Raw genomic sequence first — 55,978 nt, 5'->3', positions numbered from 1 at the left:
GCGTGGCGGTCACCCTGCTGTGGTCGGGCGCCGTAACGTTCGTGCTGCTCAAGCTGGTGGGCGCCTTCGTGCCGCTGCGGGTTTCGCTGCAGCAGGAGATGGAAGGCCTGGATATTTCGCAGCATGGCGAGGCGCTTCAATAGGCGTCTCTACCTAATTACCGACCATTTGCCCTCCCGATGGGCATCATTATGTCGGGAGTCTGTCATGCCTGATTTTTGATCAGGCATGACTAGCCTTTGGGCGCGGCGGAATAGCGCAGGTCGGACCAATTCCCATAAAGCGCGAAAAGGCCCGCGTTCATAATCCGTTAGGGAATGCCGCCGATCTGGCACGGCATTTGATTCTATGGGGGCTGGCTGTGCCCGCGTAGTGAACTTCTCCGCGTGGTGAACCTCAGTCGAGAACGCCCGGTCGTGTCTGGACCGGGCCCAAGCGGGGATAGGACCCATGAAAATTGTTATGGCGATCATCAAGCCATTCAAACTCGAAGAAGTCCGTGACGCCCTGACCGCCATTGGCGTTCACGGTCTAACGGTGACGGAAGTCAAGGGATATGGCCGGCAGAAAGGCCATACGGAAATCTATCGCGGTGCCGAATACGCGGTGAGCTTCCTGCCCAAGATCAAGATCGAGGTCGCTGTCGCCTCGGACCAGGTCGACAAGACCATCGACGCCATCACGTCGGCGGCAAAGACCGGACAAATCGGCGACGGCAAGATCTTCGTCATCAACCTCGACCATGCGGTTCGTATCCGCACGGGAGAGGCCGATGCCGCGGCACTCTGATTTCGCGCTCAACCTTATCCAATCAGGAGTAAACCAAATGACGTTCAAACGTCCCTATAGCGCGGGATTGGCGGCCCTCGCAGTCGGCCTGTTCGCCGCGACCGCTGCCTACGCTGAGCCAACCGTCAACAAGGGTGACAATGCCTGGATGCTGACGTCGACAGTGCTGGTGCTGTTGATGACGATCCCGGGCCTCGCGCTGTTCTACGGCGGCCTCGTCCGCTCCAAGAACATGCTCTCGGTGCTGGCGCAGGTGTTCTACACCGTCTGCATCGTCACCATCCTGTGGGCGCTGTACGGCTACAGCCTCGCCTTCACCGGCGGATCCGATTTCATCGGCGGCTTCTCCAAGGCGTTCCTGAAGATCGCGCCGGAGGGCAAGACGATTCTCGATGCCCAGGCGGCGACCTTCTCCGCCGACGTCAACATCTCGGAGCTGGTCTATATCTGCTTCCAGATGACCTTCGCGGCGATCACCCCTGCGCTCATCGTCGGCGCCTTCGCCGAACGCATGAAGTTCGCGGCGGTCGCGCTGTTCGTCCCGCTCTGGGTGACGCTGATCTATCTGCCGATCGCGCACATGGTCTGGTACTGGGCTGGACCGGACGCGATTTCTGCGGCGCTCAAGGCCGTGGAAACCGCAGCCGACGGCGCTGCCAAGACCGCGGCGACGGCGGCTTTCGAAACCGCGAAGACCGCGTTCTCGGATGACGCAGGCTGGATCTTCAAGAAGGGCGCGATCGACTTTGCCGGCGGCACCGTGGTGCACATCAACGCCGGTATCGCAGGTCTCGTCGGCGCGATCCTGATCGGCAAGCGCACCGGATACGGCAAGGAACTGATGGCTCCGCACTCGCTGACCATGACCATGATCGGCGCCTCGCTGCTCTGGGTCGGCTGGTTCGGCTTCAACGCCGGGTCCAACCTCGAGGCCTCCGGCGGCGCCGCGCTCGCCATGACCAACTCGTTCGTCGCGACTGCGGCGGCGGCGCTGGCCTGGATGTTCGCGGAATGGATCATCAAGGGCCATCCCTCGCTGCTCGGCGCATTGTCGGGCGCGGTCGCGGGACTTGTGGCGGTCACGCCCGCGGCCGGCTATGCCGGTCCGATGGGAGCGATCGTGCTCGGTCTGGTGGTCGGTGTGGTCTGCCTGTTCTTCTGCACCGTGATCAAGAACGCACTCGGTTACGACGACGCGCTCGACGTGTTCGGCGTCCACTGCATCGGCGGAATCGTCGGCGCGCTCGGCACCGGCATCCTGGTGAATCCGGCCCTCGGCGGCACCGGCGTCATGGACTACACGATCGGCAAGATCGCCGATTATGACTTCGTGGCACAGATGACGTCGCAGCTCTGGGGCGTCGGCACCACGCTGGTGTGGTCGGGCATCGGTTCGGCGATCCTCTACAAGGTCGTCGACGTGATCGTCGGCCTGCGCGCCACCGTCGAGGTGGAACGCGAAGGTCTCGACATCACCGAGCACACCGAACGCGCCTACAACATGTAAGTCTCCCGGGGGCGCGATCTCACGGGATCGCGCCCAGAACTACGGTTCGGGCACATACCCGGCAATGCCCCGACCGTTGAGGGGCTCCAGCGCAAGTTGGAGCCCCTTTCTTTTTGTCGAAAGCGTTTTGGCGGCGAAGCTGGCCCGCGCTCGATGCGGGGGCGATCGCCGGTTCCGTCGAGGAAATCGCGCCAAAACCGGAAACCGAGGCTTCCGGCAAATATGCGAGCCGGGCACCCGGCGAGCGCGTGTTGACGCGGGAGGAAATGAACTGTTTGTTTCCGTCTCCGTTCAAAGGCAGATCAACTGCCGGCGCAGCGGGCTGAATTCCGTCCCGCGCAAAAAAACAACAATGCATCAAAGGGTGAGAAACGCTTATGGAAGCCCACGCCAGCAATGCGTCCGGTTCGGCCGGCAAATGGTCACCCTCCGCCAGCGCCAGCGACGTCGTGAAAAGCATCCACGCGATGCTGCACCCGCGCAACATCGTTCTGGTCGGCGCCACCGACAAGCCGGGCAACTATGCCGAGCGCATCTGGAACAACCTGATCAAGTACAAGTTCGCGGGCGGTCTCTATCCGATCAATTCCAAGCGCGAATCGATCTGGGGCGTGCCCTGCTACAAGGATTTCGCCAGCCTGCCGGACAAACCGGATCACGTGCTGGTGCTGGTGCCGGCGCGTTTCGCGGTGCAGGTGATCCGAGACGCCGCCGCCGCGGGTGCGCGCTCGGCCACCATCGTCACATCGGGCTTCAGCGAATTGCAGGACGAGGAAAGCCAGCGGCTGGCGGTCGAACTGAAGCAGGCGGTCAAGGAGACCGGCCTCGCCGTCACCGGCCCGAACTGCCTCGGCAACCTCAGCGCCGGCGAGAACCTGTTCACCAACATCGACGACCGCATCGTCACCATGGAGGCCGGCCCGGTGGCGATCGCCGGCCAATCCGGCGCGATCGTGATGGCGATCCGCCAGGCGCTGGAGGATCGCGGCGTCGGCGTCGGCTACATGGTCACGACAGGCAACGAAACCGGCCTCGAGACGCCCGATCTCATGAGCTATTTCGCCGCCGACCCGTCGATTCGGGTAATCGTGGTCTATCTCGAGGGTGTGCGTAACACCAAGGTGTTTCGCGAAGCCTGCAAGGCCGCGCGTGCCGCCGGCAAACCCGTCATTGCCCTGAAGCTCGGCGCTTCCGAAGGCGGACGCGCCGCCGCGATGGCACACACCGGCGCGCTCGCCGGCTCGATCGAGACGTTCGACGCCATCTCGACCCGGGAAGGCGTGATTCGCGTCCGCGGCCTCGACGAACTGATCGAAACCACCGAATGCTTCGTTCATGCCGAACCGCCGAAGAGCAATCGGCTCGCCGCCGTGTCGCTGTCCGGCGGCAAGCGCGGTCTTCTGATCGATGCATTCCATTCGGCGGGTCTGAACTTCGCCCCGCTGAGCCCCGCCGCCACCGAAAAACTGGCGAAGATGCTCGGCCCCGGCAGCATCGTCGGCAATCCGCTCGACGCCGGCTTTGCCGCGGTGGTGGATCCCTCGGTCTATATGGCGTCGATCAAGGTCATGATCGACGACCCCGACACCGACATCGTCATCATCGACGCCGAATTGCCCAAGGCGCCACATGAATTGCGCGAACGCAATCTGCGCATTGTCAACGAAATGGCCGGCGCCGCCGCAAAGCCCGTGGTCTACATCAGCACGATGTCGATCGGCTTTACCGAATTCACCAAGGGCCTGCGAAAATCGCTGCCGAATATCGCGGTCATGCAGGGTCTCGACCGCGCGGTCGGCGCGATCAAGGCCTTGATCGACTATGCCGGCTTGCGCAAGGTGGTGCCCGATATCGTGTCGAGTTCGAAACCTTCGGCGCGCGCGGTGCTGGAGAAGACGCTGAAGAACGCCAATGGTGCTGCGGCGCTCGACGAGGTGGCGTCGAAGAAGCTCCTGAAGGCCTACGGCATTCCGGTCTCCAGGGAAGAGATCGCGCAGACTGCGGCAGAAGCCGTCAAGATCGCAAAAAAGATCGGCTTTCCCGTGGTGGCAAAGGTGGTGAGCGCCGACATCCTGCACAAATCCGACATCGGCGGCGTGGTGCTGAACCTCAACAGCGCGGCCGAGGTAAAGAAGGCATTCAACGACATCACGGCGCGGGTGAAGAAGCTCAAGAGCAAGCCGAAGCTCGAAGGCATCCTGATCGCGCAGCAGGTCAAGGCCGACCTCGAACTCGTGATCGGAGCCTCGCTCGACGCCGAAATGGGGCCGGTGGTGCTGTTCGGCACCGGCGGCGTCGATATCGAACTGATGAAGGATGTCGCACTGGCCGGCGCGCCGCTGGATGCGGCCGAGGCAAGACAATTGATCAACCGGACCAAGGCCGGCGTGAAGATCGGGGGTTATCGCGGCAAGCCCGCGTTGCACGAGGCTTCGGCGGTGAAAGCCCTCGTCGGTCTCTCCAACCTGATGGCGGACGCCGGCAACCGCATCGCTTCGATCGACGTCAATCCGTTCCTGATCAACGGCAAACTCGGCGTCGCCGTGGACGGCCTGATCGTGCTCAACAATGCCGCGGCCAGCGCCGCCGCCAAACACTAGGGGGGGGGGGAATGCCATGAAGCTCGAGGGCGGATGCTATTGCGGCGCACTGCGTTATGCCGCCGAGGGCGAACCGATGATGAAGGCGCAGTGCCACTGCCGGGAATGCCAATATATCACCGGCGGCTCGCCAAACACCTTCATCATGATGCCGATCGACGGCTTCAAATACACCAAGGGCACGCCCAGGCAATTTACCCGCAGCGACCTCGAACGCCCCGTGACGCGGGAATTCTGCGCCGAATGCGGCACCCATGTCGTGACACGGCCGCGGGGGTTGCCCGGCGTGGTCCTCAAGGTCGGGACGCTCGACGATCCCAGCCTGTTTGGCACGCCGCAGATGGCGATCTACACCATCGACAAGCAGGCCTTCCATCACATCCCCGAGGGGGTGCCGAGCTTCGAGCGGCTGCCGAAACGATAGCGGACGTTTCGCGTGCGCCCTCGGCCAATGCGCGCTTTTCGCGCCGGAGATTATCCATGAACCCGGAATCGCCACCGCTGCCATTGTCCGGCATCACCGTCGTCTCGCTCGAACAGGCCATCGCGGCGCCGCTGGCGAGCCGCCATCTGGCCGACTGGGGCGCGCGGGTGATCAAGATCGAGCGACCGGGCAAGGGCGATTTCTGCCGCGACTATGATTACGTGATGAACGGGATGTCGAGCCAGTTCGCCTGGACCAACCGGTCGAAAGAGAGCCTCGCGCTCGACGTCAAGAGCAGCGAAGGCAGGCGCGTGCTCGATGCGCTGCTGCCGCAGGCGGACGTATTCCTGCAAAATCTGGCGCCGGGCGCCGCCAAACGCCTCGGCCTCGATGCCGCGGCGCTGGTGGAGCGTTTTCCCCGCCTGATCGCCTGCGACATCTCCGGCTATGGCAGCGGCGGCCCCTACAGCGAGAAGAAAGCCTACGATCTCCTGGTCCAGTGCGAAGCGGGGTTTCTGTCGATCAACGGCACCGAGGAACAGCCGGCCAAATGCGGCATCGCCGTCGTCGACACCGCGACCGGCATGTACATCGTCAACGGCGTGCTGATGGCGTTGTTCAATCGCGAGCGCACCGGCAAGGGCATGGCGTTCGAGGTCTCGCTGTTCGATTCCATGACCGAGTGGATGAGCTATCCCGCCTATTACACCGATGGCGCCGGCAAGCCGCTGGTCCGCACCGGCACCCGTCACGCCACCATCGCGCCCTACGGCCCGTTTCGCTGCGGCGACGGCCGCGTGGTGTTCTTCGGCATTCAGAACGCGCGCGAATGGACGGCGCTGTGCGCGCAGGTGCTGGAAGACGCGGCGCTGGCCGGCGACCCGCGCTTTTGCGACAATCCGCAGCGCATGAAGAATCGCGACGCGCTGGAGGCGCTGATCGAGCAGCATTTCGCGAAATTTTCGGCGGAGCAGGTGATCCAGCGGCTCGACGCCGCCGCCATTGCCAACGCCAACATGAATACGGTTGAAAGCTTCCTGCGCCATCCGCAGCTTCATGCCCGCGACCGCGTCCACAGGGTGGGCTCGCCGAACGGCCCGCTGATGAGCTTTCTGCCCGCCATCACCATTCCCGGCGTCGAACCCGTGATGGGCGATATTCCCGCGGTCGGCGAGCATACCGACGCCATCCTCACCGAACTCGGACTATTGGAAAATTCCCGGACATGACCACGCCGCGACTGACCCGAACCTATCTCGCCGTTCCGGCCCACCGCGCCCGGCTGGTGCAGAATGCCGCCGCATCGGCCGCCGACGCCGTGTACATGGATCTCGAGGACGCGGTGCCGCCGGCCGAAAAGGCGGCAGCACTGGAAGCGGCCGCAAACGCATTGACCGCTCACGATTGGGGTCGAAAGACCGTGACCGTGCGGCTGAATGCGATCGACAGCCCGTCGATTCAGGCGGAAATCGCGCGCCTCGGCGGGATCGAGCGGCTCGACGCCTTCATCATCCCGAAGGCGGAGTCGGTCGCCGACGTGGCGAAAATTGCCCGCTGGATCACCGAGGCCGCGGGAACGCGCGCCGCGCCCGCCACGATGGAATTGCTGATCGAGACCGCTCGCGGCCTCGTCAATGTCGAAACCCTGGCGGCGGCGGACCCGCTGGTGACCGCGTTGCATCTTGGCGTCGGCGACTTCGCAGCCTCGATCGGAGCGCGCAGCGCGGAGATCGGCGCATCGCCGTCGGGATACCGCCATGTCGGCAGTGCTGCGGACGGCCATCCCACAGTCCCGCTCGATCTGTTCGCCTATCCGATGATGCGCCTGCTGGTCGCCGCGCGGGCATTCGGATTGCGCGCGATCGACGGTCCCTGCGGCGCGTTCCGCGACGCGATCGCTACCGCATCGACGGCAGCCAAGGCAGCCGCGATGGGGTATGACGGCAAGCAGGTCATCCATCCGAGCCAGATCGAGCCGACGCGCGATGCCTTCATCCCGTCGGAGGACGAACTCGCCTACGCCGAGCGCGCGGTCGCGGCGCTGGAGGAGGCGGCGCGGAACGGGCAGGGCGCGGTCACGGTCGACGGCAAGATGGTCGACTATGCCAACATCCGGATGATCCGGCGCCTGATGAGTTTCAGAGGGGAGGATTGAGCGGACAACCTCAGGGCCTCTACAAAAAAACGCGAAAACAACCCCATGCAAAGTAGGATGCCTCGACTCGCAGCCATCGTGCTGCCTTCGGAATATTGTGCCTCGTTGACAGGGCCATCATCAGCAAAATGCTCGCCGGCACCGATGGTTAATCGCGTCTTAACCTCGCCGTATCTATGGTGGTTTGATCCGTTTCCGGCCGGTCTTTAAGATGCGGCCGGCTGTCCCGAGAGTGCTGGCGCTTCATCCATGGCAATGACCGCTTCATCCCGCGCACCGCAGGGCGCCGGCAGTCAGGAAAGCGAACGCTCGCCATTTGCGCGGCTGACCGAGCTATTGGCCCCCTACCAGCCAGCTAAGCCGTTGATAACCCTGTCATTAGGGGAACCGCAGCATCCGGTTCCGGCCTTTGTCGGTCCTGTCATCGCAAAGCACATCGCCGATTTCGGCCGCTACCCCATCGCCAGGGGCATCGAGCCGTTCCGCCGGGCGGCGGCGGCCTGGCTTTCCACCCGGTTCAAGCTGCCGCGGGCGATCGATCCCGAGACCGAGCTTCTGGTGCTGAACGGCAGCCGCGAGGGCCTGTTTTTCGCAGCGCTCACCGCGGCGCGCTATGTCGGCGAGCGCAAGGGCAGGCCTGCGATCCTGATCCCCAATCCGTTTTATCCGGCTTACGCCGCCGGCGCGCGCGCCGCGGGGTGCGAAGCGATCTATCTGCCGACCACGCTCGCCAACGGATTCCTGCCCGATCTCGACGCGCTCGATGACGCCACGCTGGCGCGAACCGTTGCGATCTACATCGCCTCGCCGGCCAATCCGCAAGGCGCGGTGGCGACACCGGGCTACTTCAGCCGCCTCAAGCAACTTGCCGACCGCTTCGGCTTCATGATCCTGAGCGACGAGTGCTATTCGGAAATCTACACCAGGGAAGCGCCCGGCAGCATGCTGGAATGCGCCGGGCCCGATTTCACCAATGCGGTGGCGTTTCAGTCGCTGTCGAAGCGCTCCAACCTGCCGGGCATGCGCGTCGGCTTTGCCGCCGGCGACAGGAAATTTCTCGGCATGTTCCACGAACTGCGCAATGTCGCGGCCCCGCAAGTGCCGGTGCCGCTGCAGCATGTCGCGGTCGCCGCCTATGGCGACGAGGCCCATGTCGAGGAGAATCGCAGGCTCTACCGGATCAAGTTCGATCTGGCCGACCAGATCCTCGGCAATCGCTACGGCTATGTCAGGCCCGCCGGCGGCTTCTGCGTCTGGCTCGACGTGTCGGAGCGCGGCGGCGACGAAGCCGCAGCGGTGAAGCTCTACAGGGACGCCGGCGTGCGCGTGGTGCCAGGAAGCTACCTGGCGCGGCAGCAGGCCGACGGCAGCAATCCCGGCGCCGGCTACATCCGCCTGGCGCTGGTGGCGGACAGTGAATCAACAGCCGAGGCATTGCACCGGCTGGTCGAAATTCTGAATTAGTCGCGAAGGCCCATGAGCATGCCGGCGATCGAACGCGTCATTCCCCTGGTCGGCCATTTGCCGGCGTCGATCCGCGAGGCGCTGGTGCGGCGGCTGCGCGAGCTCGCCGGGCTTGCGCTGATAGCGCTGTCGGGCGTGGCGGCTGCGGCGCTGATGACCTGGTCGGTGCAGGATCCGAGCCTCAGCCACGCGACCTCGCGTGCGATCCGCAACATCGTCGGCTATCCCGGCGCGATCGGCGCCGATCTGCTGATGCAGATCGTCGGTCTCGGCGCGATCATGCTGATCCTCCCGGTTGCGGTGTGGGGCTGGCGCATGCTGACCCACCGCACCTTCGACCGCGAAGCGCTGCGAATCGCATGCTGGATTCTCTGCACGGTGATCGCGGCGGGCTTCGCCAGCTGCTGGACCCATGGCGGGGCGTGGCCGCTGCCGACCGGGCTTGGCGGCGTCGTCGGCGACGCGCTGGTGCGCGCGCCCGCCGTGGTGTTAGGACCGCCCGGCTTGGTCTATCGCCTCGTGCTTGGTGTCATCCTGTTCGCGGCGATGGTCGCAACCTTCCTGTTTGCATGCGGCATGGGCTCGCGGCAGGAGGAAGAGGAACTGACGCCGATCGAGGACGACGACACGCCGTTCGAAGAGGACGACGATCGCAGTTCGGTCTCGCTGGGATGGGTGTTTCATGCCCTCATGAGCGCCAAAGCGCGGCTGTCTTGGCTAATGGCGCTGGCCTATCGTTCGCTGGTGGCGAGCGCGCCGCAGCCCCGCGCCTCCTCGTTCGAACGCCAGGAGCCGAGCCTGGGCGGTCGCGCCGCGCCGTCATTGGCCCCGCAGGCCGGGGAGGATTTCGACGACGAGGAAGAAGGCGAAGAGGAAGAGGAAGTTCCCGCCGCCCGCGCCCCGCGCAAGAAGGCCGCACCACGCGCCCCGGCGCGCAGGTCGTCCGACAAGTTCGATCTGCCCGCAGTGTCGATGCTGACGGCGCCGAAGGCCTCGGACCGGCAGCCGCTGAGCAAGTCGGAACTCGAAGCCAATTCGCGCGCGCTGGAAGGCGTGCTCGGCGACTTCGGCGTCCGCGGCGAGATCGTCAAGGCCAATCCCGGCCCTGTCGTGACGCTGTACGAGCTCGAACCCGCGCCCGGCATCAAATCGTCGCGCGTGATCGGCCTCGCCGACGACATCGCGCGCTCGATGAGCGCGCTGTCGGCGCGCGTCGCCGTGGTCGCTGGCCGTAACGCCATCGGCATCGAGTTGCCGAATGCGCATCGCGAAAAGGTCTACCTGCGCGAATTGCTGTCGGTGAAAGATGAATCGCACGCGAAGCTGCCGCTCTGCCTCGGCAAGAACATCGGCGGCGAATCCATCATCATCGACCTGGCGCGAACGCCGCATATGCTGATCGCCGGCACCACCGGTTCCGGCAAATCGGTCGCCATCAACACCATGATCCTCAGCCTGGTCTACCGGCTGCGGCCGGATCAGTGCCGGCTGATCATGGTCGATCCCAAGATGCTCGAACTCTCGGTCTATGACGGCATCCCGCATCTGCTGACGCCTGTCGTGACCGACCCGAAGAAGGCGGTGGTCGCGCTGAAGTGGGCGGTGCGCGAGATGGAAGAGCGCTACAAGAAGATGTCGAAGCTCGGCGTCCGCAACATCGACGGCTACAATCAGCGCCTGGTCGAAGCGCGGGGCAAGGGCGAAGAGCTGACGCGCACGGTGCATACCGGTTTCGACAAGGAAACCGGCAAGGCGATCTACGAGGAAGAGAAGCTCGACCTCGATCCGCTGCCCTATATCGTCATCATCGTCGACGAAATGGCCGACCTGATGATGGTGGCCGGCAAGGATATCGAAGGCGCGGTGCAGCGTCTGGCGCAGATGGCGCGCGCCGCGGGCCTGCATGTGATCCTGGCGACGCAACGGCCGTCGGTCGACGTCATCACCGGCACCATCAAGGCGAACTTCCCGACCCGCATCTCGTTTCAGGTTACCTCGAAGATCGACAGCCGCACCATCCTCGGTGAAATGGGTGCCGAGCAGCTGCTCGGGCAGGGCGACATGCTCTATATGGCGGGCGGCGGACGCATCAGCCGCGTCCACGGCCCCTTCGTCTCGGACGAGGAAGTCGAGAAGGTGGTGCGCCATCTCAAGACGCAGGGCCAGCCCGAATATCTCGAAGCGGTCACGGCGGAAGAGCCGACCGACGAGGACGGCGCGGTGTTCGATTCCACCGGCATGGGCGGCGATGGCGGCGGCGACCTGTTCGCGCAGGCGGTGGCGATCGTCAAGCGCGACCGCAAGGCCTCGACCAGTTATATCCAGCGCCGGCTGCAGATCGGATATAACCGCGCCGCGTCGCTGATGGAGCGGATGGAGCTCGAGGGCATCGTCGGACAGGCGAATCACGCCGGCAAACGCGAAATTCTGGTCGAAGAAGAAGAAAGCCGCTTTTGAGAAGTGCGATCGAGCCCCGGGACCGCCTGACTTGGCATGATATTTTCACGGAAAAACGATATCTCCTTTGGCCGAAAGCACGATAAAATGGCCGAGATTCAGGCAGGACGACGCGTTGCATAGAAATCCGAAATTTCGAATGGCCACACTACTCGCAGGCCGCAGCATGCGTGGCGCGCTGGCGCTGTTGCTCGCGGCGTCCATGGCCTGCGGCGCCGCGACGCCGTCTCAGGCACAGACCGTTCCGATTCCGAAACCCGCCCCGAAAGGGCGCGACATGCAGATCAGCGCATCGGAACCGCAGCGTGCGCCGATGACGACCGGGGCAACCCAGGCGGCTCCTCCGAATCCGGTGATTCCCGACCCGCGCCGCAATGTTCCCGCCAACATCTTCGCCACCTTCGACGCTGCCCAGAAGGCGCAGGCCGCCAAGGTGAGTTCCTATCTGTCGTCGCTGCAGACCTTGGTCGGAAACTTCGTCCAGGTCGGCCCCGACGGCAGCAAGACCAAGGGCGACTTCTATATCCAGAAGCCCGGCAAGGTGCGTTTCGAATATGATGCGCCGAGTCCGATCGCGATCATCGCCGACGGATCCTCGCTGGCGGTGCGCGACACCAAGCTCGCGACCCAGGACATCTATCCGCTGTCGCAGACGCCGCTGCGCTTCCTGCTGTCGGACCGCATCGATCTCTTGAAGGACACCAACGTCGTGAGCGTGACCGCCGATGACGTGTTCATCAGCGTCACCATCGAGGAGAAACAGGCGCTGATCGGCACCAGCCGCCTGATGCTGATGATCGGCGCCAGGGACGGCCAGCTCAAGCAATGGACGGTGACCGACCCGCAGGGCTACGACACCACTGTCGCGGTCTACAATCTGGATTCCTCCAGGAAGGTCGACCCCGGCCTGTTCAAGATCGATTTCACCAACTACTCGGTGCCGCCGGGCTAGCTCTCCGCTTTCATTACCGCGCAATAGGCCGCTGCGATCATGTCATCGATCTCGGCTGGCGGAGACTGCTTGGGCAGGAATAGGCGCACCGCGCCGTAAGGCATCCCGATCAGCGCCGTCTGGCATTGCAGATCTGACCGGCGGGACCGTGCCGCGAATGTTCCGACCACCTTCATGGCGAACTTGTTGATCCCTGCGGCCTCGCGCCGCAGACGCGCCGGCGTGCGTTCGTCCAAAAAATCCTCCCGCCGCCGCAAGGCGAGCAGGCTGGCGAGCGCCAGATTCTTGCGCGACCAACGCGGCACCGTCAGCGCGGCCTCAAGGCCTTGGCGGGCCGTCGCCGCAGCATCCACCGCCGGCACGAAGTCGGACTGGAAGCTGCGCACCGCTAGCAGCCAAGCTTCCCCGAGGATTTCCTCGCGTGATTCGAAGCGGTGATAGATCGAACCGACGGTGGCGCCCGAAGCGGCGGCGAGCGACTGGATGGTGACGGACCGTCCCATCGCCGCCTCGCCGGCGGCGGCGAGGAGCAGTTCTTCACGGTCGAACCTGGCGTGCCGGCCCATGTGGATTGCCCCGTTGATATTCTAGAATAATAATTCTATTATTTATGCTGTCAATCCGCCTCTTCTCATGGAGGAGAAAATGCTGAATGCCGGCTTTGCCGCAGCGAGCGTGCTCGCGCTGCTCACCTTCACGGTCCACACCTTTGTCGGCGGCGTCTACGTGGTCCGTCCGCTGCTGGCGGTCGAGGGGCTGAGCCGCGCGTCGCGCTGGCTGAACTATTACTGCTGGCACATGACGACGCTGACGCTGCTGGTCATGACCGCGATGTTCGCCTACTCGGCGCTCGAGCCGGCAGCGCGCGGCTTCGGCGTGCTTTTCACCGCATTGGCGGCCTCCTTTTCGCTACTCTGCATCGCCGTCGCCATCAAGGGCGGCGTGCGTCCCTGGCGCTTTCCGGCCACCAGCCTATTCGCGGCCGTCGCCGCCGCCGGCATCTGGGGCCTTTCGACCTGATCCTGTGCAAAACCGCGGGACGGCGGCGGTGCCTGTGCTAGAACGCTGCTCCCCATGCGCTTCTCCCTGACAACCTGGAATATCAATTCGGTGCGCCTGCGCATCGACCTGGTCGCCAAATTCCTCAAATCGGTGCGGCCGGACGTGCTGTGCCTGCAGGAAACCAAATGCATCGACGACGCCTTTCCGCTGAAGCGGTTCAAGCGTCTGGGCTATGAGCACGTCGCGCTGAACGGCCAGAAGGGCTATCACGGCGTCGCGGTGATCTCGAAACTGCCGTTCGACAGCACGGATATCCGCACCTTCTGCGACAAGATCGATTCGCGTCACATCTCGGTTTCGTTTGGCGAAAAGGCGCAGCTGGCAAAGCCGCTGGTGCTGCATAATTTCTACGTTCCGGCCGGCGGCGATATTCCCGATCCAGCGCTCAATCCGAAATTCGAGCACAAGCTGCAGTTCCTCGACGAGATGAAGGCCTGCGAGCCGCTGCACCCGCGCGGCGACGACCGCCATATCCTGGTCGGCGATCTCAACGTCGCGCCGCACGAGAACGACGTCTGGTCGCACAAGCAACTCCTGAAAGTCGTGTCGCACACCCCGATCGAATGCGAGAAACTGCTCGCCGCACAGGCGCATGGCGAATGGTTCGACGTCGCGCGGATGCGGATTCCGATGTCGGAGAAGGTCTATACGTGGTGGAGCTACCGCGCCGCCGACTGGACGCTGGCCGACCGCGGCCGCCGGCTCGACCACATCTGGGTATCGCGCGCGCTGAAAGACGGCGTCAGCGATTTCCGGATCACCAGGGACGCACGCGGCTGGGAGCGGCCGTCGGACCACGTGCCGGTGACGGCGACGCTGGAAGTGTAGTCGCTATTGTCGTCCCCGCGTTCCGCGGGCAAGACCCGCGCAGGGTGGCGGATCAGGTACTCAGCTTGGCGCCGGCCATCAGGATGTCGCTGGCGACCTGGCTGGTGCGGGTGGCGAATTCGTCGCGCAGGCGGCGTGCTGCGGCGGGATCGCTTTCCAGCACGCGCTGAAACAGACTGCGCGCGACCCGGATCACCGAGGAATTTTCCAGCGCGGTCGCGGTGGATGGCCGCTGCATCGCGACGATCAGCGCCAGTTCGCCGATCAAGGCGCCGGGACCCGCGATGATTTCGGCGCCGCCGCCGTCCTCGAGCCGGAACGTGCCGCGCTGAACGATGAAGCCTGCATCGGCGTCGTCGCCTGCATTGAACAGCACGTCGCCGCGCGCAAAATTGCGCTCCTCGGAGCCGATCGCAAGCATGCGCAACGCGGTCCCGCCAAGCAGGCGCAGGGTGGGAACGCGCTCAAGGAGCGCTACATCATCTTCGATCGACATGCAGGACCGGTGATCGGGATGCGCTGAAAAATACGAATCGTCGGGCGAATCGTATCACGGCACCAGCTTGTAGCCACCGGCTTCCGTCACCAGTATCTCGGGATTGGCCGCATCTTTCTCGATCTTCTGACGCAGCCGGTAAATGTGGGTTTCCAGGGTATGGGTGGTGACGCCCGAATTATAGCCCCACACCTCCTGCAGCAGCGTCTCGCGCGAGACCGGCATCTGGCCGGCGCGGTACAGGAACCGCAGGATCGCGGTTTCCTTTTCGGTCAGGCGGACCTTCCGGGCATTGGCGCCGGTCAGCATCTTGGAGCCGGGCCGGAAAGAATAGGGGCCGACGGAAAACACCGCGTCCTCACTGGCCTCATGCTGGCGGAGCTGGGCCCGGATTCGCGCCAGCAGCACCGCGAACCGGAACGGCTTTGCCACATAGTCGTTGGCGCCGGATTCCAGCCCCAGAATGGTGTCCGAATCGGTGTCGTGCCCGGTAAGCATGATGATGGGCGCCTTGAAGCCGCCCTTGCGCAGGCTACGCACCACCTCGCGGCCGTCGGTGTCCGGCAGTCCGACATCCATCAGCACGAGATCGGGAGAATTGGCCTTGGCGGCGCTGGCGCCCTTGGCGCCGGTATCGACGGCGGAAGCCTCGAACTCGTCGTGCAGCGACAATTGCTCCACCAGCGTGTCGCGCAGATCGGTGTCGTCATCCACGATCAGGATCTTGCGGGCATTGGCCATGGGTACAATCCTCTTGGGGACGGCAGGGGCAAGCGGAAGCGCCGTCAGCCGAATCTTGATTCGTAAGCTAGTCAGGTCTTGGTTCGTATTGAGGTAAGGGGCTGTTACAGTTTCACAAGCCGAAACAAAGTCTACTCCAGAATTGGCTGGCGTTTGGATGAATGTCCGGGATCGGCGTGAAATAGAACATTTGCGTTAAGCGAGGCAACCGGGGATTTGGCGATTCGCATGGGAAAGTCCAATGTTTCAATCACTTATCGAACAAGTCCACGTGATCGCCCGCTCTCGGAAATCCGGATTCGCGCCGCCGCCGGCAATCCCCGCCGGGGCTGGCTGACGGCCGGCGGCCAGACCTTGCCGGTCGCACTGGGACGCGGCGGCATCATGGCCAACAAACGGGAGGGCGACGGCGGGACCCCCCGGGGCACCTTCCGGCCACGGCAATTGTGGTGGCGCGCCGACCGCCACCCGAGACCGCGGACATTTCTGCCGATTCGCCCGATCCGGCCCGAAGATGCCTGGTGCGAGGACCCCGGGGACCGGCATTATAACCGGCCGGTGCGGCTGGAGCCGGGTCGTGGCGGCGACCGGCTCCGGCGCGACGACCGCCTCTACGATTTCATCGTCGAGATCGATCACAACACGCAGCCGCGAATCGCCGGCCGGGGCAGCGCGGTCTTCCTGCATCTGGCGCGCGAGAATTTCGGGCCGACCGCCGGATGCGTCTCGATGACCGAATCGGCGATGCTGCGCTTGCTGCGGCGGCTCGGACCGAGAACGAAGATCGTGATCGAGTGAGGTTGGCGGTTCGGTAGTCCAAGGATATCAAGAGCATGCTCGACAACAATAAAATAGCGGCGGCGTCACGCATCCTGCACGACCACTGGCGTGCCGGCACCAAGCTTGAGGGTCTCGAGACTTCACTTCGTCCGCGCGACCGCTCCGAGGCCTACGCGATCCAGGCGGCCATCGAAAATTATTCGGCCGAAAGACTGTTCGGCTGGAAGATCGCAGCCACCAGCGAGGCCGGCCAGAAACATATCAATGTCGATGGCCCGATGGCCGGGCGCATTTTGCGCGAGACCGTGATTGCGGATGGCGGCACGGCCTCGATGGCCGGCAATGAGATGCGCGTCGCCGAGCCGGAATTCGCTTTTCGCATGCAAACGGATCTGCCGCCGCGGGCCGCGGCCTACACCATGCGGGAGGTGCTCGATGCCGTCGACACGCTGCATCCGGCGATCGAAATTCCGGATTCGCGCTTCAGGGATTTTGTCGGCGCCGGCGCCGAGCAGATCATCGCCGACAATGCCTGCGCGCATCTGTTCGTTCTCGGCGCGGCCACGACGTCGAACTGGCGCGCGCTCGATCTGGTCGAGGAGAAGCCGGTGATCGCGCTGCGCGGCAAGCAATACACCGGTCTCGGCAAGAACGTGCTCGGCGATCCCAGGATCGCGCTGGCCTGGCTCGCCAATGAATTACGCCAGCTCGGCATAACGCTGCGAAGAGGTGAGGTCGTGACGACAGGCACCTGCCATCCGCCGCTGCCGATTCAGCCGGGCGATTTGTTTGAGGCCGATTTCGGTACGATCGGCAAAGTGTCGGTGGGATTCAAGTAAGCATCACCAGACTGAGTGTCGTCCCCGCGAAAGCAGGGACCCATAACCACCGGCTTTGGTTGTGCGGAAGGTGTCTGCCGCACTGCCTTATCGATAGATCACGCGGTATGGGTCCCGGCGTTCGTCGGGACGACGAAGCCTAGCGATGCCCGAAAATCGCCGAGCCGACCCGCACATGGGTGGCGCCGAACTGGATCGCGACTGCAAAATCGGCGCTCATGCCCATCGAGAGATTCTTCAGCCCGTTGCGCGCGGCGATCTTCGCGGTCAGCGCGAAATGCGGCGCCGGCGCGTCATCGACCGGCGGAATGCACATCAGGCCGGAAATCGACAGGCCGTATTTGTCCCGGCAGGCGGCAATGAAGGCGTCGGCTTCGCCCGGGGCGACGCCCGCCTTTTGCGGCTCCTCCCCGGTATTGAGCTGGACGAACAATTCGGGCCGCCGCTGCTGGGAATTCATCTCCTTGGCTAACGCTTCGCAAATGCTCGGACGGTCGACCGAATGGATCGCATCGAACAGCGCCACGGCTTCCTTGGCCTTGTTGGATTGCAGCGGCCCGATCAGGTGCAGCGCGATCCCCGGGTAAGCCGCCATTAACTCTGGCCACTTCGCCTTGGCTTCCTGCACGCGGTTTTCGCCGAAAACACGCTGTCCGGCCTCGATCACGGGCGTGATGGCGCTGGCGCCGAACGTCTTGGACACCGCGATCAGCGTCACCGACTGACGGTCGCGGCGCGCTTCCTTGCAGGCGCGCGCAATTTCCTGCTCAACCGTGGCGAGCCCGTTTGGTGAATGCGCTGATATCGGCGAGGGGGTTTGCGGCGACATGTCATCCGTCATTGGTAGATCTACGGGGGTTAGTTCGAATTTTACCGAGTTCCGGAAAGGCTTCTTGAACCCTTCCCTCTACCCTGCATCCGGGGTCAGGGGACAAAAATGTCACGGGTCAGTTTCAACCGCAAAAGAGTGAAACTCAAGAAGCTTCTGGGAATCCGCGCGCGGCTGGCGCTGCTCGGGCTGATCCTGGTGGCGCCCTTGATGCTCGAGCGCGCCCGTTCGCTCGAGGACACCAGGTCCAAGCAGATCGCGCTCGCTACCGCGGAATTCGCCAGCCTCGCCAAGCACAGCGCCGACATGCAGCGCGAGGTGATTTCGTCGGTCGAGACCGTGCTGAAATCGGCGGCCTATATCCGCGCTTCCGACGGCGGCGTCGGCCGCAGTTGCGACGTCATGCGCGCCAGTCTGCCGGCCAATCTGCCATGGATCCGCAGCCTGATGATCGTCGGCGGCGACGGCCGCATCCAGTGCTCGACCAACAACATGTATGTCGGCCTCGACCTCAGCGACCGGCCCTACCTGATGAAGGCGCGCGAGACCCGCAACTTCGTTTTCAGCGACTTTCTGCTGGCCCGGCCCAACAACACACCGATCGTGATGGCGGCCTATCCGGTATCCGCCATCAATCGCGATGCCGACGCGGTCGTCCTCGCCGGCGTCAATCTCGACTGGATGTCGAAGATCATGGGCAATCTCGGCAACCGGCCCGGCATTTCGGCCGTGCTGATCGACAGCACGGGAACCGTGCTGGCGGCACCGTCGGATCAGGCCAGCATGATCGGCCATCCGCTCGATACCGTGCCGCTGTTGTCGGCCATCGCCGACAAGGCCATCGGCTCGGACAAGGCGGAGGGATCGCTCTCATTCGTCGCCGCGGACGGCTCGAGACGCATGGTGACCTTTGCGCGCGTTTCCGGCACGCAATCGCGCCTGATCGTCAGCATCGACGAAGCCAGGGTGTCCGCCGCGATCAACCGCGAGATTCGCACCGCCTACCTGCAACTGGGGTTCGTCTGCCTGTTCGTGCTGCTCGGCGCCCTGGTCGCCGCCGAAAAACTGATCATTCAGCCGATCGAGATGATGGCGGCAACGGCGACACGGTTCGGCCAGGGCGAATGGTCGGTGCGCGCCGCCCGCGCCCGCCTCCCCGCGGAGTTCGTGCCGCTCGCCCGCGCCTTCAACGCGATGGCGGCGCAGCTCGGCAAACGCGAGCGCGAGCTCGTCGCCACCAACGACCGGCTGACCGTGATGGCCTCGATCGACATGCTGTCCGGCCTCGCCAACCGCCGCGGCTTCCAGAGCCGGCTCGATTTCGAATGGATGAAGGCCCTGCAAAATGACAGCGAGCTGTCGCTGCTGATGATCGACGTCGATCACTTCAAGCTGTTCAACGACACCTACGGCCATCCCGAGGGCGACGCCTGCCTGACCCGGCTCGGCGAAACGCTGTCCGGGATTGCCGCCGAGACCATGGGCTTTGCCGGACGTTACGGCGGTGAGGAATTCTGTCTGCTGCTGCCGAACACCGACGCCAGGCGCGCGCTCGAAATCGGCGAGACGGTGCGATCAGCGGTCCTGAACCTGGCATTGCCCCACTGCACCTCGAGCTACCAGACCGTCACCGTCAGCGTCGGCGTCGCCTGCACCCGGCCGAACGAAAAGCAGCAGCCCGGCGACCTGGTCGAGGCCGCCGACGCCGCCCTCTACGCCGCCAAACACCGCGGCCGCAACGCCGTGGTCGAGCACGGCTTCGTCCGGCTCTCGGACGGCGGGATGGCGCTGGCGAGCTGAGGCCTGCCATCCGCCTTTTGGAGTGCGGGGGCGTTGACCCCCCTGCCGCTTTTGTGGCCTAGTCCGCCGTCCCCTGAGACGGCCCCGAATCCACAAAAAGCCCTGCGATTTCATGACCTCCGAACGCTATAACGCACGCGAATCCGAGCCGCGCTGGCAGCGCCAGTGGGACGAAAAGGCGATCTTCGCCTCCAAGAACGACGATCCCAGGCCGAAATATTACGTGCTCGAGATGTTCCCCTACCCGTCCGGGCGCATCCATATCGGCCATGTCCGCAACTATACGCTGGGCGACGTGCTGGCGCGTTTCATGCGGGCCAAGGGTTTCAACGTGCTGCACCCGATGGGCTGGGACGCCTTCGGCCTGCCGGCCGAGAACGCCGCGATCGAGCGCAAGGTGGCGCCGAAGGCGTGGACCTACGACAATATCGCCGCAATGAAGAAGCAGCTGCAGTCGATCGGGCTGTCGCTCGACTGGTCACGCGAATTCGCGACCTGCGATCCCAGCTATTACAAGCATCAGCAGAAGATGTTCCTGGACTTCCTGCGCGCAGGGTTGGCCGAGCGCGAGAAGCGCAAGATCAACTGGGATCCGGTCGACATGACCGTGCTCGCCAACGAGCAGGTGATCGACGGCCGCGGCTGGCGCTCCGGCGCCGTCGTCGAGCAGCGCGAGATGAACCAGTGGGTCTTCAAGATCACGAAGTACTCGCAAGAACTGTTGGACGCGCTCGACACGCTGGACCGCTGGCCCGACAAGGTGCGGCTGATGCAGCGCAACTGGATCGGCCGCAGCGAGGGCATGCTGGTCCGCTTCGCGCTGGATACGGCAACGACGCCGAAAGGCGAGACCGAGCTGAAGATTTTCACCACGCGGCACGACACGCTGTTCGGCGCCAAGTTCATGGCGATCGCGCCGGATCATCCGCTGGCGCAGGCCGCGGCCGCTAAGAATCCGAAACTCGCAGAGTTCATCGCCGAAGCCAAGCGCCACGGCACCGCGCAGGAGATCATCGACACCCAGGAGAAGCTCGGCTTCGATACCGGGATCCGCGCGATCCACCCGTTCGATCCCAGCTGGAAGTTGCCGGTCTATGTCGCCAATTTCGTGCTGATGGAATACGGCACCGGCGCGATTTTCGGCTGTCCGGCGCACGACCAGCGCGACCTCGATTTCGTCAATAAATACGGGCTCGGCAACATGCCGGTGGTCTGTCCCGAAGGCCAGGATCCGAAGACCTTCGTCATTGCCGACACCGCCTATGACGGCGACGGCCGCATGATCAATTCGCGCTTCCTCGATGGCATGACCATCGAGCAGGCCAAGGAAGAGGTCGCCAAGCGGCTCGAAGGCGAGGTTCGGGGCAACTCGGCCGTCGGCGAGCGGCAGGTCAATTTCCGGCTGCGCGACTGGGGTATCTCGCGACAGCGCTATTGGGGCTGCCCGATCCCTGTCATCCACTGCCCGAAATGCGATGTGGTGCCGGTGCCCGATGCGGATCTGCCGGTGGTGCTGCCGGAGGACGTCAGCTTCGACAAGCCCGGCAACGCGCTCGACCATCATCCGACCTGGAAGCACGTCGCCTGCCCCAAATGCGGCGGCAAGGCGCAACGCGAAACCGACACCATGGACACCTTCGTGGATTCGTCCTGGTACTTCGCGCGCTTCACCGATCCCTGGAACGAGAGGACACCGACCACGCCAGCGGTCGCCGACCGGATGATGCCGGTCGACCAATATATCGGCGGCGTCGAGCATGCGATCCTGCATCTGCTCTACAGCCGCTTCTTCACCCGCGCGATGAAGTCCACCGGGCACATCGGCATGGACGAACCGTTCGCCGGCATGTTCACGCAAGGCATGGTGGTGCACGAGACCTATCAGAAGGCCGACGGCTCTTACGTCACGCCCGCGGAAGTCAGGATCGAGGCCGGCGGCAACGGCAAGCGCGCCATTCTGCTGACGACGGGTGAAGACATCACCGTCGGCGCCATCGAGAAGATGTCGAAGTCGAAGAAGAACACCGTCGACCCTGACGACATCATCGCGACCTACGGCGCCGACGTGGCGCGCTGGTTCATGTTGTCGGACTCCCCGCCCGATCGCGACGTGATCTGGAGCGACGAGCGCGTCCAGGGCGCCTCGCGCTTCGTGCAGCGGCTGTGGCGGCTGGTGAACGAATCAGCCGAAATCGCCAGAACCGCCCCGGCGGCCCGACCGGCAGCATTCGGCCCGGACGCGCTTGTCCTGCGCAAGGCCGCCCATGGCGCGCTGGACAAGGTCTCGACCGGCATCGAGCGGCTGCATTTCAACGTTTGCCTCGCCCATATCCGCGAATTCACCAATGCGCTGGCGGAGGTGCTGGGCCGCGAGGGCCAGCCGGCCCCTGCCTTTACACCAGACCTGGCCTGGTCGGTCCGGGAGGCCGCGGTCATTCTTGTTCAATTGTTTGCGCCGATGATGCCGCATCTGGCCGAGGAGTGCTGGACGGTACTGGGCCAGAAAGGGCTGATTTCGGAGGCCAATTGGCCCCAAATCGAACGCGATTTGCTGGTTGAAGACACCGTGACGCTGGTGGTCCAGGTCAACGGCAAGAAACGGGGTGATGTCACCGTGCCACGGGGTGCTCAAAATCCGGAAATTGAGGCTGCCGTTTTGGCTCTCGATGCGGTAAAACTCGCCCTCGGCGGCAAGGCCGTCCGCAAGGTCATTATAGTTCCGATGAGGATCGTAAATGTCGTTGGCTAGTACCCGCATCGCCGCTCGGCTTCTGGCCGTGGCCGCCTTGGCGGCGCTGACGGCCGGCTGCTTCCAGCCGATGTATGCCGAGCGTACCGACGGCACGCCCGGGCTGCGCGAAAAGCTGATGGGGGTGGAAGTTCCGCCCGTCGACAAGCCCAACGCCTCGCGGGAAGCCCGGATCCAGGTGGAAATCCGCAACGCGCTGGCGTTCAAGCTCTATGGCAGCGCCACCGGCATGCCGCCGACCCACCGGCTGGTGCTGCGGTTCACGACCAGCCGCTCGTCGCTGATCCTCGATCCCAATACCGCGCTGCCATCCAGCGAAAACTACGGCATCGACGCCCAGTACAATCTGATCGAGCTCGCCACCAACAAGTCGGTCATGACCGGGTCGACGTTCTCGCGCGTCTCCTACGACATCCCGGGCCAGCTGCAGCGCTTCGCCCGCGCCCGCGCGTTCCGCGACGCCGAGGATCGCGCCGCGCAGGAGATCGCGGAAAACATCCAGACCCGGCTGGCGTCGTATTTCGTCGCCGGCACCTGACGCCCAATTGGTCGCGCTTCGCGGAAAAGAGATCGACGCTTTTCTCGCCCGGCCCGACCCGGGCCGTCCCATCATCCTGCTGTACGGCCCCGATGCGGGTCTGGTGCGCGAACGCGCCGATGCGCTGCTGGCATCCGCGGTCGACGATCCCAACGATCCGTTTTCGCTTGTCAGGCTGGATGGCGACGAACTTTCCGCCGAGCCGTCGCGGCTGGTCGATGAAGCGATGACGGTGCCGCTGTTCGGCGGCCGCCGTGCCATTCGCGTCCGCGCCGGCTCACGCAACTTTGCCAGCGGCGTCGACACGCTCGCGGACTCTGCCCTGAAGGATTGCCGCATCGTGATCGAGGCCGGCGAACTGCGGCCGGAATCGCCGTTGCGCAAGGCCTGCGAGCGCGCCAAGACCGCGGTCGCGATCGGCTGTTATGCCGACGACGCCAACCAGCTCGCCCGGCTGATCGACAGCGAGCTGCGGGTTTCCAACCTGAGCATTGCAGCCGATGCCCGCGCGGTCCTGATGTCGTTGCTCGGCGGCGACCGTCAGGCCTCGCGCAACGAACTGAAGAAGCTCGCGCTGTACGCCCATGGCGGGCGCGAGGTCACGCTCGACGATGTGATGGCGGTGGTTGCCGACGCCTCCGAACTCAAGGTCGACCCGATCGTCGACGGCGCGTTCGCGGGAAAGCCGGAGCTGGTCGAAACCGAATTCGCCAAGGCGATGATCGCCGGCACCTATCCGGGCGTCATCATTTCAGCCGCACAGCGCCAGGCGGCGTGGCTGCACAAATCGGCGCTCGCCGTCGCCGAGGGAACCCCGGTATCGGCCGTGCTCGATGGCGGCTTTCCGCGGCTGCATTTTTCGCGCAAGGGCAACGTCGAGGTCGCGCTGCGTAATTTCAGCGCGGCGCGGCTGCTCACGGTCATCGAACAGCTCGCGACCGCGGCGCTGGAAATGCGCAAGCAGGCAAACCTGGCCGACGTGATCGCGCAACGCGCGCTGCTGGCGATCGCCGTCAACGCGAAGCGGCGGGGCTAGGCGCTCTTGTCGAGCCGCCGCAGGATTTCATCGAGCTGTTCGAGATCGCCGTAGCGGATGTGCACGGTGCCGCCGGGATCGCGGTGATCGACGGTGACGGCGAGGCCAAGCGCGTCGCTGACACGTTTCTCCAGCGCCACCGTATCGGGATCCTTGACCTTGCCGCTGCGGGCCTTCTGCGGTTTGCGAACAGGCACGCCCTCGACATGCGCCAGCGCCTCGGCCTGACGCACATTGAGGCCTTCCTCGACGATGCGCTTGGCGGCGGCAACGGGATCGGGCACGCCGATCAAGGCGCGCGCGTGCCCGGCCGACAACTGGCCGAGCGCGATGTAGGCCTGAACTTCGGCCGGCAATTTCGTCAGCCGCATCATGTTGGCGACGTGGCTGCGGCTCTTGCCGACGATCTTCGCAATCTCGTCCTGGCTGCGTTTGAATTCATTGGCGAGCGCGTGATAGCCCTGCGCCTCCTCCATCGCATTGAGGTCTTCGCGCTGCACGTTCTCGATGATAGCGATCTCGAGCGCATCGCTGTCGCTGACATCGACCGGCACGATCGGCACTTCGTGCAGGCCTGCGATCTGCGACGCGCGCCAGCGGCGTTCGCCGGCAATGATCTCGTAACGGTCCTGTACGCCCTTGACCGGACGCACCACGATCGGCTGGATCACGCCGTGCTGCTTGATCGAGTCCGAAAGTTCGGAAAGTTCGGCATCGGAAAAGGTGCGGCGCGGATTGCGCGGATTGGCCTTGAGAAATTCAATCGGCACCTTGCGCTGCGCGCGAGGCCGCTCGACATGCGCGGCCTCGCCGCCGACATCGCCGATCAGACTTGCAAGACCGCGGCCCAATCGCGAACGCGCTTCGTCGGCCATCGCCAGCTCCCTTGGATTCACTTAGCAATACTCCGGACTAGAATCTGAAGAAGGCTCCATTGGATCGTAGGGTGGGCAAAGGCGCGCTTCGCGCCATGCCCACCATGACCCGTGGAAGACTATTTCGGTGGGCACGCTTCGCTTTGCCCACCCTACGATTGCCTCAATGCGTGCGCAGCTCGCGCTCGCGCTGGATCACTTCGGTCGCGAGCTTGAGATAGGCGTCGCTGCCGACGCATTTGAGATCGTACACCAGGACCGGCTTGCCGTAGGACGGCGCCTCGGAGATGCGCACGTTGCGCGGGATCATAGTGTTGTAGACCTTGCTGCCCATGAACTGCCTGACGTCGGCGACGACCTGGTTCGACAAATTGTTGCGCGAGTCGAACATGGTCAGCACGATGCCGTGGATCGACAGATTGGGATTGAGCGTCGAGCGCACCTGCTCCACCGTCTGCAGCAATTGCGACAGGCCCTCGAGCGCGAAGAACTCGCACTGCAGCGGCACCAGGATTGCGTCCGACGCCGCCATCGCGTTGACCGTGAGAAGATTGAGCGACGGCGGACAATCGATCAGCACATAGGTGTAATCGGAATCGGGGGCGGCGTTGGAATTCAACGCCGCGATCGCATCGCGCAGGCGGAAGGCGCGGTCGCGGGTCGAGCCGAGCTCGAGTTCGAGGCCGGAGAGATCCATGGTCGAAGCCGCGATATGCAGCCGCGGCACTGCGGTCGGCACCACCGCGTCGCGCAGCGGCGCCTCGCCGATCAGCACGTCGTAGGTCGAGCAGCTGCGGTTGCGGCGGTCGATGCCAAGGCCGGTGGAGGCGTTGCCCTGCGGATCGAGATCGACGATCAGCACCCGCTCGCCAATCGCCGCGAGCGCGGTGCCGAGATTGATCGCCGTGGTGGTCTTGCCGACGCCGCCCTTCTGGTTGGCCAGCGCCAGGATGCGCGGATGGCCGGGCGGACGGGGGGCCTTATCCTCTTGATAAATCTGGTCAATTACGGTCATGCGCTTGTGCCATGTGCTGTTGCGGGCTGTCGGCGCCGCTCGATTTTGTCGAGCTCGACGATCCAGCCGTGTCCGCCGGTGCGGCTGGAATGAAGTTGCGGTTTGATATTCCAATATTTAGTGGCCTCGGTCAATTCAGCCTCTACATCTTGGCCCTTGAGAAACAACGCTTTCGCGCCCTTCCTCACCAGCGGTTCCGCGAAGCCGATGAGCTGGTGTAGCGGAGCCACCGCGCGAGCTGTGACGCAATCGACCGGTCCGGTGATTCTATCCACACTATCCCCAATATCCGACAGATGAACCTGGCCGGGCGAGTTGGTAACCCGGAGTGCCTCGCGCAGGAACGCCGCCTTCTTGGCGTTGCGCTCTACCAGATGGACCATCGCTCCCGGCGTACCCGCCAAGGCACAGGCCAGCACCACGCCGGGAAACCCTCCGCCGCTGCCGAGATCGGCCCAGGTCTTGGCTGAGGGAGCGATCGACAGCAGCTGCAGCGAATCGGCGATATGCCGGGTCCACAGACTGGGCAGCGTCGATGGCGCCACCAGATTGGTCTTCGCCTGCCACTCCAGCAGGAGATCGACGTAGCGATCCAGGCGCGCCTCTGTTTCACGTGAAACGGGCGTCAGGGCCAGCGCCGCCGCCTTATCCGAAGCGAGGGCGGATGTAACAGCCTGTTTTGCTGGATTGGGCATCTGGGATGGGGGCCCTTGTTTCACGTGAAACAGATCAAGCAGACGCGACAGCTGGCTTCTTTCGAGCTTCCCGCCGCAAATAGGCCGCCAGGATACCCAGGGCGGCCGGGGTCATTCCGTCGATCCGGCCCGCCTGCCCCACCGTTCTCGGTCGCGCGGCCTCGAGCTTCGATCGGGCCTCATTCGAGAGACCCGGCACGTCAGCATAGTCGACGCCGGTCAGGATCAGCCCTTCGTCGCGGCGGAAGGCATCGACATCGGCGTTCTGGCGCTTGAGATAAACGTCGTATTTGGCGTCGATCTCGACGTGGACTGCGATTCCTGGGTCAATGGCCGACAACTCCGGCCAGATGCCGTTGATTTCGGTCCAGCCAAGCTCCGGATAGGCCAGCAATTCGAAGGCCGAGCGGCGCTGGCCATCCCTGTTGAGCGAAAGGCCATGCTTGGCGGCTTCATTGGGCGTGATCGTCAGCGATTTTGTCAGCGCCTTTGCGGCGTCGAGCGCCGCCATCTTGGCGCCGTGGCGGTTCGAACGAGTCTCCCCGACGCAGCCCAACGCTATTCCCTTGTCGGTGAGGCGCTGGTCGGCATTGTCGGCCCGAAGCGTCAGCCGGTATTCGGCGCGTGAGGTGAACATCCGATAGGGCTCGGTGATACCGCGCGTGACGAGATCGTCGACCATGACGCCGAGATAGCCGTCGGCGCGGTCGAAAACGATCGGGTCGGCTCCGCTGGCCGCCAGGCCTGCGTTGAGACCTGCAACGAGTCCCTGGGCCGCGGCCTCCTCATAGCCCGTGGTGCCGTTGATCTGCCCGGCCAGGAACAGCCCCGGCAATCGCCTGGTTTGCAAGGTCGGATCGAGTTCGCGGGGATCGACATGGTCGTATTCGATCGCATAGCCCGGCCGGATCATCCGTACCCGCTCCAGGCCGGGAATCGTCGCCAGGATGGCGAGTTGGACCTCTTCCGGCAGCGAAGTCGAGATGCCATTCGGATAGACCGTCGAGTCGTCCAGGCCTTCCGGCTCCAGGAAGATCTGGTGGCCGTCGCGGTCGCCAAAACGAACGATCTTGTCCTCGATCGAGGGACAATAACGTGGTCCCGAACTCTTGATCTGGCCGGAATACATCGGCGAGCGATGCACATTGGCCCGGATCACCTCATGGGTCGCAGCAGTGGTGCGGGTGATCCCGCACTGGATCTGCGGCGTCGTGATGCGGTCGGTCAGCACCGAAAACGGCTCCGGCGAATCGTCGCCCGGCTGCATTTCCACCGCCGACCAGTCGATGGTGGTCCCATCGAGCCGCGGCGGAGTACCGGTCTTCAGTCGGCCGAGGGTGAAGCCGGCCCGCTCGAACGATTTCGAAAGCCCCAAGGCTGGAGCCTCGTCCACGCGTCCCGCCGGCCAGTTCCTCTCGCCGAGATGGATCAGCCCGCGCAGGAAGGTACCGGTGGTGATGACGACGGCGCCGGCGGAAAGCGCGCGGCCATCGATCAGGCGAACGCCGGTGACCCGGCCATTGGAAAGAATCAGCTCGTCGGCCTCGCCCTCGATGACGCCGAGATTGGCGGTCTCGCGGATCGCGGCCTGCATCGCCGCTGCGTAGAGCTTGCGATCGGCCTGGGCCCGAGGTCCCCGTACCGCCGGACCCTTGCGGCGATTGAGCATGCGAAACTGGATGCCGCCGGCGTCGGCGACCCGGCCCATCAGGCCGTCGAGCGCATCGACCTCGCGGACCAGGTGGCCCTTGCCGAGGCCGCCGATGGCGGGATTGCAGGACATCGCGCCGATGGTCGCGAACCGTTGCGTCACCAATGCCGTTCTGGCACCGAGGCGCGCAGACGCGCTCGCGGCCTCGCAGCCGGCATGGCCGCCACCGACCACGATGACGTCGAACGATTCTTGCGCGGTGATCATGGGCCGGACTTTTATCGCGAAGCGGCAAAACCCGGAAGCGGTAAGTTCGCTGCCGCGTGGTGTTTCACGTGAAACAACGGCGGTTCATGCGACGGAGGGGCTTGTTTCACGTGAAACAATGAACACCTTAAAATGAACAAAGAAATATTACTTTCCTATACAAAATTCCCGGAAGATCACATCGAGAATATCCTCGACATCGACCCGGCCCAACAGCCGCCCCAAGGAATGAGCCGCACTTCGCAGCTCCTCCGCGGCCAGTTCCTCCCCGGCCCCAACGACTTCCATGCTGCGCCGTAGCGACGCCGCCGTCTCCTCCAGCAGTTTCCGCTGCCGGACCCGGCCGATCAACGCGCCGGTGTCTGCGCCGAAATAGACTTGCGCGAACTGCACCAAGGCAGCGATCAGCTCCGCCAGCCCATCGCCCTGGCTGGCCGAGATCCTGAACGCGGCGGAGACCCCCTCCCGCCCGGAATCACCGGCTGCCCGTATCGCGCCGGACCGACCGCCATCGAGGTCGATCTTGTTGTGCACCAGCCAGACCGGCGCCTCGCCCCTGTGCAGAATTTTCTCGTGCTCCGCATCGGCCAGCCACAACACCAGGTCGGCCTCCGCCGCCCGTGCCCGCGCCCGGCGCACACCCTCCTGCTCGACGGGATCCTCGGTCTCGCGAATCCCCGCGGTGTCGATGACCGTCACCGGATAGCCGTCGAGATCGAGCTGGACTTCGATGATGTCCCGCGTGGTGCCGGCATGCGGCGACACGATCGCAACCTCGCGCCGCGCCAGCGCGTTCATCAGCGTCGACTTGCCGACGTTCGGAGGTCCCGCGATCGCGACCACCAGGCCGTCGCGCAGCCGTTCACTTCGTCCCTGTGCCGCAAGGACTTCCTCGATTTCCGCAAGCAGGCCTCTGATCTTCGAAAGCGCCGGCGCCATCAGCTCGGCCGGCACGTCGCCCTCGTCGGCAAAATCGATTCCCGCCTCGATCAGCGCCGAGGCCTCGATGATCTGCGCCCGCCAGTCACGCGCCCTGTCGCCGAGCAGGCCTTTCAGCTGCCGCAGTGCCTGGCGGCGCTGCCGGTCGGTGTCGGCATGAATGAGATCGTCGAGACCTTCGGCCTCGGTGAGATCGAGCTTGCCGTTCTCGAAGGCGCGGCGGGTAAACTCGCCCGGCTCCGCCGCCCGCATGTCCGGCCAGGCCGAGAGCGCCGTGAACAGCGCCGCCAGTACCGCGCGGCCGCCGTGGACGTGGAATTCCGCGACATCCTCGCCGGTCGCGCTGGCCGGTCCGGGAAACCACAGCACCACGGCATCGTCGATCGGCTGCTGACTGGCGTCCCGCAACAGGGTCCGCGTCGCCATGCGCGGCACCGGAAGCCGGCCCGCCAGCGCCGTCAACGCCGGCCCAGCCTCGGGCCCGGATACCCGCACCATGGCAATCGCACTCGGGGGCCGGCCCGACGAAAGGGCAAAAATGGTCTGTTCGCGCGGATACATCGCCTATTTGTGCCGCAGCCCTTGAAAAGGCAACGCAATCTCGAAGCGCCGGCCGATGCAGCCAACCCGGACCAAGAAGCCTCAGAGAGTGCGGCGAAGGCTGCAGCATAGCCGCAGCACTTTTGCTGCAAGAAACGGTCGATCCTCCCACGCCTTCGGGCACCGAACAATATTCTATAAGTATTCCAGATGCTTACGTAATCCGCCATGAGGCGACTGGCCATTGTCATGCTGCAGGATTGCTGCAGCAAGGGCGCAACATGCCGCCCAAACGAAAGGAGCGCCCTCGCCTGTGCAAGGACGCCCCCGTTTAGAACCGGCCAAACCGGTCAGGTATTCATCGATTCGAAGAATTCTGCGTTGTTCTTGGTGTTGCGCAGCTTGTCGAGCAGGAAGTCGATGGCGTCCATGGTGCCCATCGGATTGAGGATCCGGCGCAGCACGTACATCTTCTTGAGGAGTTGCGGGTCGGTGATCAGCTCTTCCTTGCGGGTGCCGGAGCGCGAGATGTCGATCGCCGGGAAGGTCCGCTTGTCCGAAACCTTGCGGTCGAGGATCAGCTCCGAGTTACCGGTGCCCTTGAACTCTTCGAAAATGACTTCGTCCATGCGGCTGCCGGTATCGACCAGCGCGGTGGCGATGATGGTGAGCGAACCGCCCTCTTCGATGTTGCGCGCGGCGCCGAAGAACCGCTTCGGCCGCTGCAGCGCATTGGCGTCGACGCCGCCGGTCAGCACCTTGCCGGATGACGGCACCACGGTGTTGTAGGCCCGGCCCAGGCGCGTGATCGAGTCGAGCAGGATCACCACGTCTCGGCCATGTTCGACCAGCCGCTTGGCCTTCTCGATCACCATCTCGGCGACCTGGACGTGACGCACGGCCGGCTCGTCGAAGGTCGACGAGACGACTTCGCCCTTCACCGAGCGCTGCATGTCCGTGACTTCTTCCGGACGCTCATCGATCAAGAGCACGATCAGATAGCACTCCGGATGATTGGCCGTGATCGAATGCGCGATGTTCTGCATCAGCACGGTCTTGCCGGTGCGCGGCGGCGCCACGATCAGGGCGCGCTGACCCTTGCCGATCGGAGCGACGATATCGATAACCCTTGCAGAAAGATCCTTTCTGGTGGGGTCTTCGAGCTCGAGCCGGAAGCGCTGATCGGGAAACAGCGGCGTCAGATTGTCGAAATTGACCTTGTGCTTGGACTTCTCCGGGTCCTCGAAATTCAGCGTGTTGACCTTCAGCAGCGCAAAATAGCGTTCGCCTTCCTTCGGGCTGCGGATGTGGCCTTCGATGGTATCGCCGGTGCGAAGTCCGAAGCGGCGGATCTGCGATGGCGAGACGTAGATATCATCCGGCCCCGGCAGATAATTCGCGTCCGGCGAGCGCAGAAATCCGAAGCCGTCGGAGAGAACCTCGACGACGCCTTCGCCGATGATGTCGGTTTCCTGGATCGCGAGTTGTTTGAGAATGGCGAACATCAGCTCCTGCTTGCGCATGGTGCTGGCGTTTTCGACCCCCTTTTCTTCCGCGAACGAGACGAGCTCGGCTGCCGTTTGGGATTTGAGGTCTTGAAGTTTTATTTCCCGCATTGGGGTGGTCCTGTGGAGTAGCTAGGGAAGGGATGCGAGGTGGCTGTGAGAAAAAGCGGACGCAGAAAAAGGAAGGTCCGCAGGTCTAAGCAAGGAAAGCGCCGGAGAGGCTTCAAACCTGATGCGGCGGCCGGTTCGATGGGAAAACCGGAACGCGACCACATCCGCCTGCGTGGGGTGGGATTTCGCCAATATAGAAAATCGCCGGGCCTTCCGCAAGCAGCTCCGGGGCCCGGGGGTGTTGGCGACGATCCCACTCAAAACGGCTTCACGATCACGAAGACCACGATTCCGATCATCAGTACCGTCGGTACCTCGTTGATAATACGGTAAAATTTCCGGCTTCTGGTGTTCCGGTCGGCGGCGAAATCCTTCACCCAGCGGGCAAAAAAGCCGTGGACACCGGACAGCACGATCACCAGCAGAAACTTCACGTGGAACCAGCCGGCCAAAAGCCAATGCCCGCTCCAGGCGAGATACAATCCTGCAAGCCAGGTGACGATCATGGCCGGGTTGATGATCGCCTTCAGCAACCGCCGTTCCATGATCTTGAAGGTTTCGGATTGCTTCGACCCGGTCTCGGCGTCGCAATGGTAAACGAACAGCCGCGGCAGGTAGAGCATGCCGGCCATCCAGGAGATGACCGCGATTACATGCAGCGCCTTGATCCATTCGTACATCGAAGAGCTCTACCTTGCGTGGGACCGGAGACATATCCGCAAGCAGGCCTTTTCTAAACTAATAATTTTAGAATCTTAGGTTTGAGTCTAAGTAGCGGTGGATTAGGCCCGCGCAAATTTGTCCCGGCCTTGTCCTGAGATGTTCACATCCATCAACATTTCCGACGGTAGTTCGGGCTATCGGGATAATGCCACTTGCCTCAACGGCTTGCGCAATGTTGCGGCGAGCTTATCAAGAGACAAGTCCACATAATCTCATTATCATCGGGGCGAACGCGTAGACTTTTCCATTTCATGAGGCCTGTGAAGAAAATACCGGGTTATCCCTGAGCCATCGGCTGCGGCTCGATTCTCCCGGGTAAGCTCCACAGTGATTCACAGGATACACAGGGGTCTTGGTGCCTACGACCGGCAATTATTTTCATCTTCATTTGGTCTCCGATTCGACCGGCGAGACGCTGATCACCGTGGCGCGCGCGGTGGCCGCGCAATATGCCAACGTCACGCCGGTCGAACACGTCTATCCCCTGGTGCGCAGCCAGAAGCAGCTCGACCGCGTGCTCGATGAAATCGAGGAAGCTCCGGGGATCGTGCTCTTCACCTTGCTGGAAAAGGATCTGGTCGGCCGGCTGGAAGCAAAGTGCAAGGAGATGAATATTCCGAGCCTGTCGATCATCGGGCCGGTCATGCAGCTGTTTCAGGCTTATCTCGGAGCGGCGACGACGGGGCGGGTCGGCGCGCAGCACACCTTGAATGCGGAATATTTCAAGCGCATCGATGCGCTGAACTATACGATGATGCATGATGACGGCCAGCATGTCGAAGGACTGGAAGAGGCCGACGTGGTGCTGGTCGGCGTGTCCCGTACCTCGAAAACCCCGACATCGATCTATCTCGCCAACCGCGGCATCCGCACCGCGAACGTCCCGCTGGTGCCGAGCATCCCGATCCCGCATCAACTGGAGACGCTGAAGAAGCCATTGGTGGTCAGCCTCCATGCCACGCCCGAGCGGCTGATCCAGGTGCGGCAGAACCGGCTCCTGAGCATGGGTGACCGCGACAACGACAATTATATCGATCGCCAGGCCGTCGCCGATGAGGTCGCTTTCGCGCGTCGGCTGAGCGCGAAGTTCAACTGGGCGCAGCTCGACGTGACGCGGCGATCGATAGAGGAAAGCGCTGCCGCCGTCATGAAGCTGTTTACCGACCGGCAGCGGCAGCGGTTGTCCGAATGACGCTGTGGCGCGGCAGAGATCCGTTGATCCTGGCCTCGCAAAGCCGCGCGCGGCAAATGCTGCTGGCGAATGCCGGCCTTCGTTGCGAAGCCGTTCCGGCCGAAATCGATGAGCGCGGCGCCCAGCAAGCTTCCGGCCTGTCGGCGCCCGGTGAAATAGCGGCCTTGCTGGCGCGCGAGAAGGCGCTCTGGGTTTCGGCCCGTCATCCCGGCAGATATGTCATCGGCGCAGATCAGACGCTGGCGCTGGGAAGCCGGCTGTTCAGCAAGCCGGCCGGCCGCGCCCAAGCCGCCGAGCAATTGCGTGCCCTTGCCGGGCAGAGGCATGAACTGCACTCCGCCGTTGCCGTTGCGCGCGACGGCAAGATATTGTTCGAAAGCGTTGCCATCGCACGCATGACCATGCGGCAGTTGAGCGGCGCTGAAATCCGCGCCTATCTGGACGACGCCGGCGAGGCGGTGACATCGAGCGTCGGCGCCTATCAGCTCGAAGGTCTGGGTGTGCATCTGTTCGAACGCATCGAAGGCGATCATTTCACCATTCTCGGACTGCCGCTGCTGCCGTTGCTTGCGTTTCTGCGCGGCGAGCGGCTGCTCGGTGTCTAACAAGAAACGCTCGGACGACAGGCGATAAGTCGAATGATAATTCTGGGGCTGACCGGTTCGATCGGAATGGGCAAATCGACCACCGCAAAATTGTTCGCGGAGGCCGGCGTCCCGGTCTACGACGCCGACGCCACGGTTCACAAATTATACGAGGGCGAGGCGGCGCCGGCGATCGAGGCGGCTTTTCCGGGCACGACTTCCGACGGCAAGGTGGATCGCCAGAAACTCTCGGCGCGTGTGGTGCATGACCCGGCGGCGATGAAGCAGCTCGAGCAGATCGTCCATCCGATGCTGGGCGCCTCGCGGCAGAAATTCTTCGAAGAAGCCGGGCAGGCGGGTGCGCCGGTCGTCGTGGTCGACGTGCCTTTGCTGTTCGAGACCGGCGGCGAGAAGCGCGTCGATGCGGTGGTAGTGGTTACGACCTCGCCGGAAAACCAGCGCGAGCGAATCATGGCGCGCGGCACCATGACCAGCGAAACGCTCGATTCGATCCTGGCGCGGCAACTGCCCGACGCCGAAAAACGCAAGCGCGCGGATTTCGTGGTGGATACGTCGCACGGCCTCGACCCGGTGCGGGCGCAAATCCGCGACATTCTGCGAGAGGTTGCTAAAATGCCGAAACGGCGGACCTGATTCGCCGCTTTTGCGGACCGGACACATGCGCGAAATCGTTCTCGATACCGAAACCACCGGCCTCGACCCGCTGCGCGGCGACCGGCTGGTCGAGATCGGCTGTGTCGAGATCGTCAACCGGATGCCGACCGGGCAGATCTTTCACCGGCATATCAATCCCGAGCGCGACATGCCGGCCGAGGCCTTCGCCGTGCACGGTCTGTCCAGCGAGTTCCTCGCCGACAAGCCGCTGTTCGCGCATGTGGTAGAGGAGTTCCTGGAATTCATCGGCGATGCGCCGCTGGTGATTCACAATGCATCCTTCGACATCGGCTTCATCAACGCCGAGCTCGACCGCATCCGGCGGCCGGTGATCGCACGCGACCGGCTGGTCGACACGCTGCTGCTGGCGCGGCGCAAGCATCCGGGCGTGTCGAACCGTCTCGACGATCTCTGCTCGCGCTATGCGATCGACAATTCCCGCCGCACCAAGCACGGCGCCCTGCTCGACGCCGAACTGTTGGCCGAGGTCTATATCGACCTGATCGGAGCCCGGCAGTCGCAACTGATTCTGGCAACCGAGGTCCGCGAAGCCCGCGCCGGCGGGCACGGCGAAATGCCGCGGCGGGTCCGCGAGGTGGCGCTGGCGCCACGGGTCAGCGATGAAGATCGCGCAGCCCATCGGGCCTTTGTCGCCACGCTGGGCGACAAGCCGATCTGGAACGAATTTCTGGGCGGTTGACCCGCGTCAGCTCGGCTTGGCCTGCGAGGCCTGGGCCGCAGCCTGCCGCTCCAGGTTCTGCCGGTACAATCCTACGAAATCGACCGGGTCCAGCATCAGCGGCGGGAAACCGCCGTCACGCACCGAAGTCGCGATGATCTCGCGCGCGAACGGGAACAGCAGCCGCGGGCATTCGATCATGACCAGCGGGTGCAGGTTTTCCTTGGGCACGTTGACGATGCGGAATACGCCAGCATAGGCGAGATCGAAGCTGAACATCACCTTGCCGGCGTTTTCAGCCTTGCCCTCGACCGAAAGCGTCACTTCGAACTCGTTTTCGGCGATATTATTGGCGCTGACGTTGATCTGAATGTTGATCGCGGGCTGCTGCTGCTGCGGCGCCAGCGAGGCCGGCGCGTTCGGATTTTCGAACGACAGGTCCTTGGTGTACTGCGCCAGCACGTTCAACTGAGGAGGGGCCGCCTCGGGGGGCGCGCCGTTGCCGTTGGTCATGAAAATCTCTCCTGGAGCCGAGCGGGGCCGGTTATGCGTTTGAATTCGCTCGTGGGGCGCGAAAACGCCTTTGTCGGGGCGAGTGGCTATCATAGCCCCGCCTCGGTCCACAAGGACGACAATCGCCTCCCCCCGGTTAAGGTAACCCGGGGGAGCAGTGGGCTCCCGGGGATCCGGTCCCGGAGAGTGGGTCGGGCTGCCGGGGTAAGCCCTAAATTGTTGAATATGCGTGATTTCCGGACGTGATCGGGGTTTCCCCTTTCGGCCAAAACGCGCTACATTCGTCCGTGGCAAAGGGCGCCATTGGCCGGGCCAGATTTCGTGCCTACATGCTGCAGACCCAACCGATGATGTAGTCTCTGCCGTTCCCGGAGGGAACGCTCTACCGCCGGACCCGTTGCCGGCGTGAGAACAAGAAAGCGAATGCGACGTGGATATTTACACCATCATCTTCCTGGCACTGGCGGTCTTCATCTTCCTGCGCCTGCGTAACGTTCTCGGGCAGCGCACCGGAAGCGAACGGCCGCCCTTCGATCGCGCGGCCCGCAACGTCCTGCAGGGCACGCAGGACAATAACGTGGTGCCGATGCCGGGCGCGGTGATCGATCAGGCGCCGCTGGCGCCGACCGCTGAAGTGACGCCGCCGTCAGATCGCTGGAAGGGTCTGGCCGAGACGGGCACGCCGCTGGCGCAGGGGCTCGACGCCATTGCCGCCCAGGACTCCTCGTTCGATCCGCGGCATTTCCTCAGCGGCGCGAAGAGTGCCTACGAGATGATCGTGCTGGCTTTCGCCAATGGCGACCGCCGCGCGCTGAAGGACCTGCTGTCGTCCGAGGTCTATGAGAGCTTCGAGTCCGTGATCAAGGATCGCGAAAAGCACGAGCAGAAGACGGAAACCCGGTTTGTCTCGATCGACAAGGCCGAGCTCGTCGGTGCTGAAGCCCGCGACCGCGCGGCGCAGCTGACCGTCCGTTTCGTGTCGCAGATGGTCTCGGTGACCCGAGACAAGGCCGGAACGATCGTCGACGGCAATCCGGACAAGGTCGCAGATATTACCGATGTCTGGACCTTCGCCCGCGACGTCACCTCACGCGATCCGAACTGGAAGCTGGTTGGCACCGGCAGCGCTAGCTGACGCGGGCGGCGTCAAGCGTTACGCCGCCGCGTTTTGTGCGATCGCTGTCGCATTGTCGATGGCGCCTTTGAGCGCGTTCGCCGCGCAACGTGCGCACAAGTCGCACAGCGCGCGTCCGCATCTTCCGAATATCCGGGCTGTTCCGTATCCCCGTCTTGCCTGGCCGCTTGAAATCAGCGGAAGCCAATATGCGCCGGTCGCATGGGCCGATATCGCCGGCTGGAGCGGGGACGATCATCTCGCCGGCTACAAGGCGTTTCGCGTGAGCTGCCGGCCGATAGCGGCGCAGCGAAAGCCTGCTTCCGACCCAAAGGCCCTCGGCATGTCGTTGCGCGACCCCTGCTGGATCGCCAAAGGTCTCGACCTCACCGAGGGCGCCAGGGCCAAAGCCTTTTTCGAGGAACATTTTCTCCCCTTGCGCATCTCCCGGCTTGGCGAAGGCGAGGGCTTCGTTACCGGATACTACGAGCCCGTGATCGACGGCTCCAGGACCCAGACCGATGTCTACACCGTGCCGGTCTATCGCCGCCCCTCCAATCTGTTCGTGCGCGGCACCAGCCAAAGTTCGGCCGGACTGCCCAACAAGGGGCAGGTGTATCGCAAGATCGGCCGCCGCAAGCTCGTGCCCTATTACGATCGCGCCGAGATCGAGGACGGCGCGATTGCCGGCCGCGGGCTCGAAATCTGCTGGCTCAAGAACCAGACCGATCTGCTGTTCACGCAGATCCAGGGCTCTGCGCGGGTGAAGCTCGAAGACGGGTCCACCATCCGCATCAACTACGACGCACACAACGGCTATCCCTATACGCCGGTCGGCCGCATCCTGATCGAACGCAACATCATCCCGAAGGATCAGATGTCGATGCAGAAGATCAGGGAGTGGATGGAGCAGAACCCCGACGGCGCCAACGAATTGCGCCGGCAGAACCGCTCTTATGTGTTCTTTCGCGAAGTGAACCTCTCCGACAAGGACGAGGCGGTGGGCGCGCAGGGCGTCCCGCTGACCCCGGGCCGGTCGATCGCCGTCGACAAGGCGCTGCATGTCTACGGCACGCCGTTCTTCATCGAGGGCGAGCTGCCGATCGAATCCGAGCTATCGAAAACGCCGTTCCGCCGGCTGATGATCGCGCAGGACACGGGCTCGGCGATCGTCGGTCCGGCGCGCGCCGATCTCTATTTCGGCGCCGGCGCCGAGGCCGGAAAAGTATCCGGCCGGATGCGGCACAATGCGCGCTTCGCGATCCTGATTCCGAAAAGCCTCGATCCGGTGGCGCGGGGCCGCAAGATGCCGGTGCCGGACGAGCGGCCGTCGGAGAAAATCGCAAAGCTGTTTCCGCAGGTCGATCCCTTGAAGGATCAGCCCAAGGACCAGGCCAAGGATCAGAAGAACGGCACCAAGCCGACCGACGCCTCCGCGGCGGCCGGCTCGAAGGCTGCCGTCGGCGCCAGGGAACCCGCAAAGAACGGCGCTCCTGCGACGGTCGCGCCGTCTGCGACGACCCGGACGGCGGTGGCGAAACCGGTGCCGTTGCCGGAAGCGCGGCCCAACATCGCGCCGAGCCGGGAAGTGCGCCGCCATCGTCATTACCGCCATATCCGCCGCGTTCGATGAAGCGTCCGAACCCGATCCCGGAATTACCCGCGCCGCCGCGGCGCAAACGCGGCCTGAGCGAGGAAGAACGCGCGCTGTGGGAGAGCGTCGCCAGGCAAACAAAACCGCTGCGCAAGAAGCCGCGCGCCGCGAAGGCGCTTGATGTGGCGCCGGATCCGGAAACGCCGGCCGCTACAACATCCGCAAACCCGCCGAAGCATCTTCCGCCCGCCAGGACTCCGCGCGCGCCGAAACCGGCGTTGCCGCCGGCCGCGCCGCCGCTGGCGCCGCTCGGACGTCGCGAGCGCTCGCAACTGTCGCGCGGGCGGAAGGAGATCGATGCCCGGCTCGATCTGCACGGCATGACGCAGACGCGCGCCCACCGCGCGTTGTTCGGATTCCTGCAGCGTGCCCACAGCGACGGCCTGACCTTCGTGCTCGTCATCACCGGCAAGGGCAAAATCGGCGCCGAATCCGAACGCGGGGTGCTGCGCCGGCAGGTGCCGCAATGGCTCAGCCTGCCGGAGTTCCGTTCGCTGGTGGTCGGCTTCGAGGAAGCGCATATCGGCCATGGCGGCGAGGGCGCGCTCTATGTCCGGGTCCGGCGCTCACGTATTTGAGCCTTTTCGGAAAACCGGTTCCCACTTTTCCGGATCATGCTCAGAACGGCCGCACGATTCCGACCCGCGGGATCAGCGTCACGATCCAGCCGAACAGGATGGTCTTCGGATCGTCGCGCGGTATCAGCGGCACTTCCCGTGAGGCAGGCAGGGTCTTCACCGCATGCAGGATCAGGAACATGCAGACTGCCCAGTTCGAAATCCATCGGGAATAATCGAACACGATCGCGAACATCACGAGATAGGCCATGCTCACCGCGACGATCGCGGCGATGACGATGCGGCGATGCCATTGATCCGAAAGCGCGCGGATCAAATCGGCGAAATATCTCCACAGCGGGGCATGCAGCCAGATCAGCAGCGCGAACACTGGAACGCCGAGCAGGTTCGAGGGCATGCGTTCCCAGGTGTCGCGGATTTCCTGGGCAAGCGGCTGATACCAGATGTAACTGAAACTCAGGAGCCTGGTCCGGGTGGGGTCGGCCATCCGGCTTTGCAGGTGGGCGACGAATTCCGACTCGGGTACCGCCAGCGATCCCCAGAACTGCGCGACGAAGAACAGCAGGCTGACGGCAAGCGCTGCGGCAATTCCGACGCCCGCGTTCTGCCGGCTCACTCCCTGCACGAGATAATGGCGCAGCACCACGATCGCTGCGATGGTCGGCACATACATCAGGAGATGAATGTGGTGGATCAGAATGAGGATGACGGAGAAGAAGGCCGCCAGCAGCACATAGGCGATCGAGCGCGCCGGGATCAGCAGAAGGCAAATCGCAAGCGCGCAGCCATAGATGTCGAAATGCCCCAGCGTATGCATGAAATTCTTCAGGAAGAACGGCGATCCCGCCATGAACACCAACAGCGGCATCTGCGCGTCGCCAAAGCCGAAGGTTCGCCGGAACAGTCTTGCGAACAGCGCGAGCGTGATCAGCCACACCGCGCCGGAGAGCGCGAACACCAGCCACACCGGCACTTTTTCGACGAACAGCGAGACTGCGGCGCCGACCAGCGCCCGCTTGGTGAAGCCGAAATGATAATCCACCAGCAGATGAATGTAGGGGACGTAGGGCTCGCGCGGCAGCTTGTAGAGAAAAACCCCCGCTAGCACGGCGGCATTGACGGCCAGCATCAGCCGCCAGGGGTTCTCCCGCATCCGCAAGATTAGATTCATCGTCGTCCCGGCCAAGCAAAGCGCGAGCCGGGACCCGTAACCACCGGCTTGCGTGCTTGGGAAAGCTTGGGCCGCTGTCAGAATTCAGCAACGGCCATTGGTGGGTATGGGTCCCTGCTTTCGCAGGGACGACGATCTTACCTGCAAAACCTACAGAATAAACCGGCTCAAATCCGCGTTCTTGGCGAGGTCGCCGACGTGCTTCTGGACGTAATCGGCATCGATCTGGATGGTCTCGCCATTGCGGTCGGGGGCGGCGAAGGAGATCTCGTCGAGCACCCGCTCCATCACGGTCTGCAATCGCCGCGCGCCGATGTTCTCGACCGTCGAATTGACCGCAACCGCGACGTCGGCCAGCGCGTCGATGGCGCCGTCCGTGATATCCAGCGTCACGCCTTCGGTCTGCATCAGCGCGACATACTGCTTGATCAGCGACGCTTCCGGCTCGGTCAGAATGCGGCGCATGTCGTCGCGGGTCAGCGCCTGCAGTTCGACGCGGATCGGCAGGCGGCCCTGCAGTTCCGGCAGCAGGTCCGACGGTTTGGCGATGTGAAACGCACCTGACGCGATGAACAGGACATGATCGGTCTTGACCGCGCCGTGCTTGGTCGAGACCGTGGTGCCTTCGATCAGCGGCAGCAGGTCGCGCTGCACGCCTTCGCGCGAGACATCGCCGCCGCCGCTGCGGCCCTCGCGCACGCAGATCTTGTCGATCTCGTCGAGAAACACGATGCCGTTGTTCTCGACCGCATGGATCGATTCCTGCACCAGCTGGTCGTTATCCAGCAGCTTGTCGGATTCCTCGTTGACCAGGAGTTCGTGCGAATCCGCGACCGTCAGGCGGCGGGTTTTTGTCCGTCCGCCCATCTTGCCGAAGATGTCGCCGATCGAGATCGCGCCCAGCTGCGCGCCGGGCATGCCGGGAATCTCGAACATCGGCATGCCGCCGGAGGACTGCGTCTCGATTTCGATTTCCTTGTCGTTGAGTTCACCTGCGCGCAATTTCTTGCGAAACGAATCGCGCGTCGCGGCGCTTGAGCTGGGTCCGACCAGGGCATCGAGCACGCGATCTTCAGCTGCGAGCTGTGCGCGGGCCTGCACGTCCTTGCGCTTGCGCTCGCGGGTCTGCGCGATCGCGACCTCGACCAGGTCGCGGATGATCTGCTCGACGTCGCGGCCGACATAGCCGACCTCGGTGAACTTGGTGGCCTCGACCTTGATGAATGGCGCGCCGGCCAGCTTTGCCAGCCGCCGCGCGATCTCGGTCTTGCCGACGCCGGTTGGCCCGATCATCAGGATATTTTTCGGCAACACTTCCTCGCGCAACAGGCCGGTGAGCTGCAGCCGCCGCCAGCGGTTGCGCAGCGCGATGGAGACCGCGCGCTTGGCGTCAGCCTGGCCGATAATGAAGCGGTCGAGCTCGGAAACGATTTCACGGGGGGAAAAGTCGGTCATTGGCCCTAGCTAGGTTCAAAATGTGACTGGCACAAGCTGCGATCAGATGATCGGCAGTCCGGACTGCCATTGCCGGATCGCGTCAAAGGGATGGATCAGCATGATGATGTTGAGTGCAAGATTGTCGCAAATGTGAAGCAGCATCATGAGCTCGATCAGGATGGCAAGCTCGACGGTGACGCCGACCGGAAGGCTTCGGGTCAGCAGAAAGCCCGCGACCATCGCCAGCGTGTCGGAAACCGAATTCCGAACCCAGCACCACGCCGTGCCAGAGCTTGACATAGCCGCAGGCGCAAATCGGCAGCCGGCCCATCGCCAACAGGATCGATGCCTGCAGCCCGAGCAGGCCGCCCGCGATCACCATCCAGTGCCACGTCGAAAGACCGCTGGCTGCGGGGGCGGCGTTGCGTTCGGCCGTCATGCGTCGCGCACCATCAGAAGGGCAGGGCCATCAGGCGTATCTACCATGCGGTCTCTCTCAAACCCCGCCTTTTCGTAGGCGCGGACGGCGCGGAGATTGGCGGGATCGGGATCGGTCACGACGCGCGGCGCACCGTTTCGGAGCCGGTCATCGACGAAGGCACGAATGAGGGCCGAACCGTGGCCGCGCCCGATCATGCCGGGCTCGCCGATGAACTGGTCGATACCGCGCGTGCCTTGAGGCTGCGGCCCGAAACCTGAATTCCATGCAGTCAGGTCGTAACACTGGAGGTAGCCGAACGGGCTGCCCGCCGCGGCAACGATATACTGATCCATGGCGGGCTCATCGAGATCGCCGCTGACGAGCCCATACTGTTGTTCCGGATCGCCCCACCACTCCAGAACATGCGGCAAGGCAAGCCAACGCCGGATCAGCGGAAGGTCGGCTGCGTTCATCGGGCGGAAGACGTAATCCGGCGCCATCGATCGGCCGCCCTCACAGGGTCTCGAGGGTCACGTTGCGGTTGGTATAGACGCAGATATCGGCGGCGATATCGAGCGCCCGGCGCACGATGGTCTCGGCATCCTTGTCGGAATCGACCAAAGCGCGGGCGGCGGCCAGCGCATAATTGCCGCCGGATCCGATCGCCATGACGCCGGCCTCCGGCTCCAGCACGTCGCCGGTACCGGTCAGAACCAGCGACACGTCCTTGTCGGCGACGATCATCATCGCCTCCAGCCGGCGCAGATAGCGGTCGGTGCGCCAGTCCTTGGCGAGTTCGACCGCGGCACGGGTCAATTGCCCCGGATACTGCTCGAGCTTGCCTTCCAGCCGCTCGAACAGCGTAAAGGCGTCGGCGGTGGCGCCGGCAAAGCCGCCGATCACGTCGCCCTTGCCGAGTTTGCGGACCTTCTTGGCGTTGGATTTGATGACGGTCTGGCCGATCGAGACCTGCCCGTCGCCGCCGATTACCACCTTGCCGCCCTTGCGGACCGTCAAGATCGTGGTGCCGTGCCAGACCGGCGACTGGGATTGGGATGCTTGCATGGGTACCTCACGTTCGCCCAGATTTAGGGGCTGGCGCGCGGGGTTACAATCGGCGTGTTTTCATGCCGGATTCCGGTCACCATAGGGCGAAGTTCGGCCCCTTGCGGGTCATCCCGCAGTAGCGAAGGCCGGATCAGCCTGTTAAAAGGGCGCGTTTTTGGGCAAGGGCGGCCAAGGGCCATTAAGGGCCGTCAAGGGAAAGCAGTTTTCATGCGCACAGCGACCATCAAGCGCAAGACCAAAGAGACCGATATCGAGGTGACGGTGAACCTCGACGGATCCGGCGTGGCCAACGTCGCGACCGGTATCGGCTTCTTCGACCATATGCTCGATCTGCTCGCCCGGCATTCGCGCATCGACCTGACCGTGAAGGCGGTCGGCGACCTTCACATCGACGACCATCACACCACCGAGGACGTCGGCATCGCGCTGGGACAGGCGGTGAAGCAGGCGCTCGGCAACATGGCCGGCATCACCCGCTATGCCGGGGTCCACATGCCGATGGACGAGACCCTGTCGCGGGTCGTGATCGACATTTCCGGCCGGCCGGTGCTGGTGTTCAAGGTCGAGTTTCCGCGCGACAAGGTCGGTCAATTCGATACCGAACTGGTGCGCGAATGGTTCAACGCCTTTACCATCAACGCCGGCGTGACTTTGCACGTCGAGACCCTATATGGCGAGAACAGCCATCATATCGCCGAATCCTGCTTCAAGGGTCTGGCGAGGGCATTGCGTGCCGCGGTGGCGATCGATCCGCGCGTCGCGGGCGAAGTGCCGTCCACCAAGGGTCAGCTCGGCGGCTGATTTTGCGTTTTCGGCGGAGAGGTTCGATGCCGGTTTACACCGTTCATGCACCAGTGACGAACCATGCGGGCGTTGGCGCGACCGACAGGTTCGCCTTCGTTCGCGACGGCTTTCATTTCTGGGCAGTGGTCCTGGGCGCGGTCTGGCTGGCCTGGCACCGGCTATGGCTGGCGCTGATCGGCTGGATCGTCGTGATGGTCGCGGTCGATTTCGGATTGGCGGCGCTCGGCGCCGGCCAGACCGCGATCTTTCTCGTCGACGTCGTGCTGGCGCTGCTGATGGGATTGGAAGCGGCCAGCCTGCGGCGCTGGACCCTGTCGCGGCGCAACTGGCGTCAGCTCGACATCGTCGTGGCCGACAGCCTGGAGCAGGCCGAGCGGCGCTTCTTCGATCGCTGGACCGCCAAGCAGCGTGCGCTGGGCGGCGATTTTGTGGCGGTCGATCGCGGTGGGCCGCCGCCGACGCGGGATATTGCGGGCCAGCCGTTCTCGCGGCCGCCGCCGCTGCCGCAAAACGCCATCATCGGGTTATTCCCCGAGCCGGGAGGGTCACGGTGAGCGTTGCCATCATCGATTACGGCTCCGGCAACCTGCACTCCGCCGCGAAGGCGTTCGAGCGTGCCGCGCGGGGCATGGATGTGCCGGCCAGGATCGTGGTGACCCGCGATCCCGAGACGGTGTATCGCGCCGATCGCATCGTGCTGCCCGGGGTCGGCGCCTTCGCCGATTGCCGCAGGGGGCTCGATGCACTCGACGGCATGATCGAGGCGATGACGGAAGCGGTGCGCAACAAGGCGCGGCCGTTCTTCGGCATTTGCGTCGGCATGCAGTTGATGGCGACCCGCGGCAAGGAGCACGTCACCACCGACGGCTTCAACTGGATCGCGGGCGATGTCGAAAAGATTTCGCCGCGCGAGGAGAATTTGAAGATCCCCCATATGGGCTGGAACACGCTCGATATGGTCAGGGAGCATCCGGTGCTGGAACGACTGCCGCTGGGGCCGAAGGGCCGCCACGCCTACTTCGTGCACTCCTATCACCTCAACGCCACCAACGAGGCGGAAGTGCTGGCGCGCGCCGATTACGGCGGGCCGGTGACGGCGATGGTGGGCAAGGACACCGCGATCGGCACCCAGTTTCACCCCGAGAAGAGCCAGCGCTTCGGACTGGCCCTGATCTCGAACTTTCTGAAGTGGAAGCCGTGATCCTCTTTCCCGCCATCGACCTGAAAAACGGCCAATGCGTACGCCTGGAGCAGGGCGACATGGCGCGCGCGACCGTGTTCAACCTCGATCCCGCCGCGCAGGCGAAGAGCTTCGCCGCGCAGGGTTTCGAATATCTGCATGTGGTCGATCTCGACGGCGCCTTTGCCGGCAAGCCAATGAACGCAGCCGCGGTCGAGGCGATGCTGAAGGCGGTGACCATGCCGGTGCAGCTCGGCGGCGGCATCCGCGATCTGAAGACGGTCGAAGCCTGGCTCGCCAAGGGCGTCGCGCGGGTGATCATCGGCACCGCGGCGGTGCGCGATCCCGAACTGGTGAAGGGCGCGGCGAACAAGTTCCCCGGCCGTGTCGCGGTCGGTCTCGACGCCCGCGACGGCAAGGTCGCGGTCGAAGGCTGGGCCGAGACCTCGCAGGTGACCGCGCTCGAAATCGCGCAGCGGTTCGAGGATGCCGGCGTCGCCGCGATCATCTTCACCGATATTGCCCGCGACGGCCTGCTGAAGGGCCTCAATCTGGACGCGACCATCGAGCTTGCCGAACGCATCTCGATCCCCGTCATCGCCTCCGGCGGCCTTGCATCGATCGAGGACGTCAAGGCGCTGTTACAGCCCCGCGCCAGGAAACTGGCCGGAGCGATCGCGGGGCGCGCGCTTTACGACGGCCGCCTCGATCCGGCAGCCGCCCTGGCGCTGATCCGCAGCGCGCGCGCTGCGGCCTAGAGCATGATCCGGAAAAGTGGCAGCCGGTTTTCCGAGAAGATCATGCTCAAGCAAAGAGATGAGATCATGATCCGATTAATTCCAATCGGATCATGATCGAGGAGTTCTTCAATGTTCAAGGTGCGCGTAATTCCCTGTCTCGACGTCAAGGACGGGCGCGTGGTCAAGGGCGTCAACTTCGTCGATCTGCGCGACGCCGGCGATCCCGTCGAGGCGGCGATCGCCTATGACGCCGCCGGCGCCGATGAGCTTTGCTTTCTCGACATTACGGCGACGCATGAAAATCGCGGCATCATGCTGGATGTGGTCCGGCGCACCGCGGAAGCCTGTTTCATGCCGCTGACGGTGGGCGGCGGCGTGCGCACCGTCGACGACATCAAGACGCTGCTGCGATCCGGCGCCGACAAGGTGTCGATCAACAGCGCTGCGGTCAGCCGACGCGAATTCGTCAAGGAAGCCGCCGAAAAATTCGGCGACCAGTGCATCGTGGTGGCGATCGACGCCAAGCGCGTCAAGCGCAGCGGCGGCGGCGAGCGCTGGGAAATCTTCACCCATGGCGGGCGCAATTCCACCGGAATCGACGCCATCGAATACGCCCAGGAAGTGGTCTCGCTCGGCGCCGGCGAAATCCTGCTGACCTCGATGGACCGCGACGGCACCAGGCAGGGTTTCGACCTGCCGCTGACCCAGGCCGTGGCCGACAGCATCCGGGTGCCGGTGATCGCCTCCGGTGGCGTGGGCAATCTCGATCATCTGGTCGACGGCATCCGCCAGGGCCACGCCACCGCGGTGCTGGCAGCGTCGATATTTCACTTCGGGGAATTCACCATACGCCAGGCCAAGGACCACATGGTCCGCGCCGGGCTGCCGATGCGGCTCGATCCCTGACGACTCTTCGTGACAGAAGTGCTACATCCCACGGGGTGATGGGCGCCCCGATCCTGGCGGGCGCCGTTGTTGAGTTCTGGTTGATGTCGCGTTTCACGATCCACGATCTTGCCGCTACCATCGATGCCCGCGCGGCGTCGGGCGGAGAGGCGTCCTATACCCGCAAGCTCCTGGACAAGGGCTCGGAGCATTGCGCCAAGAAACTTGGCGAGGAGGCGGTGGAAACCGTGATCGCCGCAGTCGAGAATGACCGCGGCCACCTCATCGCCGAAAGCGCGGACCTCTTGTTCCATCTGCTGGTGCTTCTGAAGTCGCGCGGCGTGAAGCTCGAAGAAGTCGAAGCTGCGCTGTCACAGCGCACGGGCATGTCCGGACTGGAAGAAAAGGCCGCGCGCAAGCGCGACTCATAAGGGCTGGAGGCGGCGTCATGGATATTCGGGCACCGGAACAACAGTATAATCCTTACCGGATCTTCACCCGGGAACAATGGGCCCGGCTGCGCGACGACACGCCGATGACGCTGGAGCCGGGCGAGTTCGAACGGCTGCGTTCGATGCATGACCGCCTCGATATGAAAGAGGTCGAGGAAATCTTTCTGCCGCTGTCCCGGCTGTTGTCGATCTATGTCGACGCCACGCACCGGCTCTATCAGGCGCAACGCCAATTCCTCGGCATCCGGGATCGCAAGGTGCCCTATATCATCGGCGTCGCCGGTTCGGTGGCGGTGGGCAAATCGACCACCGCGCGCGTGCTGCAGGCGCTGCTGGCGCGATGGTCGCCGCGGCCGAAGGTCGATCTGGTCACCACCGACGGCTTTCTGTTTCCCAATGCCGTGCTCGAGCGGCAAGGCCTGATGCAGAAAAAGGGTTTTCCCGAGAGCTACGATCTGCCGACGCTGCTGTCGTTCCTCAGCGACATCAAGGCCGGACGGCGGCCGGTGCGGGCGCCGGTCTATTCGCATTTGACCTACGACATCATCCCGAACGAATGGATCGAAATCGACCGGCCGGACATCCTGATCGTCGAAGGCGTCAACGTCCTGCAGACCGGCAGGCTGCCGCGCGACGGCAAGGCCGTTCCGGTGGTCTCGGACTTCTTCGATTTCTCCGTCTATATCGATGCCGACGAAGCCGTGCTGCGCGAATGGTACATCAGGCGGTTCCTGGCGCTTCGCGACACCGCGTTCCACGATCCGCGATCGTATTTCCATCGCTACGCGCCGCTGTCCGACGAGGAAGCCACCGCAACCGCGCTGGCGATCTGGGAGCGGACCAACCTCGCCAATCTCGAGGAAAACATCCTGCCGACCCGGCCGCGGGCGACGCTGATCCTGAAAAAGGGCGCCGACCACGTGGTCGAGACCGTGGCGCTGCGGCGGCTTTAGGCCGCGTGCCGTGTCGCATCGACCCCGAAATGCTCGATATAGCGGGCGTTGATCGCCGACACCGGCATCACGATCAGCACGTCGGTGGTGCCGAACTGATGGTCGATCACGGCGCCGTCGCCGATGAAGGCGCCTAGCCGCAGATAGCCCTTGATCAAAGGCGGCAGCTCGTGAAGCGCCGCCTTCGGATTGATGGCCTCCTTCGCCATCCGGTTCATCTCGACCCGGCGCGAGGGATGCGCGGATGCGCGCCAGGCTTCCGGCGCCTGGGTGTAGTGATGCAAGAACGACAGCGGCAGCGCCAGCCGGTCGGGATCGGTGCCCTCGAAAGAGGCGCAGCCGATCATCACATCCAGCCGGTGCCGGCGGACATAAGTCCAGATGCCGTGCCACAGCAATTCGACGGTGCGCTTGTTGCGGTAGCGCGGCAGCACGCAGGATCGCCCCAATTCGAGAAAGCGCAAACCGGCGTGGCGATCGATCAGGCTGGCGATGTCGAACTCGTTCTCGGTGTAGAATCCGCCATTGCGTTCCGCCACATCCTGCCGCAGCAGGCGATAGGTGCCGACCACCGGCTGCTTGCCGCTCATCGACGGCTTGGCGGCGTGATCGATCACCATCAGATGATCGCAGATCCTGTCGAACGCATCCTTGTCGCGGCGGGCCAGCAGGGTGGCGGCGTCGGCGATGGCGGTGCCGTCCTTGTAGAACACGCGATAGCGCAGTTTTTGTGCGCGCTTCACTTCGCGTTTGCCCTCGGCCAACCGCACCTCGAGCGCGCCGAGCCGTCCGAGCGTGGTCGGCGGCGGCTTGAACCAGGTCATCGCCGCCTGCGCGGCGATCCCGACATGCTCCGGCCGCAGCATCTGGATCAGACGCTGCGTCGATCGCGCCAACTCGCCGTTCTGCATGGCTTCCCTCGCGGCCGCGTTCACCCGAATCGAATCGGCGCGGTCTTCGAGGGTGAGAGATCACGGGCCCTCGACAGCCATGTGACACCGCGATTGCCGCGGCGTGACAGCGCCCCCCTTCACGCCGCGAGATGCCGCGAGGCGGCCAGCCCCGCCAGCGCATCGGCGAGCTTCTCGCGGTCGAGCGGCTTGATCAGAAAACCGTCCATGCCGGCTTCGAAACAGGCGTAGCGGTCCTCCACCAGCGTATTCGCGGTCAATGCGAGGATCGGCGTCTGGCGGCCGGGCTGACCGGCCTCGCGCTCACGGATCCGCCTGGTGGTCTCGATGCCGTCGAGCTGCGGCATCTGGATATCCATCAGCACCAGATCATAGGGCGCGCCGGCGGACCTGGCGGCGAGCCAGGATTCCAGGGCCTCCTCGCCATTGGTGGTGATGACGGCGTGATGCCCGAGCCGCGTCAGCAGCGAGCGCATCAGGAGCGCGTTGATCTCGTTGTCCTCGGCCACCAGGATGGAGAGGCCATGCGCCGGCGCGAGCGCCGGCGTCTCGCTCATTTCGGGCACGTCGATCAGGCCATCGCCGGCAAGACCGGGCGCGGCAACTTCCGGCGCGGTGGTCAGGCGGGCTGCGAGCGAGGCCGCGCGCAGCGGTTTGATCAGATAGCCGGTGAAGGAGGAGGATGTCGACGCCAGCACTTCCTGCCGGGTCGCCGGAGTGAACAGCACGATGCGCTGCGTTGCATGGCTGCGCGCGGCCTCGCCGAGTGCGGCGACTTCCTTGGCGCCCAGCGCATGATCGAGCAGCACGGCGTGCCAGGTCCGCTCCGGCAGCAGGGCCTGCGCCACCGCGAGATCCGAAACCATGCAGGTCTGGCCACCCCAGCGCTGCAGCCGCCGCGCGATCAGCGAAGCCTCGATGCTCTGCGGCGTCACCAGCATGATCGCATGACCGGTCAGGTCGGGCGCGACGAAGGCCTTTTGCGCGCCGCTGTCGCTGTCGGAAGCCGCGAGCGGGATCGATACCTCGAAGGTGGAACCGGCGCCGAGCTGGCTCTCCAGCGTGATGCGTCCGCCCATGCGCTTGACGATGCGCTCCGAGATGCTGAGGCCGAGGCCGGTGCCGCCATAGCTGCGGCCGATGCGGTCGTCGGCCTGCTCGAACTCGCGGAAGATCCGCTCCCGCGCTTCCGGCGCGATGCCGATGCCGGTGTCGCGCACCAGAAAGGAGATTTCATTGGGCCAGATGCCGGGCTCGACGATCAGCGCCACGCCGCCGGTCGAGGTGAACTTGATGGCGTTGCCGGCGAGATTGAGCAGCACCTGGCGCAGCCGCGCCGCGTCGCCGACCATCTCCGCCGGCAGCCGCTCGTCGACATAGGCCGCGATCTCGAGCTTGCGCGCCTGCGCGCGGGGCGCCAGCAATTCGGTGATGTCCTCGATCAGCGCGGAAAGCGCGAACGGGCGGTGTTCGAGATCGATCTTGCCGGCCTCGATCTTGGAATAATCCAATAATTCCTCGATCAGCGACAGCAGCGCGTCGCCAGAGCTTTTCACCGCCCTGGCATAGGTCATCTGCTCCGGCGTCAGCGGCGTGTCGAGCAGCAGGCCGCTCATGCCGATGATGCCGTTCAGCGGCGTGCGGATTTCGTGGGAGGCCATCGCCAGGAAGCGCGACTTGGCGCGGTTGGCGGCGTCGGCATGATCGCGGGCCTCGCCGAGCGCGCGTTCGGTCTCGGTGCGGTCGGTGACGTCGCGGCCGACGCTCTGCATTTCCGCCGGATGTCCGGCATCGATGCGAACCAGGCCCTCGCGCCAGGCGATCCAGCGCGGCCCGAGCGCGGTTGCGATCCTCTGGTCGTAGATTCGCGTGCCGTTGGTTTCGATCGCGGTGTCGCCCTGCGCCAGCACGGTGGGCGTGAAGCGGCTGCCGATCAGTTTTTCGCGCGGCAGTTCCGCCAATTCGCAATAGGCGTCGTTGACGAAGGTGATGCGGCCGTCGCCGTCGCGCAGCACGATCAGGTCGCCCTGCGATTCGAACAGGCTGCGGGCGCGCTGCTCGGCCTCCTTCAATTCCCAATTGCGGTCGGCCAGCGCTTCGTTGTGCAGCGCCAACTTCTTGTGTTGCTGGCGCATCCAGCGCAACCGGAAGCTCAGGGTCGCGAGCGCGAGGCAGGCGAGCGCGAACAGGAAGCTGGCGCCGATCGCAAAGGCGTGCGGGTCGTAGCCGGAACCTTCGGACCGGCTGCCGGCGATGAAGCCATAGGCCCCGCCGAACGCGGCGGAGAAGATCATGAAGGAGCGGACGGTGAAGATGAGCCAGGGATGGCGCCGGGCGAAGCGACGTATGCGTATCTTGATCCGGAAAATCCGCCGCTTCATGCCGATGACCTTGTGCCTGTCTTGCCGAGCCTGTCGCGGCGCCGACGATGCCGCGGCGACCTTGCAAAGTGCTTGAGGCCGGAGGGCTTCGCGCCATCAGCTAAAAACGTGGTTGATGAAAGGTTAATGCATGAGGCTGGATGCCGGCTCGCGCAAAGAAACCGCGCCGCCCAAAGGTTCAGAACGCGGCGGCGAGCCGCTGCGGCGCGCCGCGGGCTCCGACGATGAGGGCGGCGGCGTCGCGCGCCGAAAAGCGCTTCGAGCGCACGAAAATCCGGTAATCGGCCGGGCCGTGCTGCGAGAGATAGATCACCGGCTCCGACGCCGAGGGGCTTGCGGAGATCGCCACGTAACGGGTCGCCGGATTGACCGCGCAGGCGCTGGCCTCGGAACTGTCGACGTCGTCAAGCACGGCGAAATCCGCCGCCTCCGCATTGTCCGTCAGCTGGACCCGCACGGTTGCGTGCGCCGGATCGCGGGTGAAACTGACATGAGACTGCGCCTGCCAGGGCAGCGAGGTGATCTGGACCGAACCTTCGCCGATCGCGACGCAGGGTCTCGCGCCGGGCAGGAAATCGCTGCGCGCGAACGCGGCGGCAACCAGCAGCGGAACAACCGAGGCCAGGACTTTGAAACGCAACATGATACGCACTCGCCCGCCGATAAGCCGGTGCAACGCCGCGGCTTATGGTTGGCAGAGTGTAAACGGGACTGGTTACCGGCTGGTTGACGGGAGAGGAATAGCCGGGAACTCGCCTGCCGTCATATGTGGGCGGCCCCCATCGGCAAGCTTTTTTGACGTTGCGAACGATTTGGTCTGCTGCGGTCATAACGCAGCTGCACCGTTCGTCTCGTCACGCCGCGTTGCGCAGATCCTCCGCCAGCGCGCGATAGGACAATGCTTCGGCCAGATGCAGCCGGCCGATCTTGTCTGACCCGTCGAGGTCGGCGAGCGTGCGGGCGACGCGCAGCACGCGGTGATAGCCGCGCGCCGACAGCCGCATGGTCTCCGACGCGTCGCGCAGCAGTTTGGTGCCTTGCGCATCCAGCTGCACGATCTCTTCCAGCACCGAGGCCGGCGCTTCGGCATTGGTGCGGACCTGCGGCAGACCTGCGGCGGCGTAACGCGCGAGCTGGATGTCGCGCGCCGCGGCGACTCTTGCTGCGACTTCCGCCGAGCCTTCGGCCGGCGGCGGCAGGATCAGGTCGGCGGCGGTGACCGCGGGGACCTCGATGCGCAGGTCGATGCGATCCATCAGCGGGCCGGAAATGCGCGCCTGGTAATCGGAGGTGCAGCGGTCGATGCGGCCGCGCTTGCAGGAATAGCCGGGCTCATAGGCATGGCCGCAGCGGCACGGGTTCATGGCGGCGACCAGCATGAAGCGCGCCGGATAGGTGACGCGGTGATTGGCGCGGGAGACCGAGACCTCACCGTTCTCCAGGGGCTGGCGCAGCGAGTCCAGCACGCGGGCGTCGAACTCCGGCAATTCGTCGAGGAACAGCACGCCCTGATGCGCCAGCGAGATCTCGCCGGGCTTGGCGCGCATGCCGCCGCCGGTCAGTGCCGCCATGCTGGCGGAATGATGCGGGCTGCGGAACGGCCGCCGCGCGGTCAGCGCGCCGTCGCGGATTTCGCCGGCGACGGAAGCGATCATGGAGACTTCGAGCAGCTCCGACGGCGACAGCGGCGGCAGGATCGAGGGCAGCCGCGCCGCCAGCATCGATTTGCCCGCGCCGGGCGCGCCGATCATCAGGAGATGATGCCCGCCGGCCGCCGCGATCTCGAGCGCGCGCTTGGCGCTCTCCTGGCCCTTGATGTCGCGCAGGTCGAGCAGGTTGGCCTCCGGCGCGTGCACCTTGGGCTGCGGACGCGACAGCACCTGGGTGCCCCTGAAATGGTTGGCGATCTGGATCAGCGAATTCGCCGCCACGATCTGGATGTCCGGGCTCGCCCAGGCCGCTTCGGCGCCGCAGGCCGCCGGGCAGATCAGGCCCTCGTCGCGCCCGTTGGCGCCGATCGCTGCGGGCAACACGCCCGCCACAGGGGCGATCGATCCGTCGAGGCCGAGTTCGCCGAGCACGGTGAAGCCTGAAAGCGCGTCCGGCGGGATCGCGCCGATGGCGGCCATCAGCCCGAGCGCGATCGGCAGGTCGTAATGGCTGCCTTCCTTGGGCAGGTCGGCGGGCGCGAGATTGACGGTGATGCGCCGCGCGGGCAGCGCCAGCCCGGAGGCGATCAGCGCCGAGCGCACCCGCTCGCGCGCCTCGGACACCGCCTTGTCGGGCAGGCCGACGATGGCGAAAGCGGGCAATCCCGGCGCGACCTGCACCTGCACGTCGACGCTGCGGGCCTCGATGCCCTCAAAGGCTACGGTAGAAACCCGCTGGACCATGCCGCCCCACTTTTCCGCAATCGAGGGTAGCGGAAAGGAGGGGCCAGGGCAAGAACATTAAGGGAACACGCAAGGGTGACTTCGCTTCAGTCTAGTACCCCGTCACCCGCCCGCTCCGGCACTCATACCGGCCATCTGAATCGGTCCCCTCAACATTCTGCCTGAAGAACTGCCCCATCGACGGCGCCGCCATCAGGTCGTCGAAAGTCGCCGGCGGCAGGTTGCAATACTGGTGGTAGGTGCCCTTGACGCTGACGATCATGGTGGCCTGCGCCCGGTCGTAGCAGGCGCGCTGGATCAGGGTGCTGCGCGGGGTGTCGCGGCATTCGAAGCTCGCGAGATCGACGGTGCCGCGATCCCTGACCTCGACCGCCTCGGAGCCGGGCTCTGCGGTCAACAACAGCGCGATGAGGGTGGTGGCTGCCTTGATCATGCCGCGCGCCTGATCTTCCTTCGCTTCGCCATGCGGGGGTAGGTCATTGGCCCCCGCCCGGATGGCTATTTCGCGCGTCATTTTCTTCCAGATCAAGGGAGTTTGCTTGGTATCGTTCCTGAAGCTGTTGGCGCGGGCCTGCTTCACCGGCCGCGGAGACGGCAGCGCCGCCCATGCGCAACGCATTGCCGAAATACAGGACCAGTTTCGAGAGGCTCTCGCGGAGGAGACCGCGCTCGCCCGCGCCCACCAGTCGGATTCCTATTACACCTCCGCGCGCGGCCATAATGTCGGCCATGACGAAATGGTGGCGGTGGTCTACGCCGAAAAGATCGTTCTGGCGCCGAGCGCGGCCGAGTCAGGCGATCCCGTGAGTTACGCCCATCGCCTGCTCGGGGATCTCGAGGTGATCAAAACGGATTATCGAATCGCGGAGGACGATCCGGATGGTTACGGCATCGGCACCCTGCACAGTATTTCGCGGAAGCTCGAGGCGTTCGCGCGGTGAGCTCGTCATGCCCGGCCTTGTGCCGGGCATCCACGTCTTGACGGAGCCGAAGGAAGAAAGTCGTGGATGGCCGGGTCAAGCCCGGCCATGACGAAAAGCGGGTTCGTCGCCGCGCGTTTCGAACCATGAAGCGCGAGCCAGATGCCGATCTGTGGCGCCGCTCAATTCAGCCTGGACACCGCGGCCGGATCGGCCTTCGACTGCTCCAGCATCTTCAGCGCCGCTTCTTCTCGATTACGTCCCAGATTTTCGCCGCGACATCGGGGCCGTTGAGCCGGGCGATGGCGCGGATGCCGGTGGGGGAGGTGACGTTGATCTCGGTGAGGAAGCCGTCGATGACGTCGATGCCGACGAACAGCAGCCCGCGCTCGCGCAAGCGTGGGCCCAGCGTGTTGCAGATCTCGCGCTCGCGCTCCGAAAGCTCGGTGGCCTTTGCGGCGCCGCCGCGCACCATGTTGGAACGCAGATCGTCCGGCGCCGGCACGCGATTGACTGCGCCGGCGAATTCGCCGTCGACCAGGATGATGCGCTTGTCGCCGTGTTTCACCTCGGGAAGGAAGCGCTGGATCACCCAGGGCTCCTTGAAGGTCACCGAGAACATGTCGAACAATGAGCCGAAATTCATGTCCTGCGGCATCACGCGGAACACCGCCGCGCCGCCATGGCCGTGCAGCGGCTTCATCACCACCGCGCCGTGCGCTTCGCGGAACGCATTGATCTCGTCGAGGTCGCGCGAGATCAGCGTCGGCGGCATCAGCTGCGGGAAATCCATCACGAAGACTTTTTCCGGCGCGTTGCGCACGCTGGCGGGATTGTTCACCACCAGCGTCTTCGGGTGAATCCGTTCGAGAAAATGCGTCGAGGTGATGTAGGCGAGATCGAATG

Annotated in this window: 55 protein-coding genes and 1 pseudogene (2 of these 56 running past the window's edge); 33 read left to right on the top strand and 23 right to left on the bottom strand. The window is 64.3% G+C overall.

Annotation, left to right across the window (positions count from 1 at the left end):
• From KMZ68_RS01100 to KMZ68_RS01055, 10 genes are all read left to right on the top strand, one after another.
• Nucleotides 1–143: the 3' portion of an ammonium transporter gene (locus tag KMZ68_RS01100; protein ID WP_215614103.1), read on the top strand. It extends 1,168 nt beyond the left edge of the window; 143 of the gene's 1,311 nt are visible here — the last part of the coding sequence; the start codon falls outside the window, past its left edge; it ends in the stop codon at nucleotides 141–143.
• Between the two features lie 307 nt (nucleotides 144–450).
• Nucleotides 451–789, top strand: coding sequence for a P-II family nitrogen regulator (locus KMZ68_RS01095; protein WP_008142813.1), 339 nt, complete (start codon nucleotides 451–453; stop codon nucleotides 787–789).
• A gap of 37 nt (nucleotides 790–826) precedes the next feature.
• Nucleotides 827–2,296, top strand: a complete 1,470-nt coding sequence (locus KMZ68_RS01090; protein WP_215614102.1) for an ammonium transporter — start codon at nucleotides 827–829, stop codon at nucleotides 2,294–2,296.
• Nucleotides 2,297–2,673: 377 nt separating this feature from the next.
• A complete protein-coding gene (locus tag KMZ68_RS01085; RefSeq protein WP_215614101.1) occupies nucleotides 2,674–4,896 on the top strand; it encodes an acetate--CoA ligase family protein in 2,223 nt (740 codons plus the stop codon).
• A gap of 16 nt (nucleotides 4,897–4,912) precedes the next feature.
• The gene (locus tag KMZ68_RS01080; protein ID WP_215614100.1) at nucleotides 4,913–5,320 is read left to right on the top strand and encodes a GFA family protein; all 408 of its coding nucleotides are present in this window, start codon (nucleotides 4,913–4,915) and stop codon (nucleotides 5,318–5,320) included.
• Between the two features lie 56 nt (nucleotides 5,321–5,376).
• On the top strand, nucleotides 5,377–6,549 hold the full coding sequence (locus KMZ68_RS01075; protein ID WP_215614099.1) for a CaiB/BaiF CoA transferase family protein: 1,173 nt from the start codon (nucleotides 5,377–5,379) through the stop codon (nucleotides 6,547–6,549).
• Nucleotides 6,546–7,475, top strand: coding sequence for an HpcH/HpaI aldolase/citrate lyase family protein (locus KMZ68_RS01070; protein ID WP_215614098.1), 930 nt, complete (start codon nucleotides 6,546–6,548; stop codon nucleotides 7,473–7,475). The genes KMZ68_RS01075 and KMZ68_RS01070 overlap by 4 nt, the downstream gene beginning before the upstream one ends.
• A 249-nt stretch (nucleotides 7,476–7,724) precedes the next feature.
• Complete coding sequence (locus KMZ68_RS01065) at nucleotides 7,725–8,939, top strand: aminotransferase class I/II-fold pyridoxal phosphate-dependent enzyme (protein WP_215614097.1); 1,215 nt, start codon at nucleotides 7,725–7,727, stop codon at nucleotides 8,937–8,939.
• A gap of 12 nt (nucleotides 8,940–8,951) precedes the next feature.
• Nucleotides 8,952–11,396, top strand: coding sequence for a DNA translocase FtsK (locus KMZ68_RS01060; RefSeq protein WP_215614096.1), 2,445 nt, complete (start codon nucleotides 8,952–8,954; stop codon nucleotides 11,394–11,396).
• 139 nt (nucleotides 11,397–11,535) lie between these two features.
• Nucleotides 11,536–12,348 carry an outer membrane lipoprotein carrier protein LolA gene (locus tag KMZ68_RS01055; protein WP_371741396.1) on the top strand — a complete coding sequence of 271 codons (813 nt, stop codon included), beginning with the start codon at nucleotides 11,536–11,538 and terminating at the stop codon, nucleotides 12,346–12,348.
• On the opposite strand, the gene KMZ68_RS01050 is transcribed toward KMZ68_RS01055, so the two are convergent.
• Nucleotides 12,345–12,914 (bottom strand): TetR family transcriptional regulator, encoded by a 570-nt coding sequence (locus KMZ68_RS01050; protein WP_215614095.1) that lies wholly within the window; start codon nucleotides 12,912–12,914, stop codon nucleotides 12,345–12,347. The genes KMZ68_RS01055 and KMZ68_RS01050 overlap by 4 nt on opposite strands.
• A 79-nt stretch (nucleotides 12,915–12,993) precedes the next feature.
• Between KMZ68_RS01050 and KMZ68_RS01045 the strand changes: the two genes are divergently transcribed.
• Both KMZ68_RS01045 and KMZ68_RS01040 read left to right on the top strand, forming a co-directional pair.
• Nucleotides 12,994–13,368 carry a hypothetical protein gene (locus KMZ68_RS01045; RefSeq protein WP_215614094.1) on the top strand — a complete coding sequence of 125 codons (375 nt, stop codon included), beginning with the start codon at nucleotides 12,994–12,996 and terminating at the stop codon, nucleotides 13,366–13,368.
• 54 nt (nucleotides 13,369–13,422) lie between these two features.
• Nucleotides 13,423–14,238, top strand: a complete 816-nt coding sequence (locus KMZ68_RS01040; protein WP_215614093.1) for an exodeoxyribonuclease III — start codon at nucleotides 13,423–13,425, stop codon at nucleotides 14,236–14,238.
• A gap of 52 nt (nucleotides 14,239–14,290) precedes the next feature.
• Here KMZ68_RS01040 and KMZ68_RS01035 read toward each other — a convergent pair whose 3' ends face one another.
• A complete protein-coding gene (locus tag KMZ68_RS01035; RefSeq protein WP_215614092.1) occupies nucleotides 14,291–14,734 on the bottom strand; it encodes a cyclic nucleotide-binding domain-containing protein in 444 nt (147 codons plus the stop codon).
• A gap of 54 nt (nucleotides 14,735–14,788) precedes the next feature.
• On the bottom strand, nucleotides 14,789–15,475 hold the full coding sequence (locus KMZ68_RS01030; RefSeq protein WP_215604326.1) for a response regulator transcription factor: 687 nt from the start codon (nucleotides 15,473–15,475) through the stop codon (nucleotides 14,789–14,791).
• 228 nt (nucleotides 15,476–15,703) lie between these two features.
• Here KMZ68_RS01030 and KMZ68_RS01025 point away from each other — a divergent pair, with 228 nt between their 5' ends.
• Complete coding sequence (locus KMZ68_RS01025; RefSeq protein WP_215614091.1) at nucleotides 15,704–16,273, top strand: L,D-transpeptidase family protein; 570 nt, start codon at nucleotides 15,704–15,706, stop codon at nucleotides 16,271–16,273.
• A gap of 35 nt (nucleotides 16,274–16,308) precedes the next feature.
• Nucleotides 16,309–17,094: a 2-keto-4-pentenoate hydratase gene (locus tag KMZ68_RS01020; RefSeq protein WP_215614090.1), complete on the top strand. Its 786-nt coding sequence runs from the start codon at nucleotides 16,309–16,311 to the stop codon at nucleotides 17,092–17,094.
• 139 nt (nucleotides 17,095–17,233) lie between these two features.
• Here KMZ68_RS01020 and KMZ68_RS01015 read toward each other — a convergent pair whose 3' ends face one another.
• Nucleotides 17,234–17,923, bottom strand: coding sequence for a YggS family pyridoxal phosphate-dependent enzyme (locus KMZ68_RS01015; RefSeq protein ID WP_215614089.1), 690 nt, complete (start codon nucleotides 17,921–17,923; stop codon nucleotides 17,234–17,236).
• A 108-nt stretch (nucleotides 17,924–18,031) separates the two neighbouring features.
• On the opposite strand from KMZ68_RS01015, the gene KMZ68_RS01010 reads away from it, so the two are divergent.
• The 4 genes from KMZ68_RS01010 (at nucleotide 18,032) to holA (ending at nucleotide 24,046) form a co-directional block, all read left to right on the top strand.
• Nucleotides 18,032–19,723 carry a sensor domain-containing diguanylate cyclase gene (locus tag KMZ68_RS01010; RefSeq protein ID WP_215614088.1) on the top strand — a complete coding sequence of 564 codons (1,692 nt, stop codon included), beginning with the start codon at nucleotides 18,032–18,034 and terminating at the stop codon, nucleotides 19,721–19,723.
• A 112-nt stretch (nucleotides 19,724–19,835) separates the two neighbouring features.
• A complete protein-coding gene (gene leuS / locus KMZ68_RS01005) occupies nucleotides 19,836–22,472 on the top strand; it encodes a leucine--tRNA ligase (protein WP_215614087.1) in 2,637 nt (878 codons plus the stop codon).
• Nucleotides 22,459–23,010, top strand: coding sequence for an LPS assembly lipoprotein LptE (gene lptE / locus KMZ68_RS01000; protein ID WP_215614086.1), 552 nt, complete (start codon nucleotides 22,459–22,461; stop codon nucleotides 23,008–23,010). The genes leuS and lptE overlap by 14 nt, the downstream gene beginning before the upstream one ends.
• A 7-nt stretch (nucleotides 23,011–23,017) precedes the next feature.
• Nucleotides 23,018–24,046 carry a DNA polymerase III subunit delta gene (gene holA / locus KMZ68_RS00995; protein WP_215614085.1) on the top strand — a complete coding sequence of 343 codons (1,029 nt, stop codon included), beginning with the start codon at nucleotides 23,018–23,020 and terminating at the stop codon, nucleotides 24,044–24,046.
• On the opposite strand, the gene KMZ68_RS00990 is transcribed toward holA, so the two are convergent.
• From KMZ68_RS00990 to hemJ, 7 genes are all read right to left on the bottom strand, one after another.
• Nucleotides 24,043–24,921: a ParB/RepB/Spo0J family partition protein gene (locus KMZ68_RS00990; RefSeq protein WP_215604318.1), complete on the bottom strand. Its 879-nt coding sequence runs from the start codon at nucleotides 24,919–24,921 to the stop codon at nucleotides 24,043–24,045. The genes holA and KMZ68_RS00990 overlap by 4 nt on opposite strands.
• Before the next feature lie 163 nt (nucleotides 24,922–25,084).
• Nucleotides 25,085–25,936 carry a ParA family protein gene (locus KMZ68_RS00985; RefSeq protein ID WP_215614084.1) on the bottom strand — a complete coding sequence of 284 codons (852 nt, stop codon included), beginning with the start codon at nucleotides 25,934–25,936 and terminating at the stop codon, nucleotides 25,085–25,087.
• The gene (gene rsmG, locus KMZ68_RS00980) at nucleotides 25,933–26,631 is read right to left on the bottom strand and encodes a 16S rRNA (guanine(527)-N(7))-methyltransferase RsmG (protein ID WP_215614083.1); all 699 of its coding nucleotides are present in this window, start codon (nucleotides 26,629–26,631) and stop codon (nucleotides 25,933–25,935) included. The genes KMZ68_RS00985 and rsmG overlap by 4 nt, the downstream gene beginning before the upstream one ends.
• 34 nt (nucleotides 26,632–26,665) lie before the next feature.
• A complete protein-coding gene (mnmG, locus tag KMZ68_RS00975; RefSeq protein ID WP_215614082.1) occupies nucleotides 26,666–28,549 on the bottom strand; it encodes a tRNA uridine-5-carboxymethylaminomethyl(34) synthesis enzyme MnmG in 1,884 nt (627 codons plus the stop codon).
• A gap of 147 nt (nucleotides 28,550–28,696) precedes the next feature.
• On the bottom strand, nucleotides 28,697–30,049 hold the full coding sequence (gene mnmE / locus KMZ68_RS00970; protein WP_215614081.1) for a tRNA uridine-5-carboxymethylaminomethyl(34) synthesis GTPase MnmE: 1,353 nt from the start codon (nucleotides 30,047–30,049) through the stop codon (nucleotides 28,697–28,699).
• A 329-nt stretch (nucleotides 30,050–30,378) separates the two neighbouring features.
• Nucleotides 30,379–31,644, bottom strand: a complete 1,266-nt coding sequence (gene rho, locus KMZ68_RS00965; RefSeq protein ID WP_215604313.1) for a transcription termination factor Rho — start codon at nucleotides 31,642–31,644, stop codon at nucleotides 30,379–30,381.
• A 257-nt stretch (nucleotides 31,645–31,901) separates the two neighbouring features.
• Entirely contained in the window at nucleotides 31,902–32,324 is a 423-nt protein-coding gene (gene hemJ, locus KMZ68_RS00960; protein ID WP_215614080.1) for a protoporphyrinogen oxidase HemJ, read from the bottom strand.
• Nucleotides 32,325–32,722: 398 nt separating this feature from the next.
• Here hemJ and KMZ68_RS00955 point away from each other — a divergent pair, with 398 nt between their 5' ends.
• Genes KMZ68_RS00955 through dnaQ form a run of 4 tightly spaced genes read left to right on the top strand, consistent with a single transcriptional unit; the run spans nucleotide 32,723 to nucleotide 35,518 of the window.
• Complete coding sequence (locus KMZ68_RS00955) at nucleotides 32,723–33,559, top strand: pyruvate, water dikinase regulatory protein (RefSeq protein ID WP_215616133.1); 837 nt, start codon at nucleotides 32,723–32,725, stop codon at nucleotides 33,557–33,559.
• Nucleotides 33,556–34,164, top strand: a complete 609-nt coding sequence (locus tag KMZ68_RS00950) for a Maf family protein (protein WP_215614079.1) — start codon at nucleotides 33,556–33,558, stop codon at nucleotides 34,162–34,164. Before KMZ68_RS00955 ends, KMZ68_RS00950 begins: the two co-directional genes overlap by 4 nt.
• 33 nt (nucleotides 34,165–34,197) lie before the next feature.
• The gene (gene coaE, locus KMZ68_RS00945) at nucleotides 34,198–34,797 is read left to right on the top strand and encodes a dephospho-CoA kinase (protein WP_215614078.1); all 600 of its coding nucleotides are present in this window, start codon (nucleotides 34,198–34,200) and stop codon (nucleotides 34,795–34,797) included.
• A gap of 25 nt (nucleotides 34,798–34,822) precedes the next feature.
• A complete protein-coding gene (gene dnaQ / locus KMZ68_RS00940; RefSeq protein ID WP_215614077.1) occupies nucleotides 34,823–35,518 on the top strand; it encodes a DNA polymerase III subunit epsilon in 696 nt (231 codons plus the stop codon).
• Between the two features lie 6 nt (nucleotides 35,519–35,524).
• On the opposite strand, the gene secB is transcribed toward dnaQ, so the two are convergent.
• A complete protein-coding gene (gene secB / locus KMZ68_RS00935) occupies nucleotides 35,525–36,010 on the bottom strand; it encodes a protein-export chaperone SecB (protein ID WP_215614076.1) in 486 nt (161 codons plus the stop codon).
• Nucleotides 36,011–36,440: 430 nt separating this feature from the next.
• Between secB and KMZ68_RS00930 the strand changes: the two genes are divergently transcribed.
• The 3 genes from KMZ68_RS00930 to KMZ68_RS00920 are packed head-to-tail and all read left to right on the top strand — an operon-like array spanning nucleotide 36,441 to nucleotide 39,356.
• Complete coding sequence (locus KMZ68_RS00930) at nucleotides 36,441–37,145, top strand: Tim44/TimA family putative adaptor protein (protein ID WP_215614075.1); 705 nt, start codon at nucleotides 36,441–36,443, stop codon at nucleotides 37,143–37,145.
• A 58-nt stretch (nucleotides 37,146–37,203) separates the two neighbouring features.
• On the top strand, nucleotides 37,204–38,757 hold the full coding sequence (gene mltA, locus KMZ68_RS00925; protein ID WP_249779486.1) for a murein transglycosylase A: 1,554 nt from the start codon (nucleotides 37,204–37,206) through the stop codon (nucleotides 38,755–38,757).
• Complete coding sequence (locus tag KMZ68_RS00920) at nucleotides 38,754–39,356, top strand: Smr/MutS family protein (protein ID WP_215614073.1); 603 nt, start codon at nucleotides 38,754–38,756, stop codon at nucleotides 39,354–39,356. The genes mltA and KMZ68_RS00920 overlap by 4 nt, the downstream gene beginning before the upstream one ends.
• A 40-nt stretch (nucleotides 39,357–39,396) precedes the next feature.
• Here KMZ68_RS00920 and KMZ68_RS00915 read toward each other — a convergent pair whose 3' ends face one another.
• The 5 genes and pseudogenes from KMZ68_RS00915 to hslV all read right to left on the bottom strand — a co-directional run bounded on the left by KMZ68_RS00915 (nucleotide 39,397) and on the right by hslV (nucleotide 43,450).
• Nucleotides 39,397–40,527 carry a hypothetical protein gene (locus tag KMZ68_RS00915; protein ID WP_215614072.1) on the bottom strand — a complete coding sequence of 377 codons (1,131 nt, stop codon included), beginning with the start codon at nucleotides 40,525–40,527 and terminating at the stop codon, nucleotides 39,397–39,399.
• Between the two features lie 150 nt (nucleotides 40,528–40,677).
• Nucleotides 40,678–41,982 carry an ATP-dependent protease ATPase subunit HslU gene (gene hslU / locus KMZ68_RS00910; protein ID WP_215614071.1) on the bottom strand — a complete coding sequence of 435 codons (1,305 nt, stop codon included), beginning with the start codon at nucleotides 41,980–41,982 and terminating at the stop codon, nucleotides 40,678–40,680.
• Nucleotides 41,983–42,024: 42 nt separating this feature from the next.
• Nucleotides 42,025–42,403: pseudogene (locus tag KMZ68_RS00905) on the bottom strand (DUF2585 family protein).
• Entirely contained in the window at nucleotides 42,400–42,885 is a 486-nt protein-coding gene (locus KMZ68_RS00900) for a GNAT family N-acetyltransferase (protein ID WP_215614070.1), read from the bottom strand. Before KMZ68_RS00900 ends, KMZ68_RS00905 begins: the two are co-directional and overlap by 4 nt.
• A 13-nt stretch (nucleotides 42,886–42,898) precedes the next feature.
• On the bottom strand, nucleotides 42,899–43,450 hold the full coding sequence (hslV, locus tag KMZ68_RS00895) for an ATP-dependent protease subunit HslV (RefSeq protein ID WP_215604302.1): 552 nt from the start codon (nucleotides 43,448–43,450) through the stop codon (nucleotides 42,899–42,901).
• 210 nt (nucleotides 43,451–43,660) lie between these two features.
• Here hslV and hisB point away from each other — a divergent pair, with 210 nt between their 5' ends.
• From hisB to coaA, 7 genes are all read left to right on the top strand, one after another.
• A complete protein-coding gene (hisB, locus tag KMZ68_RS00890) occupies nucleotides 43,661–44,254 on the top strand; it encodes an imidazoleglycerol-phosphate dehydratase HisB (protein WP_215614069.1) in 594 nt (197 codons plus the stop codon).
• Nucleotides 44,255–44,280: 26 nt separating this feature from the next.
• Nucleotides 44,281–44,811 (top strand): DUF2628 domain-containing protein, encoded by a 531-nt coding sequence (locus KMZ68_RS00885; RefSeq protein WP_215614068.1) that lies wholly within the window; start codon nucleotides 44,281–44,283, stop codon nucleotides 44,809–44,811.
• Nucleotides 44,808–45,458, top strand: coding sequence for an imidazole glycerol phosphate synthase subunit HisH (hisH, locus tag KMZ68_RS00880; protein ID WP_215604299.1), 651 nt, complete (start codon nucleotides 44,808–44,810; stop codon nucleotides 45,456–45,458). Before KMZ68_RS00885 ends, hisH begins: the two co-directional genes overlap by 4 nt.
• Nucleotides 45,455–46,195 carry a 1-(5-phosphoribosyl)-5-[(5-phosphoribosylamino)methylideneamino]imidazole-4-carboxamide isomerase gene (gene hisA / locus KMZ68_RS00875; protein ID WP_215614067.1) on the top strand — a complete coding sequence of 247 codons (741 nt, stop codon included), beginning with the start codon at nucleotides 45,455–45,457 and terminating at the stop codon, nucleotides 46,193–46,195. Before hisH ends, hisA begins: the two co-directional genes overlap by 4 nt.
• A 111-nt stretch (nucleotides 46,196–46,306) precedes the next feature.
• Nucleotides 46,307–47,083, top strand: coding sequence for an imidazole glycerol phosphate synthase subunit HisF (gene hisF, locus KMZ68_RS00870; RefSeq protein WP_215614066.1), 777 nt, complete (start codon nucleotides 46,307–46,309; stop codon nucleotides 47,081–47,083).
• Between the two features lie 83 nt (nucleotides 47,084–47,166).
• Nucleotides 47,167–47,493, top strand: coding sequence for a phosphoribosyl-ATP diphosphatase (locus tag KMZ68_RS00865; RefSeq protein WP_215616132.1), 327 nt, complete (start codon nucleotides 47,167–47,169; stop codon nucleotides 47,491–47,493).
• Between the two features lie 17 nt (nucleotides 47,494–47,510).
• Nucleotides 47,511–48,467, top strand: a complete 957-nt coding sequence (coaA, locus tag KMZ68_RS00860) for a type I pantothenate kinase (protein ID WP_215614065.1) — start codon at nucleotides 47,511–47,513, stop codon at nucleotides 48,465–48,467.
• Here the strand turns inward: coaA and KMZ68_RS00855 are convergent.
• The 5 genes from KMZ68_RS00855 to KMZ68_RS00835 form a co-directional block, all read right to left on the bottom strand.
• Nucleotides 48,464–49,378, bottom strand: a complete 915-nt coding sequence (locus tag KMZ68_RS00855) for a GNAT family N-acetyltransferase (protein WP_215614064.1) — start codon at nucleotides 49,376–49,378, stop codon at nucleotides 48,464–48,466. The two genes, coaA and KMZ68_RS00855, sit on opposite strands and share 4 nt — an antisense overlap.
• Nucleotides 49,379–49,497: 119 nt before the next feature.
• Nucleotides 49,498–51,759, bottom strand: a complete 2,262-nt coding sequence (locus KMZ68_RS00850; protein WP_215614063.1) for a PAS domain-containing hybrid sensor histidine kinase/response regulator — start codon at nucleotides 51,757–51,759, stop codon at nucleotides 49,498–49,500.
• 178 nt (nucleotides 51,760–51,937) lie between these two features.
• Complete coding sequence (locus tag KMZ68_RS00845; RefSeq protein WP_215614062.1) at nucleotides 51,938–52,402, bottom strand: hypothetical protein; 465 nt, start codon at nucleotides 52,400–52,402, stop codon at nucleotides 51,938–51,940.
• A 211-nt stretch (nucleotides 52,403–52,613) separates the two neighbouring features.
• Nucleotides 52,614–54,152 carry a YifB family Mg chelatase-like AAA ATPase gene (locus KMZ68_RS00840; protein WP_215614061.1) on the bottom strand — a complete coding sequence of 513 codons (1,539 nt, stop codon included), beginning with the start codon at nucleotides 54,150–54,152 and terminating at the stop codon, nucleotides 52,614–52,616.
• 91 nt (nucleotides 54,153–54,243) lie between these two features.
• Nucleotides 54,244–54,666, bottom strand: a complete 423-nt coding sequence (locus KMZ68_RS00835; protein WP_249779485.1) for a KTSC domain-containing protein — start codon at nucleotides 54,664–54,666, stop codon at nucleotides 54,244–54,246.
• Between the two features lie 25 nt (nucleotides 54,667–54,691).
• On the opposite strand from KMZ68_RS00835, the gene KMZ68_RS00830 reads away from it, so the two are divergent.
• Nucleotides 54,692–55,093, top strand: coding sequence for a hypothetical protein (locus tag KMZ68_RS00830; protein WP_215614060.1), 402 nt, complete (start codon nucleotides 54,692–54,694; stop codon nucleotides 55,091–55,093).
• Nucleotides 55,094–55,307: 214 nt separating this feature from the next.
• Here the strand turns inward: KMZ68_RS00830 and gshB are convergent, their stop codons facing one another.
• Nucleotides 55,308–55,978, bottom strand: partial view of a glutathione synthase gene (gene gshB / locus KMZ68_RS00825; RefSeq protein ID WP_215614059.1) — the 3' portion only. Its footprint extends 271 nt past the window's final position; 671 of the gene's 942 nt are visible here — the last part of the coding sequence; its start codon lies beyond the right edge, outside the window; the stop codon is at nucleotides 55,308–55,310.

The sequence above is a fragment of the Bradyrhizobium sediminis genome (genome assembly GCF_018736105.1).
Lineage (GTDB): Bacteria > Pseudomonadota > Alphaproteobacteria > Rhizobiales > Xanthobacteraceae > Bradyrhizobium.
Note: the sequence above shows the minus strand (reverse complement) of the source record. Positions and strands in the feature narration are given on the sequence as shown.

Coding starts and splice junctions, on each gene's coding strand:
- KMZ68_RS01095 (WP_008142813.1), top strand. CDS start 451: ATGAAAATTGTTATGGCGATCATCAAGCCATTCAAACTCGAAGAAGTC.
- KMZ68_RS01090 (WP_215614102.1), top strand. CDS start 827: ATGACGTTCAAACGTCCCTATAGCGCGGGATTGGCGGCCCTCGCAGTC.
- KMZ68_RS01085 (WP_215614101.1), top strand. CDS start 2,674: ATGGAAGCCCACGCCAGCAATGCGTCCGGTTCGGCCGGCAAATGGTCA.
- KMZ68_RS01080 (WP_215614100.1), top strand. CDS start 4,913: ATGAAGCTCGAGGGCGGATGCTATTGCGGCGCACTGCGTTATGCCGCC.
- KMZ68_RS01075 (WP_215614099.1), top strand. CDS start 5,377: ATGAACCCGGAATCGCCACCGCTGCCATTGTCCGGCATCACCGTCGTC.
- KMZ68_RS01070 (WP_215614098.1), top strand. CDS start 6,546: ATGACCACGCCGCGACTGACCCGAACCTATCTCGCCGTTCCGGCCCAC.
- KMZ68_RS01065 (WP_215614097.1), top strand. CDS start 7,725: ATGGCAATGACCGCTTCATCCCGCGCACCGCAGGGCGCCGGCAGTCAG.
- KMZ68_RS01060 (WP_215614096.1), top strand. CDS start 8,952: ATGAGCATGCCGGCGATCGAACGCGTCATTCCCCTGGTCGGCCATTTG.
- KMZ68_RS01055 (WP_371741396.1), top strand. CDS start 11,536: ATGGCCACACTACTCGCAGGCCGCAGCATGCGTGGCGCGCTGGCGCTG.
- KMZ68_RS01050 (WP_215614095.1), bottom strand. CDS start 12,914: ATGGGCCGGCACGCCAGGTTCGACCGTGAAGAACTGCTCCTCGCCGCC.
- KMZ68_RS01045 (WP_215614094.1), top strand. CDS start 12,994: ATGCTGAATGCCGGCTTTGCCGCAGCGAGCGTGCTCGCGCTGCTCACC.
- KMZ68_RS01040 (WP_215614093.1), top strand. CDS start 13,423: ATGCGCTTCTCCCTGACAACCTGGAATATCAATTCGGTGCGCCTGCGC.
- KMZ68_RS01035 (WP_215614092.1), bottom strand. CDS start 14,734: ATGTCGATCGAAGATGATGTAGCGCTCCTTGAGCGCGTTCCCACCCTG.
- KMZ68_RS01030 (WP_215604326.1), bottom strand. CDS start 15,475: ATGGCCAATGCCCGCAAGATCCTGATCGTGGATGACGACACCGATCTG.
- KMZ68_RS01025 (WP_215614091.1), top strand. CDS start 15,704: ATGGGAAAGTCCAATGTTTCAATCACTTATCGAACAAGTCCACGTGAT.
- KMZ68_RS01020 (WP_215614090.1), top strand. CDS start 16,309: ATGCTCGACAACAATAAAATAGCGGCGGCGTCACGCATCCTGCACGAC.
- KMZ68_RS01015 (WP_215614089.1), bottom strand. CDS start 17,923: ATGTCGCCGCAAACCCCCTCGCCGATATCAGCGCATTCACCAAACGGG.
- KMZ68_RS01010 (WP_215614088.1), top strand. CDS start 18,032: ATGTCACGGGTCAGTTTCAACCGCAAAAGAGTGAAACTCAAGAAGCTT.
- leuS (WP_215614087.1), top strand. CDS start 19,836: ATGACCTCCGAACGCTATAACGCACGCGAATCCGAGCCGCGCTGGCAG.
- lptE (WP_215614086.1), top strand. CDS start 22,459: ATGTCGTTGGCTAGTACCCGCATCGCCGCTCGGCTTCTGGCCGTGGCC.
- KMZ68_RS00990 (WP_215604318.1), bottom strand. CDS start 24,921: ATGGCCGACGAAGCGCGTTCGCGATTGGGCCGCGGTCTTGCAAGTCTG.
- KMZ68_RS00985 (WP_215614084.1), bottom strand. CDS start 25,936: ATGACCGTAATTGACCAGATTTATCAAGAGGATAAGGCCCCCCGTCCG.
- rsmG (WP_215614083.1), bottom strand. CDS start 26,631: ATGCCCAATCCAGCAAAACAGGCTGTTACATCCGCCCTCGCTTCGGAT.
- mnmG (WP_215614082.1), bottom strand. CDS start 28,549: ATGATCACCGCGCAAGAATCGTTCGACGTCATCGTGGTCGGTGGCGGC.
- mnmE (WP_215614081.1), bottom strand. CDS start 30,049: ATGTATCCGCGCGAACAGACCATTTTTGCCCTTTCGTCGGGCCGGCCC.
- rho (WP_215604313.1), bottom strand. CDS start 31,644: ATGCGGGAAATAAAACTTCAAGACCTCAAATCCCAAACGGCAGCCGAG.
- hemJ (WP_215614080.1), bottom strand. CDS start 32,324: ATGTACGAATGGATCAAGGCGCTGCATGTAATCGCGGTCATCTCCTGG.
- KMZ68_RS00950 (WP_215614079.1), top strand. CDS start 33,556: ATGACGCTGTGGCGCGGCAGAGATCCGTTGATCCTGGCCTCGCAAAGC.
- coaE (WP_215614078.1), top strand. CDS start 34,198: ATGATAATTCTGGGGCTGACCGGTTCGATCGGAATGGGCAAATCGACC.
- dnaQ (WP_215614077.1), top strand. CDS start 34,823: ATGCGCGAAATCGTTCTCGATACCGAAACCACCGGCCTCGACCCGCTG.
- secB (WP_215614076.1), bottom strand. CDS start 36,010: ATGACCAACGGCAACGGCGCGCCCCCCGAGGCGGCCCCTCCTCAGTTG.
- mltA (WP_249779486.1), top strand. CDS start 37,204: ATGGCGCCTTTGAGCGCGTTCGCCGCGCAACGTGCGCACAAGTCGCAC.
- KMZ68_RS00920 (WP_215614073.1), top strand. CDS start 38,754: ATGAAGCGTCCGAACCCGATCCCGGAATTACCCGCGCCGCCGCGGCGC.
- KMZ68_RS00915 (WP_215614072.1), bottom strand. CDS start 40,527: ATGAATCTAATCTTGCGGATGCGGGAGAACCCCTGGCGGCTGATGCTG.
- hslU (WP_215614071.1), bottom strand. CDS start 41,982: ATGACCGACTTTTCCCCCCGTGAAATCGTTTCCGAGCTCGACCGCTTC.
- KMZ68_RS00900 (WP_215614070.1), bottom strand. CDS start 42,885: ATGGCGCCGGATTACGTCTTCCGCCCGATGAACGCAGCCGACCTTCCG.
- hslV (WP_215604302.1), bottom strand. CDS start 43,450: ATGCAAGCATCCCAATCCCAGTCGCCGGTCTGGCACGGCACCACGATC.
- hisB (WP_215614069.1), top strand. CDS start 43,661: ATGCGCACAGCGACCATCAAGCGCAAGACCAAAGAGACCGATATCGAG.
- KMZ68_RS00885 (WP_215614068.1), top strand. CDS start 44,281: ATGCCGGTTTACACCGTTCATGCACCAGTGACGAACCATGCGGGCGTT.
- hisF (WP_215614066.1), top strand. CDS start 46,307: ATGTTCAAGGTGCGCGTAATTCCCTGTCTCGACGTCAAGGACGGGCGC.
- KMZ68_RS00865 (WP_215616132.1), top strand. CDS start 47,167: ATGTCGCGTTTCACGATCCACGATCTTGCCGCTACCATCGATGCCCGC.
- coaA (WP_215614065.1), top strand. CDS start 47,511: ATGGATATTCGGGCACCGGAACAACAGTATAATCCTTACCGGATCTTC.
- KMZ68_RS00855 (WP_215614064.1), bottom strand. CDS start 49,378: ATGCAGAACGGCGAGTTGGCGCGATCGACGCAGCGTCTGATCCAGATG.
- KMZ68_RS00850 (WP_215614063.1), bottom strand. CDS start 51,759: ATGAAGCGGCGGATTTTCCGGATCAAGATACGCATACGTCGCTTCGCC.
- KMZ68_RS00845 (WP_215614062.1), bottom strand. CDS start 52,402: ATGTTGCGTTTCAAAGTCCTGGCCTCGGTTGTTCCGCTGCTGGTTGCC.
- KMZ68_RS00840 (WP_215614061.1), bottom strand. CDS start 54,152: ATGGTCCAGCGGGTTTCTACCGTAGCCTTTGAGGGCATCGAGGCCCGC.
- KMZ68_RS00835 (WP_249779485.1), bottom strand. CDS start 54,666: ATGACGCGCGAAATAGCCATCCGGGCGGGGGCCAATGACCTACCCCCG.